This is a genomic window from Clostridium sp. CM027, assembly GCF_024730565.1.
GTDB lineage: Bacteria > Bacillota > Clostridia > Clostridiales > Clostridiaceae > Clostridium_AD > Clostridium_AD estertheticum_B.
The window spans coordinates 1038090-1095760 of the sequence record NZ_CP077725.1 but is presented as its reverse complement, the minus strand read 5'-3'; the positions used below and the strand labels follow the sequence as shown (position 1 = coordinate 1095760).

The window sequence follows — 57671 nt, the reverse complement described above, 5'->3', positions numbered from 1 at the left end:
GATCCTGTTTTCCCTGATAGATTTCCTTTAAATAGTGCTCATTTTGAAGTTCCAACATTAGAAGAAATGATACAACTTGTACAAGGGCTGAATAAAAGTACAGGTCAAGAAAAAGGAATTTACCCTGAATTAAAAGAGCCTAAATTTCATACAGATAATGGACAAGATATTGGATCTGTGGTATTAAAAGTTCTTAGAAAATATGGATATGATACGCCTGAATCAAAAATTTATTTACAATGTTTTGATCCAACTTACTTAAGAAAAGTTAGGACAGAAATGGGCGCAAAAATGAAAATGGTCCAGCTAATTGGTGAAGAAGCAGATTGTCCAGGGGCAAATTATAAAAAAATGATGTCGGATGAAGGACTAGCAAAAGTAGCTGAATATGCAAATGGTATTGGACCTTGGTACCAACAAATAATAGATGAAAATGGGAAGAACGATAAAGAACCAGTTATTAATCCTAATTTAGTAAAAGATGCACATAAACATAATCTTGTTGTTCATCCATATACATTTAGAAAAGATGAAATCCCTAAATATGTAACTAGTGTAGAAGAGTTAATGCAAAAATTCTACTTTGAAGCTGATGTAGATGGTTTATTTACTGATTTTCCTGATTTTGGAATAAAAATTTTAGAAAAAGGACCTAAAAAATAATCTTATATTAAAATGAGAGCACATAAGGATTGATTACCTTAAGTGCTCTTTTTTATTAATAACTAACGTCCTGGAAGTTAGATTGTTGGTAAAAAATAATTTTAGAAAATATGTGATATTAGTCACATATTTTCTTTTTCTGTAATGATATAATGTGGGTATCTTTTATAGAAGGAAGTGGTATGTCTTGTTTAGTGAAGAAATTAACAAAGTTTCAATATCGGCGGTAAAAAAATCTGAACTTTTAAAGAAAAGTAAAATGAGGTACCTCACTGCAGCGGCCCTAGCTGGTGCTTATGTGGGATTTGGGATTTTATTGATATTTACTATTGGAGGATCATTTGCAGCGGCTGAGTCACCGGCAACGAAAACTATTATGGGAGCTTCCTTTGGGATTGCCTTAAGTCTTGTAATAATGGCGGGCTCCGAACTTTTTACAGGAAATAACATGATTATGACCATAGGGTCTCTAGAAAAGAAAGTTCCTTTACTTGATTCAATAAATATTTGGATATACAGTTTTATAGGAAACTTTATAGGGTCAGCAGTGCTAGCAGCAATATTTGTAGGTTCTGGGCTTGCAAAGGGTAGCACAGCAACTTTTATTTTAAAAACATCACAAGGGAAAATGGCAACGCCAAGCATAGAATTATTTTTAAAAGGGTTACTTTGTAATATGTTAGTCTGTTTAGCCGTATGGTGTGCTATTAAATTAAAGGAAGAAACGGCTAAACTTATAATGATTTTTTGGTGCCTATTTGCATTTATAACTATAGGGTTCGAACATAGTGTTGCGAATATGACTTTGCTTACAACGGCACTAATGATTCCTCACACCGCAGCGATTTCTATAGGAGGATTAGCGCACAACTTAATTTGGGTTACCCTAGGAAACTTTGTAGGTGGAGCTGTATTTATTGGAGCAGCATATTGGTACGTAGCAAAAGAGAAATAAAACAATAAAAATATATATTATTAAAGCTAGGATTAATAAAGGTAAGTAATGTATAATTTCTTTTTTTGTTTTATTTTAAAATTTATTGCTATATAATAAGAATATTAGTATTTTTATTATAATGAGATTATAAAATGAAATCATAAGGAGAAGTTAATATGACACAAATATCGCTTAGGCAATTAAAAGACCTTCCTTTATTTAAATGTGTTGAGGATAAAACTTTGGATTTAATAAGAGAGAGTGTTGTAATAAAAAAATTGAAAAAATCACAAATGTTATTTGCTGAAAGAGAAATCACAAATAATATATATATAGTGCTAGAGGGAAAGGTAACTATGTACAGAGTATCGGAAAAGGGTCAAAAGAGGGTTATCTATATCCTAAACAAAGGTGAGATTATAAACGAGGTCAATTTTGACAATTTTACGACATCTATTAATTGTGAAGGGTTTGAAGATAGTGAAATTATAAGTATATCAAAAGTAGACTTATTAAATATTATGAAACAGGATTTTAAGCTTACAGAGATTATATTAAACTCTATGAGTAAAAAAATAAGAAGAGTGTATAGACAAATTAAGAACACAGTTCCTACTAAAATGGACAAAAGGGTAGCCGCAAAGCTTTGGAAGCTATCTAAAGATTATGGTGTAGAAACAGAAGATGGCGTTTTAATAGATATTAAAATAAACATAACTTATTTAGCAGATATGTTAGGTAGCTCTCGCGAAACTATTTCAAGGGCAGTAAAAGAGCTTGAAAACATGGATATGGTTAGAATAAAATATAGAAAATTCATAGTTAATAGAGAAAAGTTAAGCAAATACTTTAAAGGTGTGTGATGAAAATCACATACTTTTTTTATGATTTAAAATACAATATGCATAGTTAGTTATAAATTTAATTTTTATAGGAACTAACTAATGAAGTTAATTAATTAACAATATTTAGCGAATAGGTAAAATTTATTATAATGGAAGGTGTGCATTTATGGGCTTTAAGTTGAAAATAGAGAAGTTTGATGAGTATCTTGAAACATTGCGACATGAATATAAGGTGTATGCACCAGTAGTGCTCAAGGGAAAAGGAACTTTTGCGGACACAGATACTGTTAGGTATAGGGAAATAAAGAGTATAAGGGAAGTAGAGTTTGATTTAAAATCTAGTTTTTCTCCTAAAGAAATAACATTGCCAATTACTCAAACATTATTTTACTTTACTGAAAATGATTGCGTAGAGCCAAAATGCGATGAGAAGAAAATATTAATATTCTTAAGAAGTTGTGATATTCATGCTATAAAGAGATTAGATGAAATTTACCTTAAAAATGGAAATGAAGATTATTATTATAAGGTTTTAAGAGATAAAATTAAATTTGTACTTATGGGTTGTAGTGAAAGTTTTGAAAATTGTTTTTGCGCAAGTATGGGATCGAATATGATAGAAGATTATGATATGTACACTAAAATTCAAGATGATGAGGTCTTTGTGAATTGTAAATCCGAGGAACTGATGAAGTACTTTAACATAGATAAACCTAGTAACGTCGTGGTAGAGCCTGAATTTGTTTTGACTAATGAAGTAAAGGTTAATATACCTGAAAACTTAGATCAAAGAATTTTTAAATCAAAGATGTGGGATGAATATTCTTCAAGATGCATTGCTTGTGGCAGGTGTAATTTTGTCTGCGGTACTTGTTCTTGTTTTACTACGCAGGACATTTTCTATAAAGAAAATAAAAACGTGGGAGAAAGAAGGCGTGTTTGGGCATCTTGTCATGTAGACGGATACAGTGATATGGCAGGCGGACATGGATTTAGACAGGATAAAAAAGACAGAATGAGATTCAAAATTATGCACAAGGTATATGATTTTAAAAAGAGAGCCGGATATCATATGTGTATAGGTTGTGGTAGATGTGATGATATATGCCCTGAATATATATCTTTCTCAAATTGTGTAAACAAATTAAATAAAGCAATGGATGAGGTGGAATAAATGAAAAATATATACATGCCTTTTAAATCTAAGATACTTAATATAAGTAAGCATACAGAAACGGATTATACATTTAGAATGGAGTTCGAAGGTGTTGTAAAGCCGGGTCAATTTTTTGAAGTATCCATACCGAAATTTGGAGAATCACCTATATCCGTTAGTGAGATAGGTGAGGGTTATGTAGATTTTACTATTAGACGTGTCGGCACTGTTACGGATGTAATTCATAGCTTTTTTGTAGGAGGAACCTTGTTTTTAAGAGGGCCTTATGGAAATGGATTTGATGTTAACCTTTATAAAAATAAAGAAGTTATTGTAGCTGCTGGGGGAACTGGACTGGCACCAGTAAAAGGGATAGTAGATTATTTTGCTAAAAATCCAAAGGAATGTACGGGCTTTAATTTAATGGCAGGTTTTAAGTCGCCTAGTGACATCTTATTTAAAGAAAATTTCAAAGTTTGGGAAAAGAGTATCAGTGTAACGTTAACTGTAGACAGTGCTGATGACGGCTACACTGGAACTGTAGGACTCATAACAAAATATATTGCAGATATTCAAGTTCAGAATATGGATGAAGTACAGGTTATTGTAGTAGGACCACCAATGATGCTTAAGTTTACAGTAGCTGGATTTATAAAAAAAGGAGTAAAAGAAAAAAATATATGGGTATCTTATGAGCGAAAAATGTGTTGTGGAGTTGGGAAATGTGGGCACTGCAAAATTGATGATACATATATATGTTTAGATGGGCCTGTTTTTAACTATTTAGATGCAGTTCATCTAGTAGATTAAGGGGGAGAATTTAATGGATATAAATACCAAGTTGATGAAGAAAAATGCATACAGAATAACTAAAAAAAGAGGTAAAACAGCTATAAGAATAAGGGTGCCTGGTGGCCATATAGAAGCCAAACATTTAGAAGTTTTGCAAAGGGTAGCAGAAACTTACGGAGATGGAAATATTCATATAACTATAAGACAGGGTTTTGAAATACCTAATATTGATATAGATAAAATACCAGAAGTTAATAAGATGATTCAATCAGTTATAGAAGGCCTTGATATAAATCAGATTTCAGAAAATACAGGATACTTGTCTGCAGGTACTAGAAATGTGTCAGCCTGTATAGGGGCAAATGTCTGTCCTTTTGCAAATTACAATACTACAGATTTTGCAAAAAGGATTGAAAAGGAAATATTTCCCAATGACTATCATGTGAAAGTAGCTTTAACAGGTTGTCCTAATGATTGTATAAAGGCTAGAATACAAGATTTTGGGATCATAGGAATGACAGAGCCCCAATATGAATCTTATAGATGCATCAGTTGTAAATCTTGCGTAACTAACTGTAAAAAAAGAGTTACTGGTGCACTTAAAATGGAGAACTTTAAAGTAGTACGCAACCAAGACAAGTGTATTGGATGTGGAGAATGCATAGGTAAATGCCCGACTAGTTGCTGGAGCAGAAGTTATGAGAAATATTATAAACTTGTGATAATGGGTAGGACTGGCAAGAAAAATCCTAGGCTGGCTCAAGATTTTATAACTTGGGTGGACGAGGAAAATATAATCAAAATAATAAAAAACACATATTCATATATCGATAAGTATATTGATGGAAATGCTCCAGGAGGAAAAGAACACATTGGGTATATTGTTGATAGAACAGGATATCCAGTGTTTAAGGAATGGGTTTTAAAAGACGTGACTTTAGGGGAGAAAGCAGAGGTTAAGGAATATATTAACTGGTAATAATAAAAAGTATGTAGTAATTGTTCGGTGAGTGACATAACAGGTGAGTAACCATTAACATTAGAAAGCACCTTGTGAAATCAAGATTATTTATAAGAGTTGGCATCAGCTTAGGCTGGTGCTATTTTTTTTAGGTGGAAAGCTTATTTTAAAGAGATTTATATAAATAAGAATTAAAAGGTTTACATACAAGTAACAAGTGAAAACTTGTTGAAATTACCCAATTAAGCAGTATAATAAATTACATAAACAGATAAAAAATACATCCAAGGGGAGGGTACGATGGGAAATTTAGAAAGTATAATATCAATTAAAGATTTACAAATGAGCTATGGGAGTAAAAAGGTGCTTAACGGAATAAATTTAGAAATTCCTAGAGGTCAAATAATCGGATATATAGGGACTAATGGCGCTGGTAAAAGTACAACTATAAAGATAATGCTTGGGATATTAGAAGGATACTCGGGAAAAGTAGAAATATTAGGACAAGATATAAGTAATGGAAGCATAGAGTATAAAAAGAAAATAGGGTATGTACCAGAGCTTGCAGATATATATGAAAACTTGACTGCTTATGAGTATATAAGCTTTTTAGGCGGAATATATGGATTAGAAGAAAAAAAGCTTATCGAGAGAGTAACGAAGCTAATGGGCTTATTTGGAATTGAGGATGCTATAGATTCTAGAATATCCTCATATTCAAAAGGTATGAAGCAAAAGTTAATTATAATCTGTAGTTTAATTCATAATCCCGATATTTTATTTTTTGATGAGCCTCTAGGGGGACTAGATGCTAATAGTGTAATGGTGTTTAAAGAGGTTATGAAGAGTCTTGCAAAGAGCGGAAAAACCATATTTTACTCTTCACATATAATGGATGTTGTAGAGAAGGTAAGTGATAGAATATTACTTTTAAATGAGGGACAGATAGTTGCTGATGGAAGTTTTGAAGAGCTTAAGAATAATAAGAAGGAAGGAACACTTGAAGAAATATTCAATCAGCTAACAGGATTTAATGAGCATGCAGAGGTTGCTAAAGAATTTGTTTCTTTGGTTTGCGAGGTGTAATTATGAAGAATTTCACCGTACTTGCGATATTGGATAAATTTCAATCTTTATATGAAAAATTAGGCGTTAACTATAAGACTATGAGAATGATTCTTCAGATAAAATTAACCACAGATGGTCGTAGAGTAAGTACTGTTATGGGGAATAATAAAAAGAGAGATGAAAGTAAGGACAAGAATAATTATCTATCATTATTGATGTTCAATTCAGTTATGAGCATTTTTATTGGATTAATAATAATGACGGGTGGTATGTCATCTATGCAATCTGCGAATGTTGTAATAGGTATAAATCTATTTATGATGATTTCACTTATGATATCTGATTTTTCAGCAGTATTACTAGATGTAAAAGAGAAAAATATATTACTACCTAAGCCAATCGATAGTAAAACATTTAATGCAGCAAAGACTACTCATATATGTATATATTTAATAGGTTTATCACTATCATTAAATTTGATTCCACTAGTTATTGGCAGCGTAAAATATGGAGCTTTATTTTCTGTGATATTTTTTATAGACAATATACTTGTAGTGTTCTTAGTTATAGCTTTAACATCTTTACTATATACTTTAGTTTTGAATTTTTTTGATGGAGAAAAATTAAAGGATATAATAAACTATTTTCAAATATTATTAGCGTTTGTATTTGCGTTTGGATATCAACTAGTTGCAAGAGTCTTTGATGCTACCAATATGAACAGTGAATATATGCCCAAATTGTGGCATGCATTACTTCCATCTATGTGGCTTGCATCTCCATTTGGTATACTAATAGATGGGAATAAACAACCTTTTCTAATATTTTTATTTGCACTCGCAATAGCAGGACCGATTATGTTAATGACGCTTTATATTAAAAGCGTAGTGCCTTATTTTGAAAAGAACCTTCAAAAATTAAATGATAGAGGGGGAGCCGTAAGCCGCAAAAGTGAAACTAGAAAAGAATTTATAGCAGGACTTGTTTGCAAGGACAAGATTGAAAAGGGTATGTTTAAATTTACTCAAAATATGATAGCTACAGAGAGAAACTTGAAGCTTAAGGTGTATCCAACGCTTGCAATGGCAGTGTTTATGCCAGTGCTATTTATGTTTATGGGTAACGGACAAGATAAATCATTCATGGCTAATATTAAAACAGGATATGGTGGGAAAATTCATTTGTTAATGTATATAACTATATTCTTGCTTTGCTTTTGTACAGCGTTTATAAATAATAGTGATAATTATAAGGGGGCATTTATATACAAGGTATTGCCAATAGAAAATCCAGGAGTAATATTAAAAGGGGCAGTAAAAGGAACTATATTCAAACTAATACTACCACTCTATATATTAGAATCTATAGTGTTCACAATTTTTAAAGGACCGTCAATAATTTTAGACTTAATAGTAATGTTTCTAGTTCTTTTAATATTATTATTGGTGTATTTTAAAGCATCAAATAAGGCAATGCCCTTTAGTGTAAAGTTTGCTACAGCGGATAGTGGTAAGCTTATAAAGCCATCAGTAATTACAATTATGCTGCTTTTAGTATTTGCTGGAATCCATGTAGCTATTAGAAATAATATGATATATATTGGTGTTTATGCGGTCGCGCTTTTGATATTTAATGTAATTCTTTGGAAAACTAGTTTTAATGTCAACTGGAAGGATATAGAAATGTAAGGGAAAAGATTTTTACCCACATACAAAAAACACTTGCATAACATATTCAACAACTTTTCACATTGAATATGTTATGCAGTTTTTTTTCAACAAGACTAATTATAGCATCAATAGAAAGTCTACATACCTTGGATATCCTCTTTCTGAATATCAATTATTTCTGCATCAGTATTAGATTCTATAAAAGTTATAATATGCTCCATTGTAGAATCTAGCTGAGATGAAGTTCCACATATTCCTACGATACCGATAACTATTGTTTGATGAATATCCTGCTCAGCTACTTCTGCTACTGATATATTAAACTTGTTTTTTAGTTTTTGAACTATGCTTTTTACAACCATTCTTTTTTCTTTTAATGAATGCGACCATGATGCTCTTAGGGTAACTGTCATAAATAAAATTTTCATTTATTCTTCACCGCCAATTTTACTATAAATATAGTATGTGTAAAAAAACTATTTATACTTATTGCTGAAACATATTTACTTATAACTGATTTTTATATATGACTCATACTTAATAACCTATTAAAATAGAGTTCATTAGTTTCCTGTTATACTTTATAACAAAATGGTTAAACTATATAGTGTAATATATAGTTTAATTTCAGTATTGATAGTGTTAACTAATCTATGAAAAAACAAGATTAAAAATTTTGGAATTTAAATTGCACCTTGAAAAGTGAAAATATACCTTAAAGGAATGAAATATTAGTTTTGTCTTCATCAAAACCTTGTAATTTTTTTGGTAAATAAAAAAAGTCAGCAAAAATATACCTAATCAGATTGTTCCTTTTTTACGGAACCCTGCCGGGTAAGAAAATTCAAACTATATTAAAAGGTAAATTCACTTATACAACCTGTTTTTCTATTATAAGTTGCTGTGAAAGTTCGATTAACTTTTGCCATTTTGCTGGCATAGTAGAAATCTTTTCAAGTTCAGGGATTGAGTTCAATGGTCCCCAATAAGCGTAGCTATGTGGGCGGAGAAAGTTGTAATATGCTACAAACAACGCCAAGTGCGTGTTGGAACCTTCTTCACTACCAAAGCCATTTGTAACCCTATAGGAAAATTTAAATGTTCTGTTGAGACGCTCTATTATTTGTTTAAGCCAACGATATTCGGTTGAAATAGGATCAGAGTTAGTAAGACCAATTACTTGGATTACATCGAAGTCCATGCCGTTAAGTTTAAACTGTTGCTCAGCAAGCTTATATGCAGTATAGCCATCAGCAACGAATTTAAGTGACTTGCCGGGAAACTCTTTGAACTTATCGAAAGCCATACGCATAGTCAAAATGCAAGGGCCAGTATCACGGCTAAAAGACGCTTGGTATCCTAAAATTGATTTCTTGATAGCGTCCATAACAAGCCAAACATATTGATGGACTCCTTTGACTTTAGTATAAGTTTCATCAGCAGCGAGGTAATCAGTAGGCTTATAGTCATAATTATCGACAAAGGGTTTAACTAAAGCGGCAGCTGTGACGGCGTATCTGCTAACCATGACATGAGATATTTTAACTCCATGTATTTCCCAAAGAGCAAGCGCCGTACGGCGTGTAGATAATCCTAAATTAATGTTATATGTTAGACATAGGCCCATTACATGAGACGAAAAATTTCTGAAATTTAGGCTAGTAGCACCTTTTGGCATAGAAGATAAATCTACATCAAAATAATTCGTTGTAAACTCACGATAAATGTAATGCAGTTTAAATCTGTGCTTATCTTTCTTGTATTCTTTAATATCTTCAAGAGAAAGCCTTGAAAGAGAATTCAGGTAATAATTACATTTTTTATTAACACATTTATGGATATAAAAGTTTTTACGGTCCTTCTTCTTACTTAAAGAGTGTCCACAAAATGGGCAAAGGAAGCTCTCAGTTTTAAAATTAACCTTATTTTTGTTGAAATGCAGATCACAAACTTTGCACCAAAGCTGCCCACGGCCTCCAGCGTTATCGTAGATATAGATGTGCGGAGCGCCACATTGAGGGCAGATGGTCTCTGGGGATACTGGATATTTACCACGAGAATTGACAGGTTTTTTATCCTTACCATGAGAGGTTTTATACTCATCTAATAGTTGATTATAATTAAGCTTTTCAAAAGTTTTGATAGTAGGCAATTTGTCTACAGTAAGTTTTTTATATTTAGGACTTGTCATATCGTATTTTGGAACTTTTAGCGGTATATTTTTAGCAATAAAAATAAGTAATTGTTTAATTTGAGAAAGTAATACTTGATTATAGGTAACTAACATTGATATAATTGTACTCACAATGACACCTTCCTTTTGGTATTTTGTTGAGTTCAGATACAACAATTATATCAAATAGAGGGGGTCATTGTTTTTTTATTTTAAAAACAACTTAAATCCTTGCAAATGCAAGGATTTATATAAAAAAAGTAAAGATAGTGTTTACACTATCTCAAAATAGAAGGAGGTTTAAGAATGAATAGCTTTCAGCAAAAAATTGGAGATGTAATGGAATCAATAGAGGAATCAAATTCTTTTAAATGTGAAACAAGAAGGGATTTTAAAAAAGTAGCAAAAGCTTTAGTTGAAACAGGTGGAACTATACCAGACTTTAAAAAGTATGATTTAGCTTCAAAACATTGGAAGAGTGCTGAAAAATTTATTTAAACACGTTTTTCTAAAAGGGATAGAGCATAATAAATTAGACATTTTAATGTTATTTCTGTAGTATTCAAAAAAATAAAAAATAGAGTCGCGGATAAAAATTTATCTGTTGGCTCTATTTTTTAGTAATACTTTTGCTTATTTAGAAAGAAGTTGACTCTATAGTAACAATACAGTTTATAATAAGAAAGTGTGAAAATAATGAAAAAAGGTGGATATATATGACAAAGAGATTTTTGAAATATGCTATTCCATCAGCACTTGCTATGTTTATTTCATCTTTATATACAGTTGTTGATGGAATGTTCGTAGGACAAGGTGTTGGTGATTCAGCATTAGCAGCAGTTAACATAGTGCTACCATTTACAGTTATGTTATTTGGATTAGCTTCTATGTTTGCAATAGGTGGAGGAGCTCTAGTCTCTAAAAATTTTGGAGCAAGTAATACTGAAAAGGCAATAAATATATTTAGACAAGTATTTAAATTTCTGCTAATAATTAGTGTTGTAATAAGTGTAATTGGTGTTATATTTACAGAACCAATAGTAAAGTTATTAGGAGCAACAGAGAGGCTACAGGGTTTATCAGTAGAATATTTAAGGTTTTATGCACTGTTTTGTATTCCTAATTTAACGGGAATAGTTCTTAGTAGTTTTGTTAGGAACGATGGAAGACCAAAACTTGCAATGGTTTCTACAATAAGTGGTGCAATAACTAATGTAATATTAGATTATATATTTATATTTCAGCTTGGTTTTGGAATAAAAGGAGCAGCTATAGCTACAGGCCTTGGTCAAATAGTTACGGTATGTATGCTATTACCTCACTTCTTAAAAGGAGAAGGTCAATTAACTTTTGGGAATGTAAAGATTAGTAAGGAACTTATTAAAGAGTTTTCACTTATAGGATTCCCATCATTCTTTGCACAAGCAAGTTATTCAATAATTGTGTTATTGCATAATATAGCTTTAGCAAAATATGTAGGGGAGGTAGGAATTTCTGCATATAGTATAATAAATTATTTAACTACAAATATATATATGGTTCTTTATGGAATAACACTTGGAGTACAACCACTTTTAAGTTACAGCTATGGAAGAAAAGATGTTGAGAAATTGATAGGATTCTTTAAAATAACATGCGTAGCATCAACTTTAATAAGTGCTTTTTTTGTTATAACAAGTTTTATCTTTGGACAGAAGGTTATAGGAATATTCACAACAGATCCATACATAGCGCAGTTAGCATATAAGGCCCTTCGAATAGCAAGTTTTAGCTATTTTGTAGTAGGAATAAATTTAAATACCCTTGTGTATTATCAAGCTATAGAAAAACCAAAGTATGCAAATATAAGTTGTGTATGTAGATCAGTTATTTTCTTGCCAATATGCTTAACTTTATTTGGAAGTATGTTTGGGATAAATGGAATATGGGTAAGTGCGATGGTATCCGAAAGTTTAACATTTATAACTATAAAACTAATTGCAAACATAAAAACTTCTACACAAGCGGTTTTAACCGATTTAAATGTGGAACTTAAAGGAAAATAATAGTTTGAAGATGCATTAAAAATAAAAAATAGCATCATTATTTGGAAATATTAAATACAAATGAGGTGAGAATATGGGGACAAACTTTTCAATAGGAGAAATGTCAAAGTTACAAAATATATCAGTTCAGACATTACGATATTATGATAAAATTGGATTACTAAAACCTTCATATGTAGACGAGAAGAGCAGATACAGATATTATTCTGCAAAACACTTTGTAATACTTAATTCAATAAAACAATGTAAGGCTATGGGCTTATCTTTAGATGAAATAAAGGAATTAATAGAAAACTATACTTCATTTGATTCCATACTTAATATAATAAGTAAGCAAAAGGAAATGATAGATACCAAAATAAAAGATTTAAACGCAGTAAAAAATAATATTAGTTTTCTTGAGAAGCGTATAAAAAATTCTTTAAAAGAAGGGATTAATGATGTTTTTATTAAATATAACAAGGAAAGAAAATTCAAAAAATATAATAATACAAAGAGATATACAGAAGAATTTGAAATAAATCTAAGTGAAATATTAGTATCGATGGAGCAGAAGTATAGTAGTTCAATTAAAGAACTTGCTTTTGCTGTATCATATGAAGATATAAAAAAATATAATGAACTAATATATAATAATATGCTAATTAATGGTTTCGAGTGTGTTACAAATGATGATAATTTAATAACTTTGCCAAAGGGGGAATATATAACATTAAATTTTGATGATGATTATAATGATACTAGCAAGTATTATAAAAGTCTTATTGAGTATATAGATAGAAATAATATTGAGGTAAGCGGAGATTTTTATGAAATATACATAATGACTAGAGTTGGGAATGATGGGGAGGAAAGATCTTTAGGACAAATTCAAATATTAAAGAAAAAGTAAAGGGTATAATAAAAAAGCTGCATTCAATGCAGCTTTTTTATTTATATATATCGGAAAATTCAATTTGTATTTTTTCACTGTTTGTTTGATTCATTAAACCTATTTTTGAATTCGGATTATCATTACCGTCAACTATATTAACAGGCAAGCTTATTGTAAATTCTGTACCTTCTTGATACTTACTTTGTACATTAATTTTACCACCATGCATTTCAACTAAAGATTTAACTAGAGCAAGTCCTATACCACTACCTTCATGTGCTCTACTTAGTAAAGGATCCACTTGCTTAAACCTTTCAAAAATTTGTGATAACTTATCTTCTGGGATTCCTATGCCATTATCCTTTACAGAAAGTATAACGTGACTATCTTTATCGTAAACGCAAACTTCGATTTTATCTCCAGGCCTAGTAAATTTAGTTGCATTAGAAATTAAATTAAGTAAAATCCTCTCCATCTTTTCTTCATCAAAAGCCATAATTTTTTCTTCTATATCCGTATCAAAAATAATTATTCTTGACATGCCTTGCACATACGGAATAGTCGATAGGGTTATTTCCTCAACAACTTGTATTATATTTTGATTCTTTAAATTTAACTCCATAAATTTAGAATCAATTTTACTAATATCAATTATATTATTTACGAGTCGTAACAGTCTATAACAATTTTGTTTTATATAATTTGTATATTCGTTTAACTTATCCATGTTATTTGAATTTACATCTTTGCTTATATATACAGAAAATAATTGTGCTGTAGAAAAAATTATATTTAACGGTGTCTTTAATTCATGAGACATATTGGCAATAAATTCAGTTTTTAATTTATCATATTGTACCAATTCTTCTATCAAATGTTTATTTTCAGTTATCATATTATTAAAACTATCGGATAATACCCCTATTTCATCTTTGTTTTTTATGTCCGAATGTACTGTTAAATCGCCTGAGCCCGCAATCTCCATATATGACTTTAATTTATTAATGGGTTTAACCAAATTGTTAGCCATAAACACAGCTATAATCCCACCTAATAAAATCATTAATAACCCACTTAATAATGTGGTATTCAAAATTGATTTACTTGACGATGCTAAGTCATCATAGTTAGCTGTGGTAACAATATACCAATCCCAAGGTTCGAAATAGATAGAGTAAGCTAATTTATGCACACCTTTATATGTGTATTCAATTAATCCATCTCTATTTGAAATTATTTTTTTACTTGATTCATAGTTGCTTAGATTCTTTCCCTTATCAGTAGGATGGACAATCGCTTTTCCATTAGAATCCATTATGTATACATAACCTGTTTTTCCAATTTTAAAGTTATTTAATGTTTTTTCTAAATAATCATTAAGTAATGTATTCCCTACAGCTATTGCTCCTACAACCTTTTTATCTTTATTAAGTAATGGTTTAATTCTTGACAAATAACTTTGATTTTCAGATAAATTTACGCCCCAATACTCATGATTATTAATTATTGTATTGTAAATATCTGAGTCAGCAGGGTAGTATGTTCCTTCAAGTCTTTGGTTGCCTTTAATACGGGTTGTAGATACCCTTATTAATTTATTATTACTTAATAAAAATATAGAAGCTGTGCTACCTATAGATTTATGTATATCATCAACAAGCTTAGTATCTAATGATAGCTTGTGTGTTCCGGCATATAAAACTGGTAAATAATAATCCCCTACTTTTATACTTTGGGTATTATCTACATTTATATTACCAAAACTATATAATAACTTCTCAGCAGAATCTAAATTACTATAAGACTTTTCTATAATGGAATCATTTCTTACGCTTATTGTAGTATTAATTAATTCTGTTACAGTTTGACTTTTTTCTTTAACTTCTTTAAATACTGCATCCTTTGATATTTTACCAATTAAAATACCTAAAAAACTTGATGTAAGTATAATTAATATTAGGTAACTAATAATTATTTTAATTTTAATACTCATACATTAAATCACTTCTCCTTAGATGATAAAAGAACATATTCAAATAATGATACACTTGACTAATGTAAATTTTCAAGTTTTTACTTTTAATTTATTAGATTCTACAATCTATCATGCTGTAAGGTTTACAGTAACTAATACTAGGTGTAAAAAAATGTTGTTACTTCACAATTTATAACAATTATGGACTAATTTTAGCATTTAAAGGCTTGTTTGTAAATAAAAAAATATGCGCAGTTATGGTAATGGCCTAGGGGAATTGCAACAGCAAAAAAATGTATTGATTGCATCGCAGTGATACGGAAGTTAGCTCATTGGTATACTTTTCATAGTTGTTATTATTCACGCATTGTTATACAATGCTATTATTAAAATAATTTAATAAGGAGATTTTCTCATTAATTCAGATTTTGAAAACGGTAAAATAGGAAAACTATTGTTCAACCTAGCATTACCATGCATTATGGCTCAATTAGAAATTAAAAAGATAAGGTAAGCCTTATTCTTAAAATAATAGTGTGGATTTAATTATTTTTTAGAATTACATAAATTCATCCATCTGGAGGTATACACAAATGAAAACTTCAACAAAACATTCCTTGGTTATAGGGTTTGCACTATTTGCAATGTTTTTCGGTGCAGGAAACCTGATTTTTCCACCATACTTAGGGAAAGCGGTAGGAAGCAAGTTTATTATAGCTATTATAGGGTTCCTCCTTACAGGAGTTGGTCTTCCTCTAATTGGAATAATTGCCTGTGCTAAAATTAATGGTTCTTTCGATAAAATGGCAAATAGAGTAGGTTCAAAATTTGCAATAATAACAGGTGTAGCTTTAATTCTTGTTATAGGACCTTTATTTGCAGTTCCAAGAACAGCCGCAACGACTTTCGAACTTGGAATACAGCCTTTATTCCCATTTATGGGGCAAAACATAACTATTATATTGTATTTTGCAATAACACTTGCATTCGTGCTTAAACCTTCTTCAATAATTGATAATATAGGTAAAATACTTACACCAGCACTTTTATTAATGCTCGCTATAATTATATTTAAAGGCATAATATTTCCTATTGGACCAATTGTAAATACACATTACCAAGGTGCATTTTCAAAATCTTTATTAGAAGGTTATCAAACGATGGACGGTATGGGCTCTGTTATATTGGCATCAATAATTCTTTCAGCTGTTAGAGCAAAGGGTTATGAAAATCCAAAGGATATAATGAAGATGACTATAAAGGCATCTATGGTGGCTGTAGTGGGTTTAGCCTTTGTATATTCTGGACTTATGTATCTTGGATCTCAAACATCTACTTTGTTCTCTGAAGATATAGCTAGAACTAATCTAGTTACACAAATTGTAAAACTAGACTTAGGCAGTATTGGTAGCGTTATTCTTAGTTTATCTGTGAGTCTTGCATGCTTAACAACTTCTATAGGATTACTTTCAAGTGGAGCAAAATACTTTACTGAACTCTCAAATGGTAAAGTATCATACACGACTAATGCTATTTCTATGGCGTTAGTAAGTGGAGTAATAGCTACAAAAGGCGTTGATAGTATAGTTATATTGGCAGTTCCAATTTTACAAATTTTATATCCAATTGTAATTATTCTAATAGCTATTACCTTTCTTGGTGATAAAGTGAAAAATGATAAGATTGTTGCTATAACTGTATACACAGCTTTAATAATAACTATTTTAGATACAGTAAATGGTTTATTTGGGAATAACATCGCATTTATTAAATTTATTCCTCTAGCAAGTGCAGGATTCTCATGGCTTGTACCTTCTTTACTAGCTTTTGTAATTTCAAACATTTTAATAAAATCGAAAGAAGATGCTACTTCAATTGTTGAAATGTGAGAATGTTTCAGCGATATAAATAATTAATATTTATAGTATAAAAAGCCACCTTTGTGCAGGTGGCTTTTGTTTCTTTTGAGTTATCACTGCATTTTTTATCATTTAGTTTATGATTTCTATTTATTTTCGTCTCCACAGTAGCAACATCTACATCCTCTAGTTTGTGCAAAACAATATAATTATCTTCTGTTATTCTTTTTTCTTAATTATGGTTTAAAAAGGATTTTAGAAAAAAATAACATTATATTAATATTATTAACCTAATTATAATATTCAGCTTTTTTTCTTGAGTGACCATGGGATAACTTTCAGTTAGCTATTATGGGTTGATGGAGATTTAAATAGAATAAGATATTGTGGTGTTGGGTTATCATTAGCATATCCAAGTTGAACTTTCGAATATCTATGATATACTTGAAGTGGTGGCTTTCGGAGATACAAAAGAAAACATTAAAGCTGTAATTGTTGAATTAACTATAATAGAGTTGCATCTTTACAAGCTTAAATTTATTATAATGGAGGAATTATTATGAAAATGGATGAATTGCCAAAGTATTTTAAAAAAATTGATAATGAACTGTGGTTTGAGGAAGTTGAAGTTGAGAAAAAAAGTTTGAAAATTACTTACAAAATTAATAAATGTTTTTCATATAGCAAATCGCCCTATCAAGAGGTAGCTTTGATTGATACTGTGGCATTTGGTCCATGTCTTGTGCTTGATGGGTCAATGCAGACTACTTCAGCAGATGGTTTTATATATAATGAAATGATTACTCATATTCCAGTAATCACACATAAAAACCCACAAAACGTATTGGTAATTGGTGGAGGAGACTGTGGAGCGGTACGAGAATTATCAAAGTATAAAGGACTTGAGACAATTGACATGGTTGAGCTCGACGAAGTAGTAACAAAAGAAAGCATAAAATTTCTTCCGGAAATAAGCGGAGGCGCAGGTTTTGATAAAAGAATCAATTTTAAATTCGGAGATGGAGTTGAATACGTAAAGAAGACCGATATTAAGTATGATATAGTCATGGTCGATTCACCAGATCCTGAGGGTCCTGCTAAGGATTTGTTTGGAGAAGAATTTTATAAAAATGTAAAAAGAACATTAAAAACTGATGGAGTAATGGTATGTCAAAGTGAATCTCCAATGCTTCATCGTAATATAATTGAGAATACAAGAAGGATATTAAAGAATAACTTTAAAATTGTAAAAACCTATATAGCGTTTGTTCCAACTTATCCAGGTGGATTATGGAGTTTTACAATGGCTTCAGATGTTTATGATCCTAGTAACATGGACGTAAATAAATTGCCTCTTGAAACTCGTTATTTAACAAAGGAGATTGCAAAATCTTGCTTTGATCTTCCAAATTTCATAAGTGATCTAAAATAGAAAAAGCTGAGCTTAAAAGTTTAGAGACTACAATTGATTAGGGTATAGACATGAAGTCTGTATCCTTTTTAATGTGATGGTTAAGGAGGGTTTAAATTATGCCAATCTGGGTGTCGTTTTTAATTGGGTTTATTATAGCAATTGTATTTAGCATTTTTATTAAAAAAAACAAATAACTTTTAAATAATTATGATTATAAAGTTATCACTATAAAAGCATATGCGAGGAGAAAAAACAAATGAAAAAGTCAGTAAAAGCACTTGTAATCTTATCACTCATAGTACTATTAGTTATAGTAGTAAGTATATACAGAATAGTCTCAACACCACCATCACAAGTATCATCAGAAGCTGCAACAGGAACACCAGAGCAAATAGCGGATAAAAGGATTTCAGATGCGAAAATAGTAGCGGATAAAAAAATAGCAGATGCAAAAATAGTAGCAGATAAAATAATAGAAGATGCAAAAGTGGCGGAGGAAAAAAAAACATCGGATTTAAAAGCAATCGAGACTAAAAAAATATTAGAGGCAAAGTCTCAGGGTAATCAACTTAAAGAAGATGAATATAAAAGTTATAGTAATGAAAAATTTTCATATTCAATTATGTATCCTAATGATCTTAAAGTAGTTAATGATACTGCAAATGGTAATATATTTAAATCTGACGATGGAAAGGTTTATTTGCAGGTATATGGAACTAATAATGCACCAAATGATACTATTGATTCAATATACAATAAAGCAATTGAAAATAATAATATGTATTATAAAGCTAAAGGTGGTAGTTGGTTTGTAATATCTTATACTGAAGGTGACGAAATAGTATATCAAAAAAAAGTAGTAGGAAAAGCTTCAACAAATACTTTTATTTTTAAATTTCCAGCAAATGAAAAGGACAAATATACTAAAGTTGTGGATAGGCTTGAAAAAAGTTTCAAGACATCTTCTACTGATAAAAATCATTAATGGTAGAGTTGATAAGCCGCATAAAAAAATAGATAACTATTATAAATAAATATAATAGAAAAAGGAGATAATTAAAGTTATCTTCTTTATTTTATTTCAAACACAATCAAAATTAATAAACCTAAATAAAAATTTTAAAGATGAATTAATGAATAAAAAGTTCGTTTTAAAAAATACTAGTTGTAGATATACAAGGTTGAGATCAAAATTATTACAATATATCTTGGGTATTTACAATATAAAATTATATGGAGGTAGTAAAATGACTAAAAGAACATTAGTACCAGAAGCAGCGGGAAAACTTCAAAAATTTAAAATGGAAGTAGCACAAGATATGGCAGTAGATAATATTGAAAGCAGAAATGTAGATATGGGCGATGTGCCAAGTAATATTGTAAATAAAATAAAAAATTCAGGTAATGTCGGCGGAGAAATGGTAAAGAGAATGGTAGAGGCAGCAGAAAAAAATATGGTGGATAATAAGTAAAGGGTGTCGTGCATCCGTATGAAGTTTCTCCGCCGTGCCTTGAAATAAGGGTTTGAAATGTGAATTCATAAAAGCAATGATAAGGGGTAATTTTAAATTTACAAAACAAGAATTAATAAAAAAAATTTAAGCAGAGAGTGATCTCTGCTTTAATTTTTTTACTCGTAAATTTTTTCTATACTTACTTCATAATTGCCTTCAGGAGATATAACAGAGCACTTTTCTCCAAGTGCCTTTTTATATATTGCCATTCCAAGAGGGGATTCAATACTTATGTTCATTAAATCAGGGTTGGTCTCTACTGTTGATACCAGGTGTATGTTCTCAATATCACCTGTGTCAAGAAATTTAATATCAGCCTGACCTCCAAGACCTAATTGGTCGTCACTACTGTAATCATCTACGACTGTAGAGTTCCTAAGTAACTCTTGAACTGCAATTATTCTATCATTATTGGTTGCTTCCTCATCTTTAGCTGCATCATACTCTGCATTCTCACTTAAATCGCCATGGCCCTTTGCTTCTTTAATTGCGGCGGTTATTTCTCTTCTTTTTTCTCCTGTGCGAAAGGATAATTCTTCCTCTAATTTTATTACTCCACTAGGTGTTAATATTGTATTTTTCATAGTTTTGTCACTCCTAACAATTTTGCGTATATGATTCTGTCTTCTATTTTAAAATAAATTAGACATATCAAATTTTTTTAAATATAGAGAAGACAATAAAGAATTATTATATCACATTTTTGGACAATATATTAAATGTAATTTTGAAGTTAATGTTTATTTAAATGTATTCTAATAAACATTACAAACTATATTTATAAAAACTGCAATATATTTTGTTGTTAATGAGCCCTGAAGTAGATTGAATAATTTAGGCTTGCAGAATAAGAAAAAATGTAGAACATGTGTTATACTAGAAAATAGGTATATCAATGGTTAATGCCGCATATCTAAACATATGTGACTCAAATAGAATAATATAAAATTACTGGAAATTGTAAAAGTTTCTTACTGACATTTTAAATTTATATTTTTAGTATGGAGGAATGTTTTTATGAATCAAACAAATGAATTAGGAACAGAAAGTATAGGAAAACTACTGGTTAAGTTTTCGGTGCCAGCTATAACAGGGATGATTGTAAATGCGTTATATAACATTGTAGATCGAATGTATATAGGGCATATTAAAGGGGTAGGATCCTATGCACTTTCAGGACTTGCTATAACGTTCCCCATATCAGTTATTATAATGGCTTTTGGAATGCTTATTGGGATAGGTGCTAGTGCAGTTATATCAATAAAACTAGGAGAAAAAAACAAGGAAGCGGCAGATAATATTTTGGGAAATGCCTTTATACTTATAACGATAATATCATTAGTGATTAGTATACTTGGAGTTTTGTTTTTAAATAAACTCCTAATCTTATTTGGAGCAAGTGAAAATAGTATCCCCTATGCAAAAGCATATATACAAATCATACTTATGGGAGCTGTTTTTCAAAATATAGGATTTGGTATTAATAATATAATTAGAGCAGAGGGTAATCCTAAAATGGCAATGCTTACAATGGTATTTGGTGCAATTATTAATATTATATTAGATCCAATATTCATATTCGTTTTTGATATGGGAATTCAAGGTGCTGCAATAGCAACCATAATTTCTCAAGCTTTTAATACTATATTAGTATTGAAATATTTTACATCTAAAAGCAGTGGAAGCGTGCTAAAAATAAAGAAAGCCAATTTAAAGCTGCATAAACATATTATAAAAGATATTTTTGCTATTGGCATGGCTCCTTTTTCTATGCAAATTGCATCAAGTTTTGTAATTATTTTATATAATAAAGGTCTTTATTCTTACGGAGGGGATCTTGCAATAGCTGCAATGGGAATATTAAATAGTATATCAATGCTTATTTTTATGCCTATATTTGGTATAAGTCAAGGGATTCAGCCTATAATAGGATATAATTATGGGGCTAAATTGTATCCAAGGGTTTTAAAGGTTTTAAAGCTTGCCATAACTTTTGGCACTTGCATTGCTATAATTGGATTTATAGGAGTACAAGTATTTGCGAAGCAGCTTATTGGCGTATTTGTAGGTAATAATACTGACCTAATAAATCTAGGTGCACGTGGAATTAGAATAGACTTAATCTTTTTACCTATATTAGGGTTTCAAATTTTAGGGGCAAGCTATTTTCAAGCAATAAATGAGGCAAAAACCTCAATGATTTTAAGCATATTAAGACAAGTCATAGTACTAATTCCACTTATTCTTATACTTCCATTATTTTTTAAATTGGATGGATTATGGCTTTCACAACCTTGTGCAGATTTGATCGCAACTGCACTAACCGCATTCTTCTTATGGAAAAGTATTAAAAAACTTAAATGTAAAAACATTGTATAGAAAAACAACAAATGTAACACAATAACAAAATAGATCCAACAAGAAAAGGTGTTTATAAAGAACACCTTTTTATGTTAATTATTTTTAATAATTCAGGAGGTTGAATAAGTATGCAAATACCTTATTCATAGCATATATGTAATATAATAGGAGAAATGCGATTGTCGAAAACTTGTATTTACTGTCGAGGTCTAGTACAATGTAAGAATATCGCTTAAATCTAAAGGGATGTGTTTACAAATAATACATAGATTAAATAATCAAAGAGGTGAATAAATGTTGAAAATTGAAGTTAAAGGTTTGACCAAGATTTTTGGTAAAAACCCTAAACAAGGAATAAAGCTTTTACAAGAAGGAAAAACAAAACCAGATATCTTAAAAGAAACAGGAATGACTGTAGGTGTAAATAGGGTATCGTTTGAAGTACACTCTGGAGAAATTTTTGTCATTATGGGATTGTCAGGAAGTGGGAAGTCCACGCTTGTTAGATTGATTAATCGTCTAATCGAGCCAAATGCAGGTAGTGTGTTAGTGGATGGTGAGGATTTGGCGAAAATGGATAAACATAAATTAAGAGAAACTAGAAGAAAGAAACTAAGCATGGTTTTTCAAGGATTTGGATTATTTCCCCATCGTACTATTTTGGAGAATGCCGGATTCGGATTAGAAATACAAGGTATGGATAAAAAAGAAATTGAGGAAAAAGCCCTCGAATCATTACAATTGGTAGGGCTTAAAGGATACGAGGATCAATATCCTAGTCAATTATCAGGAGGGATGAAGCAAAGAGTAGGTCTTGCAAGGGCTCTAGCTAATAATCCAGATATTTTATTAATGGATGAAGCCTTTTCAGCACTAGATCCTTTAAACCGTAAAGAGATGCAAGATGAGCTTATAGATTTACAAGCAACCATGCATAAAACAATTATATTTATTACGCATGACTTAGATGAAGCACTTAAAATTGGAGACAGAATAGCAATTATGAAAAATGGATTAATAGTGCAGGTTGGTACTCCAGAAGAAATTATGACAAATCCTGCTGATGAATATGTTAGAAAGTTTGTTGAGGATGTAGATAGATCCAAGGTTTTTTCTGCACAACATGTTATGAAACGCCCAGAGACCATAGATGTAGAAAAACATGGTCCACGAGTTGCATTAAAACGTATGAGACAGGCTGGAATTTCAAGTATCTATGTTATTAATAAAAACAAAGAGTTCTTAGGAGTTGTAACTGCAGATGCGGCAGCTGAAGCAGTGAAAAATGGAACTAAAGATATTTATGATGTTATGATTACGGATGTTCCTGTAGTTCTTCCAGATTTGTCATTAAATGATTTGTTTGAGATAATACACGATTCTCCTGTACCAGTAGCTGTTGTTGAAGAAAAAATATTAAAAGGAATTATAGTTCGAGGTGCAGTATTAGCGGCTCTTGCAGGAAATGAGGTGAATAACGATGAAACAAATACCAACGATACCAATAGTTAAATGGGCTGACATGCTTGTAGCATGGTTAAGAGATAACGCTCAGTGGTTTTTTGAACCAATTAAAGATATTCTAAATGCTGTTGTAAATGGGTTAAGTGACGCATTAATAGCTATCCCTCCAGTGGTTTTTATACTGATTATCGTAGCATTAACTATATTTATAACTAAGAAAAAATGGGGTTTATCTATATTTGCATTATTGGGGTTGCTATTAATCCTAAATCTTGGATATTGGGAACAAACCATGCTTACCCTTTCATTGATTTTAACATCTAGTTCAATATCGATTTTGATTGGTATTCCTCTTGGAGTTTGGATGTCAAAAAGCAGAATGGTGCAAGATATAGTAACGCCTATATTAGACATTATGCAGACTATGCCTGCTTTTGTTTATTTAATACCAGCTGTTTCTTTCTTTGGGATAGGAATGGTACCTGGAATTATTGCATCTGTTATATTTGCAATGCCTCCAGTTGTAAGGTTAACTAATTTTGGTATTCGCCAAGTTTCAACAGAACTTATTGAGGCAGCAGATGCCTTTGGGTCAACTCCTGCACAAAAATTATTTAAGGTTCAACTTCCGATTGCGAAAAATACAATTATGGCAGGGGTTAACCAAACAATTATGTTAGCACTATCTATGGTTGTTATAGCTTCTATGATTGGTGCTGACGGGTTAGGTGTTGAAGTCTTTAGAGCGGTTACAAGAAATGAAGCCGGACAAGGATTTGCTTCAGGTTTAGCTATTGTTATATTAGCGATGATATTGGATCGTATTACTCAAGCGCTAAATAAAAAACACACTACATAAGGTTTTAACGACATTTCAGAAGGAAAGTCTCCACTTCTATAATTGGGAGTGTAAATCTCCTTCTGAAGTTGTTAATATTGCAGCTTCGAAGAAGATGATTTAACGACATTTCAAAATAAAATAAAAGGAGTAAGTAAATTAATGATTAAAAATAATTGGAAACAATTTGGAATAGTAACATTTAGTCTAATAGCTCTGACTTTTGTAGGATGTAGTAGTAAAAGTGGCGAAGTAAAAAAGACTGATAATTCAAGTATTGAAAAACAATTAAATTATAAGATTACAGGTATAGATGCGGGCGCGGGCGTAGTGCAAGCTGCTGAAAAAGCTGTTAAAGACTATAAATTAGATTATAAAGTGCAAACTAGCTCAGGTGCTGCTATGACACAAGCACTTTCAGATGCAATTAAAAATAAGGAGCCAATTATAATAACTGGTTGGTCACCTCACTGGATGTTTAGTAAATATGATTTGAAATACTTAAAGGATCCTAAAGGATCTTTCGGTGGTGCTGAAAATATAAATACAATTGCACGCTTAGGATTAAAAAAAGATAAGCCAGATGCTTATAAAATTTTAGACCAATTTTCATGGACAGCTGATGATATGGAAGCTGTTATGCTTAAAGTTAACGAGGGTGAAGTTGTAAAGAAAGTTGCAAGACAATGGATTACTGACAATAAAGATAAAGTAAGTAAGTGGACAGCGGGTGCAAAAAAAGTGGATGGTAAGGAAGTCAAGCTTGCTTATGTTTCTTGGGATACAGAAATTGCATCTACTAATGTAATTGCATTAGTACTTGAAGATATGGGATACAAAGTTAGACTTACGCAAGTAGAATCAGGTCCTATGTGGGCGGCTGTAGCTACTGGAGATGTAGATGCTATTGTTGCAGCATGGTTACCAGGAACACACGCTAAATATATGGCTGACTACAAAGGTAAAGTTGAAGATCTAGGTCCAAACCTAGAGGGAGCTAAAATAGGGTTAGTTGTTCCTAAATATATGAACATTAATTCTATAGAAGATTTAGCTAAATAGATTATTTATTAAAAATAGGCCTTCAAAAGGCCTATTTTTTTACGTTATTAGATTCAGTGTATGTAGCAAGTTAGAGTGAGGTTAAATTGTCATCTCTAGTTCTACTTATTAATCTTTTCTGCAGCAATTCTTGTGAACCCAATTTTTATAGTCTTCTTGAAATCCTAAGTCAGTATAACAAATTAATTCTCCAGGAGAAATGGAATTAGTACATACCTGACAAGTAGAGTTATACTCAGCTGTCTTTGTAATCCCTAACCATAGGGGTTCATTAAGTTTTAAAAGTTCATGTTCTAGTTCATTATCTGTAAATTCCTTGCATACTAACTCACGTAAATAACCTGAAAAATTATTTTCTCCATGAGTTAATTTAGATTTTCGCAGTGCTAATTTATACACATGATCTGGCAGGTTAATTGATACTTTTTTACTCATTATTACTAACTCCTATAGTATTAATATCTACTGATATAATATGAGGGTTATTATAATTAGTGCACACTTTGTATCGAATATTGCCTTGGACGTGGTACTACTTTAAAGGTAATTATTAAAAAGTGCATAAGTAATCAATTAGAAGCAGATGGGATAGGGAATAACCTATATTAGTATTAACTACGAATTTGTTGTTGGGTATTTTTTTTTGGGTATTATAAATTCCTAATAAAATGAGTGTTATTCCTAGAACTATTATAAGTGAACTCAGTGCTAATTTAAACATACTGTTACCTCCCATCATATAAATACATTTGCGATAGCCTGACAGAGCTATTGCTTATTAAATCATCTCCTGCGGAGCTGTATATTAACGACTTCAGAAGGGGATTTATACTCTCACTGAAGTTTTCTATTTGTTAGGGTAAGTAACGCCTACTTATAGTAGGTAACTCCCACTTATAGAAGTGGGAGACGTTCCTTGAGAAATGTCGTTAAATTGTACTTTATTTATATGGTAATTGTAACATTAATTTTAATAACATTACATTTTAAATGTTATAATTGAAGTGTTTTTTATTTCTCAATCGTTATATTAAGTGTAAGGGCAAAAAAGGGGGTGATGGTTGTTCAAAAAGAACAGTTTGCAAACTATATAAAACAATATGAACGTTTAATCATTACTATTTGTCTATCCTTTACAAAAAATTACTTTGATGCAGAGGATTTGGCACAACAAACTTTTTTGTCTGCATATATAAGCTTTGGTAAATTTGATGGGGTAAATTTTAAAGCTTGGCTTACAACAATTGCAGTGAATAAATGTAAAGATTTTCTTAAAAGTCCTGCAAGAAAAATTCACAGCATACCTGATGAAGATTTTGAGGGTATAAAGGATAAGGGGGAAACACCTGAGGAGTCGCTTTTAAAAAAACATAGTAGCGAAAAAATATATAGTTTATGTAAGAAATTAAAAGAGCCTTATAGGGCGGTGTCAGTAAACTATTTTTGTGAAGATGTTAAACTTTCTGATATGGCAAAAAACACAGGTCAAAGTTTGAAAACATTGCAAACACATCTTTATAGATCCAAAAAGATGTTGAAAGTTTTATGGAAGGAGGAGTTTATGTGAGTGGTACATTATTTAAAGAAAACGGACACTTAAGTAAAATATCAATAAAAGGGCTTAAAGAGGGATCTCTAAGTGATAATGAACTAATTTTATTATCAGAACATATTTGCCATTGTGAAGGCTGTGCTGATGCTTTAGCTAATAGTTTCGATGATAATGAACTTACTGATGCTCCTTTAGGATTTGAGCAGGAAATACTAAACAAAATAAATAAGAAAAAAGCAAGCAATACTCAGTTTATCTTTTATTCTATGAGGGTAGTAATGGCAGCAAGTATAGCATTAATGTTTGTTTTTTCAAATCCATTAAATTTTGTTGCCAATTCTAAAAGTGAAACACTGGAGGTAACCCCTATGAGTTTAAGTACTATAAACGCAATTAATGGAAGTCTTAATAATTTCTCGCAAAAAATAATTAACTTGGAGGTTTTTAATAATGAAAAAGGAAAAAAGTAAATTTTTAACCTTTAGTTTTTCAATGTTACCTGGCGCAGGTCACATGTATATGGGATTTATGAAGATGGGGTTATCACTTATGGCAGCATTTTTCTTTTTAATATTTCTTTCTAGCTGGCTTTCGATAGGGCCACTACTATTCGTTTTACCATTGATTTGGTTTTACTCGTTTTTCGATTGTATGAATAAACGTTATTCAACGGATGAGGAGTTTTTACTTTTAGAGGATAATTATTTATTTTCTCTTGATGAATTAGTGAAAATAGATAAAGGAATGTTTAAGAAACACAGCTTGATTGCAGGGATATTACTAGTATTTCTAGGCATTTATTTAATTTGGAACAACATCATAAACACCTTACTTGGACGTATGAATATGTCGGGCGAACTATATAGTCTTATTAATGATGTAACAAGAATGGCCCCTCAGATAATAATAGGTATTGTAATAATTGTTGTGGGTGCGAAACTTATTATAGGCAAGAAAAAAGAGTGTGATATGAATGATTAAGGGACGTAGAGTGGGAACATTTACTACTGGAATAGTTTTAGTTATATTTGGAATAATGTTTTTACTACGATTAATAAATCCAAGTATTAAATATTTACTAATAGCATCGATGTGGCCCCTAGTTTTAGTTCTACTAGGAATTGAAATTATTGTAGCCTACTTAATAAACAAAAAAGAAGCAATGAAATACGATTTTGGCGCAATAATACTGATAATAATGGTATCATTCTTTGCAATGGGTATGGGATGTATGGAGTATACAATTACTCACATTGAACAGTTTAGAACTGTATTTTAACGTCATTTTAGAAGCTGTGTAGCTTTGCAGGAGATGACTTAAGTTAAGAATCCCAGCACTTAAATATATTTAAGTACTGGAAAGTTTTGTTAAGTAAGTGGAAAATAGTAGCATAAAAAAATAGTTTAACCCCTAAAAGTATGCTATTTCCTGCAATTGTAGGGTTTGAATTGTAACTTTATGCATACAATGATATAATAGATGTATAGGTAAGAATAGTGATAAGTAATAGTTAAGATTTACAAATAAAATTTTTGAATTTACGAATGGGGTGAAGTCTGTGTTAGCTTATAATGAAAAAAATTCTACAGTTGAAAAATATCTAAAAACGTCTAACATAGTTATAGGTAAATTTACTTGCGTGAAAACTAATATGAAGTTAAATTATAATATAGTTAAAAACACCTAGAAAGGGCTATGAGCTTTCTAGGTGTTTTATTTTTGGAATTAAACAGCTAAAATATATACAATTAAAAGGAGAGTTTAAATATGAATAAGAGTGAGATTATAATTAAGGGATTACCTGTAAAAACAAATAGGTTAGAGAATGGAGATGTTAATTTACTATTTAAAATAGGAACTTATGATGATATGAATTCAATTTATAGAGTAATTGTCAAAAAAGATTATTGGAGAGATGCAGTAATAGGTATGAAGGATGTAAATTATTTTGTAATTAAAGGTGAATTAAAAGCGTGCGTAAATAGCAAGGGAACCCCTTTTATTTCAGTTGAAGCATCATCAATTAAAATATTCAATCTGTTAAAAGATGCGAATGGTCAAATAGATTTAAATTACGAAATGCCAATTGGAACAGACGAAATAATGGATATTTCAAAGTTAGTAAATGAAAATGAAGATTTGTCAATAAAACGTTCAAAAAACAAAGCAATAAATTATATGAAGAATAATAAAAAGTTTAACAAACCTATTGTTATTAAAAAAGGAAGCTTTGTAATTGTATCGGGCCATGATCAATATGCAGCAGCGCAAGAACTTGGAATAAATAACGTGCCAGTTTCATATGAAGAAAATTAGTAAGTCAAAATTATATTTTTATTTTACTATTTATATTAGTTTTTAATATTATCTACAGTCAGTGATGTGAATATGTTTGAACATAGTATGCAAACAGGCTATAATATATTAAATACAACATATTGTTTATTTTATATAAATGTTTGGAGGGAGAAAATGGTTTGCAACAGCTGTAAGAATGAATTTACTAATATTAATGGATTAAAATTTTGCCCATATTGTGGAGAGAAAATAGAAGAAAAAATAGATTTAGAAGATGAACGGATTACTAATAAAAATAATAACAGGGATAAAGAAAAGACAGTTGGAGCGGACAAAAAAGAGGAAAAACATCAGGAGACGATAGCGATGCCTGCAATAACTGAGGAAAACATAAAAAAGGATAAAAGGGATAAGTTTTTTGCTTATTTTAAAAAAACATTTGTGCATAGGAAAGTAATTATACCTATAATATCATTATTAGTTGTTACCTCAGTCGCAGTCTTTGCATACACAGTTTTTATTGTTAAACCAGTGGATGAAGTGAAAATAAAAGACGACTTGCTAGGAAAAGTAGTAACTCTTCCTAAAGGAACAGTAATAAAAATAAGCAAAAATGATATGAAAAGCTTTAAGATAAATAGTAGGAATACATATAAGGGCAAGGATGACATAAAAGTAGATTTAACTTTAAACAATGGCGCTATTGAGGCAAAGACTTCTTTGGCTCTAGTATATAATGATGAAGGAAAAAATCAATGGAAGATTAGCCCTAAAATTATAGTTGAGAGCGTTAATTCATTGAAACCGTTGGTAGGTATGAATGAAAAGAAGTTTTGGGTTGGATTAAAAAAATTAAGTATTAATATTGCAGATATACCAAAAGTATTAGGTGGACAAGATGTCACAAATCTTGGCATGGTTTCAAGAACACCGGATTTAGAAAACAAAAAAGAAGAAATTTTGGTGACAGCTTCTATAGACAGTGGACTTCTGGTTTCTACAGGAAAGATAAAGTGTAACCTTGTTTTTGAAAATGAAACTTGGAGAATTGATAACATTGAAGAAAACAGCGCAGAGGGATCTAAATTAGTCTTATCACCAACTTTTTCTGATGAAAAGGTTATTGAAACTATAAAAGAACAAGGAGTGGGAGAAACAGTATCCTATTCAAGTTTTTTTGGTGGCAAAGGGTTTGCTATAAATGATAGATTTACTAAGAGTATTAATATATCTGATAAAAAGTTTGATGTACAAAATGGAACATTAATTGTTAATGCTAAGAGGGAGAGTATAGTGGGAGAAATAAAGTTGGTATTATCAACTAATTATACTTTCTCAATATCTTTCGCCAATATATCTTTTTTAAACAGGTCAAAAACTACCGTTGATAGTGGGACAATAAACAATGTGCCTACGGAGATAATAGTACCCTCTATTACCAATGCCGAAATTGAAGGGAGTAATTTATTTTTCTGGTGGTCTAATAACCATAAAATAACAGCTAAAGAAGCGAAGACCTTTAAATCTAATGAAATATTGTCTAAGAAGGGATTAGATAATATAAAATATGTTTATGGAAGTATTACTTATAAAGATGAGAAAAAGAATGAAAACAAAAACGTTTCTTTTGTAGCGCTATATTTTCTTGTTTACGATGCTGACAAGGGATATAACTGGAAATTAGATAAATTAGTTGGCGAAGATTCGCCCAATTACAAGGCTTATAAAAATCAATAAATGGAACAATTTATTGCTTGGCTCATAAGATATTTTATAAATCTTATAATGCAAAGGAGCAGTTATGTATAATAGATATAATAGGATAAATCCGAGCATTGTTAGTTATGCAAGTGGAGATGTAAATGGTGATGGAATAACAGATGCTGTGTACTTAACAGGTATAAAGACACCAGATAGTCCATATACTCAAAATATCGTCCTTGTAATTCAAGATGGAATAACAGGTGATTTTGCTAGTATACCACTTAGTGAAAATACAGGATACAATCCTACACTATTTTTGGGGGATTTTACTGGAGATGGTGTAGATGATATTTTAATAAGTATTGCAACAGGTGGTAGTGGTGGAATAATGTACTATTACATTTACTCGTTTATTAACAATGAAGCAAAATTACTATTTGACTTTAATGTATATAATGAGCAATACAAATACGATGTTACTTATAAAGACAATTACAAGGTTGAAGTTATCAGTAAGAAAAATAACCAAAAATACATTATAGATATATCCAACAAGGACGCCGATTATTTAAATGAAATATACGACGAAAACGGAAAGCTAAAGAATCCAATCAACGGATTCGTTGATCCTATAAGCGGCTTATATCCTGTGGATTTTGATTCAGATAAAGTATATGAGCTATTGGGTTATCAAAAAATAGCTGGAAGATACCATGCAGACTCCTTAGGATATGTTTTAAATACTTTAAAATGGAAAGATAAGATATTTGCTTTGGATAATCAGCAAGTAGCTATTAATGGATTACAAGTATAGGTATACTTGTAACGACAGTTTTGGAGGAGAGCGAGAAACGCTCTCCTTATTTATTGAATAATTCTAAGTAATCTCCATATCCTTCATCGCAGAGCTTATGAATTGGTATAAACTTTAGTGAAGCACTATTTATGCAATATCTTAATCCACCCTGGGAAATCGGACCATCGTTGAATAAATGTCCTAAATGACTGTCACCATATTTGCTCCTTACTTCTGTTCTCATCATACCATGGGTTGCATCCTTATTTTCTTTAACGTTAGCATCCTCAACAGGCTTTGTAAAACTAGGCCACCCACAACCTGAATCAAATTTATCAAGAGATGTAAATAAGGGCTCTCCACTATTAATATCTACATAAATGCCTTCTTCTTTATTATTCCAAAATTCATTTTCAAAAGATTTTTCTGTGCTGCTTTCCTGACTTACTTCAAACTGAATTGGAGTTAAGATCTTCTTTAGTTCTTCTTTACTTTTTTTAGTATAAACTTTATTATCCATAATAATGCCTCCTTAATAATGAGTATAATATTTATTGCACCAATTAATAGTTATTATATACTAAATACATTATAAGCAACAGGGGTAAAGATGTGTTGAAAATAGTATCCTGAGGGTATTAATTCTCTAGTTAATATAATTTATTTTATAATATATTTGTTTAATATGCAAAAAAATAAACTTTTAAAAATCATACTATTTAATTATACGGTTCAAGTGTTATAATAAGTAAGGGGTGGTAAAAAAATGTCGAAAAAAAACTTAAAAGTAGTACTTTTTACAACGATAGGGATTATATTAATAGTAATGGCAGTATTTATGTTTAATTTTTTTACAAAAGTGGATAGTGCAACAAAAACATTTGATACATATAAGAACAAGTGGGTAAAGCAGGATTTCAAAACAATGTATAGCATGCTTTCAGTTAAAACTAAGGAAACAATAACTGAAAAGGAATTTGTAGACAAATACAATGCTATTTATAGTGGAATAGAGGCTAAAAGTATATCTATTAATGTGGAGAATGAAGATAAAATTAAGGAAGGAAATAAAAAAGCTATAAATATACCATTTTCTATAGTTATGGATACTGCAGCAGGGCAATTAAAAATGCCAGGCTACCAGGCTACTATGGTGAAGGAAGAAGTTAACAATAAAAAGCAGTGGACATTAGTTTGGAATGAGAAAATGATATTTCCTAGTATGGAAGCGGGAGATAAGGTTAGGGTAGAGCCAGAAGTGGCTATACGTGGAGAAATTTATGATAGGAGTAAAAAACCACTTGCAATAAATGATTTAATTGTTACGATTGGAATAAAACCCATTACATTTATTAAAAATAAGGATGCTAATATATCGCAGATGGCTAAGATACTAGATATTGATGCTTCGGTTATAGAAAATAAACTAAAGGATAATGAAAATTCTGATCAATTTATACCGATTATTAACATATTGCGTAGTGAAAAAGTAAAAATAGATGGAGTTATGAAGCTTGATGGGGTAATCCCGAACAAGACTAAAGGTAGAGTATATCCAGGTGGGGAAGCTTTGGGGTCGCTTATAGGATACATAAAGCCGATAACTGCTGAGGAACTACAAAAGAATTCTAGTAAAGGGTATAACTCATTTAGTTTAATAGGAAAGGCAGGTCTTGAACAGGTTTATGAGGACAAGCTTAAGGGTGAAAATGGGGCAACAATATATATATCAAAACAAAATAATAACAATAAGGTTGTAATTCTTAAAAAAGAATCAAAAGCAGGTGAAAATATAACATTATCAGTAGATAGTGAACTACAGAAGAAAATATATGAAGGGATGAATAAAGAGCCGGGAGCCAGTGCAGCAATAAATCCAAAAACTGGAGAGGTATTGGCTTTAGTAAGCTCGCCGTCATATGATACAAATGCAATTACTACTTATGTTTCTAATACCCAAAAGGCAGAATGGGAAAAAGCAGGGGATCCATTTAATAATAGATTTAAGGCTGTATATTCTCCAGGGTCTACATTTAAACTGATAACGGCTGCAGTTGGGTTAGAGCAAGGGAAGATAAAACCTAGTGAACTTATTAACATACCGGGAAACGAATGGCAACCGGATAAATCATGGGGACTCAATAAGGTTACTAGGGTTGGTGAACCGAGAGAGTCAGTGAATTTACAGGATGCATTTGTATACTCTGATAACATATATTTCGCAAAGGCAGCTCTTAATATAGGTAAAGAGGAATTTATAAAAGGATGCAACAATTTTGGAATAGGTCAAAAGCTTCCAATAAATTATCCAATAGCAAATTCACAAGTAGCCAATGGTAACAACATTAAGAATGATGTAGCATTAGCAGATACTGGTTATGGTCAAGGGGAGGTCCTTATGAGCCCACTTCACCTTGCACTATCGTATAGCGCAGTTGTTAACGATGGAAATATTATGTCTCCAACTTTAGAAAGTTTGAATGAAAAGGTAAAGGCTAAGGTATGGAAAGCTAATGCAATTTCCGCGGATAATATAAAATTTGTAAAAGATGGTCTCACTGGAGTTATCGATAACCCAAATGGTACAGGTCATGCGGCAAGAGTTGATGGGCAAGCTCTCGCGGGTAAAACTGGAACAGCGGAACTTAAGAAAGATGACAAGGATAAAGCTGCAGAAGAAAATGGATGGTTTATATGTATGGATACAGTTAATCCTAAAATAGTAGTATCAATGTTAATGGAAAACGTTAAAGAGAAAGGTGGAAGTCACCATGTGGTACCTATTGTAAAAGGAGTAATGGAATATTACTTAAATAAAACACTGAAATAGCGTTAGAAAGTAGGTAGAATGATTTACATTGCTTTAATATTTTTTTGATGTTACAATAAAAATAGTCAACTTAATAAAAATTAAATATTGTTTTAGGTGCCCTGTAACAGGGGTTAAAAGGGAAAGTGATTATAAAACCACTGCAGCCCACCGCTACTGTATTAGAGGATGAAATCCAAAGAACCATTGGGAAACTGAGAAGGTTGGAGAGTAAGATGATGCTAAAGCCAGTAAACCTGCCTATTGCTTGAAATTTTAGTCTTCGGAGGGAGGATGAAAAATGCGTGATTTAACAATAATATTGGGTTATCCAATATGTGAAAAATTTAATTGCATTATTCCACATCCTTGAGATGTGGTTTTTTTATTTTCTGATTTTTTTACATTAGAGTATATCATTAAAATAATAAGGAGCATACTATGAAAAAAATTATACTTATAACAGGTGGAGCAAGGAGTGGGAAAAGTACATATGCTGAGAAGCTAGCCAAAGAAGAGAAGGGCAACGTACTTTATATTGCAACTTCAATTCCGTTTGATGATGAAATGAAGGACAGAGTAAAAAAACATAAAGAAAGAAGACCAGCTAATTGGTATACCTTTGAAGGCTATAAGAATTTAAAACAGGTATTCTATAACGAAGAAATGCAGTTTGATACGATTTTATTAGATTGTATTACAATAATGACTACAAATCTTATGTTTGATGAAGCGGGGGATAAGTTCGATGATCTTAATAATCAAGCTATAAGCGCAATGGAAAAAGGGATTTTACAAGAGGTAGCAGTATTTCTTGACGAAGCAGAAAAAAACTTAAAAACAATAATTCTTGTAACTAACGAAATTGGCTCTGGAATTGTACCAGAATACAAGATGGCAAGGGTTTTTAGAGATATTGCGGGTAGAGTTAATCAGTATATTGCATCAAGGGCTCAGGAAGTTCACATGGTGGTTTGTGGTATCCCAATTAAAATTAAATAAGTAATTAAAAAATTAAAATTTATGGAGGCAACTTATGTTTAAAAGAAAAAGTATAATAAGTCTAGTTTTAGCTGTTTTTGTTTGTGTTGTATTTAGCGCGTGTGGCAGCAAAGGTGAGAATAAAGGGTCGCTTAATACTACTAAAAAGGAAACTAACGCTGTAGTATATCCGCTAAAGGTAGTTGACTCATATGATAGAACGGTTATCATTGAAAAAGAACCTAAAAGAATTATTACAATTGCACCAAATATAACAGAGGGAATATATGCACTTGGTAAAGGAAGCAGTGTAGTTGGTAGAAGTGATTACGATGATTACCCAGCTCAGGCCCTTAAGGTTACATCTGTTGGTGACTTATTGCAACCAAGTGTAGAGAAAATTGTTGAATTAAAACCTGATGTAGTTATTGTATCAGCTCTTTTTGATAAGGCTATTATTAAAAAATTAGAGGCTCTTAATATAAAGGTTGTAGCGCTTGGTGGTGAAGAAAATTTTAATGGTGTGTATGACACAATGTCAAAACTTGGTCAGGTTGTAAATGCTAGTGGGGAAGCCCAGACAATAGTATCAGATATGAAAAGGAAAGTTGCAGAAATAACTGATAAGGTTAAGGATGCTAAGAAGCCAACAGTGTACTATGTAGCAGGATTTGGCAAGAGTGGTGATTTTACAGCAGGAAAAGATACATTTATAGGTAGTATGATAGACATTGCTGGCGGAAAAAATGCTGCGGGCGACGTAGTTGGTTGGAACTACAGTGTAGAAAAGCTTGTAGAAAAGAATCCTGATGTGCTAATTTGTTCAAAGCTCTATGATTCAAAAAAAGGTATAAAAGCTACCAATGGTTACAAAGATTTGAATGCAGTTAAGAACGGCAAATTATTGGAGATTGATGAAAACATTATTGTTAGGCAGGGACCGAGACTTGCAGAAGGACTTGAAGCAATTGCTAAATTAGTTCATCCTGAACTTTTTAAATAAAAGGGGTTAAATAACCATGACGTTTATAGAAAATAAGAGTTATTATCGACGAGTTTTTGCAGTAGGGGTATTTTTACTCCTAATTGTAATGATTGTAGCAACAAATTTTGGGGTAGCAGATATTTCTTTAAAACAGACAGCCCTAATTATTATAAGCAAAATTCCAATATTAAATAACAGTGTATCCTTAGATGGAATTAATCCTACATCTGCAATCATATTGGTAAAGTTAAGACTTCCTAGAATCATTTTATCCTGTTTAGTAGGAGCAGCACTTTCAGTGGTTGGTACCTCTTTTCAGGGTATTTTCAAAAATCCAATGGCAGATCCATTTATTCTCGGAGTTTCATCAGGGGCTGCACTTGGGGCCACTATAACCATGGTTTTTCTTAATGAAATCAATTTTTTAGGGATGAGCATGGTGGCATTCAATGCTTTTGTAGGTGCTATAATAACTACTTTTCTGGTTTATAATATTGCGAGAGTCGGTACTAAAGTTCCAGTTACCACACTTTTACTATCGGGTGTTGCCATAAATTATTTATTATCATCCATTATTTCATTAATGATGACCTTTAATAGAGATAATATTGAAAAAATAGTTATGTGGACGATGGGAAGTTTTTCAACGGCTGGATATCACGAGGTAATTTTACTGTTTATAATAGTAGTTCCCTCAATTTTATTTATTTTTACATTTTCAAGAGATCTGAATATCATGGTTCTTGGAGAAGAGAGTGCTAGAAGTCTTGGTGTAGATGTAAATGGATTAAAAAAGTATATACTTTTAATAAGTACTTTGATGGTGGCAGCAGTCGTATCTGTAAGTGGAATAATTGGATTTGTAGGTCTTATAGTGCCGCACTCTATTAGAATGATTTTTGGACCAGATAATAGGGTGGTTATACCATTTTCTGCACTTGGGGGAGCTATATTTTTAATAATTTGCGATACGCTTGCAAGAGCAGTAGTGCCTCCATCAGAAATACCAGTAGGAATTATTACTTCAATTTTTGGAGTTCCATTTTTTATATATTTATTATATAGAACAAAGAAGAAGGCGATGTAATTGATAGAGATAAATAACGTAAGTTTTTCCTTTGAACAGGAAGTATTAAAGGATATTAGTATAAACATAGAAAGAGGAAAATTTCACACTATTCTAGGTCCAAATGGTTCAGGTAAAACTACACTTCTAAGGATATTATCAAAATCACTGCAACCTGAAAAAGGTGAAGTTTTTATTGATGAAAAGGACTTAGCCCAAATGAAATCAAAGGTTTTAGCAAAGAAAATAGCAGTGGTACCGCAAAGCACAGAAATCGAATTCGATATTTCAGTACAAGATATAGTTCTTATGGGAAGAACGCCTCATATTTCTAGATTCTGCTCAGAAAGTGAAAAAGATATGGGAATAGCTATGAAAGCTATGAAAATGACAAACACTTGGGGTCTTAGAAATAAAAGCATAAATGCATTAAGTGGCGGAGAAAGACAACGAGTGGTAGTGGCAAGAGCGATTGCCCAAGAAACAGGAATAATTCTTTTAGATGAGCCTATTTCTCACCTAGACATTCATCATCAAATTGAAATGATGAATCAATTAAAACAATTAAATGAAAATAAAAACATAACAATTATTGCTGTGCTACATGATTTGAACATAGCGGCTGCATATGGCAATCATATGATACTAATGCATGATTGCTTAGTTTACAAAGATGGAACTCCAGAGGAAGTATTAACAGAAGATATAATTAAAGAGGTTTACGGATTAGATGTATATATAACTAAAAATCCTAAAACGGGTAAAACTTTTATTATGCCATTTTAGTAGCAAGGGTAATCCTTTGCTACATTTATTTTTTTGAAACAATATGGGAAAAGAGATATAATGGAGGAAGGGGGATAATAAAAATGATATCCTACAGATATTTTAGTCGGTGTAGCTTTAGGGCTTATATGTTGTAGAATAATAATATACCCTTTTAATAAAGTAAACAATAATACCAAGGCTAGTATATAATAGAAAGAGGTGACAAGGTTAATATTAGTACTTAATGGAATTGCAGTTTACAAAATGATAAGGTAATTCTCTTGGGCACTTATCATTATGCTTACGAAAAAAAATACTAGAGATGAAGGTGGCTTTATTATGGGCATTTTAGTTTTATTAACAATCATTTCTCCTTATACGACCATAATACCATTATTATATATGATATATATGGTGTTATTTAAAAAAATTAAGATAGATAAAAATTATTGGAATATAGGACTTTGTTTACTATTTATTTGGTCTTTAATAGTAGGAGTTATAAATTATAGTTTTACATCAATTGTTGCATCGTTTGCTCTCTTTATATATCTATGTGTTAGTATTTTTTTGCAAAATTATTGTAAAAATGAAAATATGGTGGAAAAGATATATATGCATTTAGTGTTTTTTTCTCTGTTCTCAGCAATTTTTGGAATTATTGAGAAAGTGTTATATGAGTATTTTAATTTTAATATTTGGGGGGCATTTCTTCAAAGTACAGCTCAGCCAGCAGTTAATGGTAGAATATATAGCACCTTTGGTAATCCTAATGTAGCGGGGAACTGGTTTGCTATAATGATTCTTGTAGGTATTTATTTTTGTAGCATTAAATCAAAAACTGCAAAATTATTTTATGAGACAGCGACAATCCTCTTTGTTATTGCATTGTGTTTAACGGGATCTCGGGGTGCTTTTATGGGGCTATTATTTGGCGTTTTTATATTTTATCTACTTAAAGGTAATAAAAAAGATATATGGCTGTTTATCACAATATTTATAATTACGGCTGTAATTACTTTTGTACCACCAGAAATGCTTAAAAATTTAACCGGACATGATTTCGATACCTCATTCAATAGTCGTTTTGGAATATGGGATGGATGTTTAAAAATGATAAAACTTAAGCCTTTTACGGGTTGGGGTATTATGGGGATAACTGACCATGGAGAAAGCTTCATGAAAGGGTATTATTATGCAACCCTATACCACGGTCACAATATCTGGATTACTATTATGACAACACTTGGAGCTGTTGGGCTTCTCATATATACCTATATGAAAATTAATTTATTCCGAAATTTAAAGATACTTCATGCACAGAATTGTAGATTAGTTCCAATGCTGGCAGGTATTCAAGCTGTAATAATTGGGCATGGACTGGTTGACTTTACAATGATTGCACCACAAGCTGGGTTATTATTTATAGCTAGTTCAGCTATAATAAACGCCCTTATAAAACAAGATAATATCAATTGAGAAAAATATAATAGATATAATAATTTCATTACTAATAGACTAAATTTAAGTCGTTATAATTATTTTTGAGTTTATTATTTATTTATTTATTTATTTGAAGAACAAAGGAATTGATAATATTTAGTCGAATTAGATATATTAGTAATAAATATTTTGACTTGCAATAATTTCAAATACGAAAGGAATTTTTAAATGGAGGATTATAAAAATAAAAACATCAAAATAATAGAGATTGATCCATATCTCAAGCCGTTTGAAAGTGATATTAGGATTAGAGTGGACCGTTATACATCTTGTAAAAAAGAATTACTTGGTAATAATCAAAGCTTTGACTCTTTTGCGAGTGGCGACTTATTTTACGGGTTCCATTTAATTAAGGGGGGATGGGTTTATAGAGAATGGGCCCCTATGGCTGATGCTCTTTATTTAATTGGCGATTTTAACTCTTGGAATCCTCAAACACATCCATTGATAAGAAAAGAAAGTGGAAATTGGGAGATTTTTTTGCCAGGGGTACAAGCCCTAAAACATTTATCCTATGTTAAGGTAAGGGTAGTGGCTAAAGGTGTATCAAGAGATAGAATTCCTCTTTATATTAAGCGGACGATGCAGGATCCTATTACTAATGATTTTGTAGGACAAATTTGGCAACCAGACTTTGAATTTAAGTGGCGGGATAGTGAATTTCATGTTGATAGCGAATTGCCATTGTTTATATATGAGGCTCATGTAGGTATGTCCCAGGAAAAAGAAGGAATGGGTACTTTTAGCGAGTTTACAGAAAATATTCTTCCAAGAATAAAGGCTGCTGGTTATAATACTGTGCAGCTTATGGCGGTAATGCAACATCCATATTATGCCTCTTTTGGTTATCAAGTATCTAATTTTTTTGCTGTTTCATCTTGGTTTGGAACCCCTGAAGAGCTTAAAGCATTAGTTAATGCTGCCCACCTTATGGGAATTGCGGTATTACTTGATTTAGTACACTCTCATTCAATTAAGAATATAGCTGAGGGGATTAATGAGTTTGACGGAACTGATTATCAATTCTTCCATACTGGAGTTAAGGGGAATCATCCAGCATGGGGTACAAAACTTTTTAATTATGGGAAGCCAGAAGTTCTTCATTTCCTTTTGTCGAATATTAAGTTTTGGCTAGAGGAATACCATTTTGATGGTTATCGATTTGATGGTGTGTCATCGATGTTATATCACCACCAAGGGCTTGGAGTAGTGTTCTCGGATTACAGTAAATACTTTAGTATGGATACGGATATAGAAGCAATTACTTACCTTCAATTTGCTAATGACTTAGTAAGAGAAGTAAAACCTAATGCAGTAACTATTGCAGAGGATATGAGCGGAATGCCTGGAATGTGTCTGCCAGTTGATTTTGGTGGCATTGGCTTCGATTATCGTTTGTCTATGGGAGTGCCTGATCTTTGGGTGAAATTGTTAAAAGAACTGCCAGATGAAAAATGGAGCATGTGTCAGTTGTGGCACGAGTTAACTAATAGACGGCCTAAGGAAAAGAATATAGGGTATTCTGAATCACATGATCAAGCACTTGTAGGTGACAAGACCTTAATGTTCCGTTTAGGCGGAAAGGAAATGTATTCTCACATGCTAAAAAGTGATGATAATTTAATAATAAATAGAGCAGTAGAACTTCATAAACTTATTAGATTTATTACTATAACTTTAGCTGGTGAAGGCTATTTAAATTTCATGGGGAATGAATTTGGTCACCCGGAATGGATTGACTTCCCAAGAGAAGGTAATAATTGGAGTTATAATTACGCAAGAAGACAATGGAGTCTGATGGAAAATAAAGATCTTAAGTATGAATATTTGTCAAATTTTGATAAAGAAATGCTAATTTTATTAAAAACATATAATGTTTTAAGTGCAACAGACCTCCAAAATCTTTGGACTGATGATAAGCAAAATATGATTGCTTTCAGAAAAGGTGAATTAGTATTTTTATTTAATTTTAATCCATCTGCTTCTTTCTCAGAATATGAACTACCTACTGGCGAGATGGGTGAATATAAGATTATCTTTAATAGTGATGAAACGATATTTGGTGGCCAACACAGAATTGCAACAGATTATATATACAGCGCGAAAACATTACGAAATAAGGGGAATAAACCTGGGATTATAGTGTATTCACCTAGTAGAACTGTGCTAGTTCTAAAGAAAGTTATTCAAATGAGTGACCCCTGCCAGGCAATGGAAGGGTAGAAAATCATGAATTCCTAAAAGTAATGATATGTAATATATGACAAAATAAAAACACCTAGAAGAAGTTCTTCTAGGTGTTTTTATTTTGAAGGGTTTGGAAGTAGCTTATAGAAGAGGTATTGTTAAAACATAATTAAAAATATACTAATTCTCATTTATATTCTATATTGACATTTTGGAATATAATGTTATTATTATACTTATGATATCAATGTATCGGATTACTAGGTATAAATGGTATCATATGCCATAAAAATATAAGGGGGGCAATAACATGTCAATAAACAAGGAACTGTTAAAGGGAAGTACGATAATCCTCATTTTAAAATTAATTGATAAAAAACCAATGTATGGCTATGAAATGATAAAAGAAATGGAAGAAAAATCAAACGGTGTGTTTACATTGAAGGAAGGAACTCTTTATCCAATTCTTCATACCTTGGAGGCAAAAGGATTAGTTGTGGCATATTGGGGTGAGGGTTCTGGAAAACGTCCTAGAAAGTACTACAGGATAATGGAGGAAGGTAGATTATCATTAAAGGCAAAAGAGGAAGAATGGACAACTTTCCGTTCTACAGTTGATAAAATATTAGGGGGGGCTATATTATGGACGTAGGAGATAATTCTAAAATTAGTGAATATATAGATTATGTATGTTCTTATGTAAAGTATAAGGGAGCTCATAAAGAAATAAAACAAGAGCTATCCTCACATATTGAGGATATTGTAGGCGAATATGCTGAAAAAGGAATAGTACAAGAAGAATCAGTAATTAGAGCTGTTGAACGCATGGGAGATGGCGAAGCAGTAGGTAAACAGCTAAACATAGCACATAAGGGAACTCCGGATTGGATTACATTAATTTTAACCATACTACTCGTTAATATAGGTGTTGCATTGATGTATCTCATGCAATATAAAAATTCATTCAGAAGTAGTGATTATCTATTTAAGCACAGCTTATTATATGCTGCTATTGGTACTATAGGTATAGTATTATTATATTTCTTTGACTATAGAAAACTTCAAAAGTATTCGAAACATATCTTTGTAGGCATGTGCTTATTATTTACCTTATCATTTTTTATAAGCCACCCTATAAATGGAAGTCCTTTTATCAGTGTAGGAAGATTTACATTTGATATTAAAGCAATTAGTTTATATGTATTTATAATAGCACTAGCAGGTATATTCAATAACGATGACTGGAATAAAAAAATGAATTTAATTAAAGCTGTATGGTATTTAATTATTCCAATGCTTTTAATGCTAGCTGCTCAAGGATTAGGTTACTGTGGAATTTATTTTATTACATTTATAGTTTTAGCTCTTAAATCTAATATGAAAAAAAGATATGTAATTTACATTGTTGCACTTAATACTATTTGTTTTCTGTATTATATTATATCAGAACCATATAGAATAAGTAGGTTTTTTACTTTTTTACACCCATTCTCGGATGCGAGAGGAGTAGGGTTCTTGAATGTACAGATGTACGAAATAGCTCATACATCTGGAATTTTCGGACATGGGTTTTCTGCAAATGAGGCACTGTTAAAGGTACCTGAGATGCAATCAGACTTTGTTTTTATTTATATAGTACATACTTTTGGGTGGCTTGGAGCCGCGGTTATTATTTCTATTATTGTTTCTTTCATATATAGAATTCTACATGTTTCAAAATATGTTAGAGATAATTATGGACGATTACTTATAAGCGGTTTGATTAGTATATTTATAGTTCAATTCGCAACGAATATATTAATGAATCTAAATTTATTCCCTATGATAGGAATTCCACTTCCTTTCATAAGCTATGGAGGCTCTTTAGGGATTATTAATATGGTATCCGTAGGCATTATTATGAGTGTGTATAGAAGGCGAAGTTTATCCAATTCATGAGTGTGCTAATTCTATGTTGATTATTAAATAATTACTTAAGTATAATATGAAAAATATGTTATAATTTTATTATAGGTTATTTATATCATAAAAGGACGATACATACATAAGTGTAAGCTATGACGAATCAATATGAAAATACATTAAATAAAAAGGCGGAATTATTTTGAAAAAACGTTTATTAATAATAGCTCTGATAATCAGTTTTCTATTTGCAACTTACGCTTTCATTAATCAAAAAATACAAAGAAAAAAAGCGAATGAGGTATTTATACATTGCATTTATGAACTTGTAGGTTGCTTTGGGATTGGTTACAGTAAAGTTGATGAGGAAGATAAAATATCTTACTATATGGAGGCATCTGCATATTTACATACAGCTATATCTATATTACCTTTTACGTCCTATGCTAACGTTGAAAATAAAACTGGAGGTTCAACTGCACTATCTAAACTTTATATGTCCATTTCAATAAATGCTACACCTCAATCTACTAATAGATCGATAGCTTTTACTGAAAAAGAAGAAGAAATACAACGGTATTTGTATTTTATGAGTATTAATCCTAATGATAAGGAGAATTGGGATTTACTTTCAAAAATTGCAGTGGATATAGGATATTAAAAGAGTGTAAAATAAAGTTATAGCTTTAACCGCTGGGGCAGTTAATTTGAACTGTTCTTTAATTATGTGCTGCAAGGATAATTTATATTTGGAGATAAAGGTTATATGAAGAAAAATTTGAAATTTGGCACTTTGATTATTGCTCTGATTACTATGTGGTAGGCTTTTGAATTTGATAGGGATTATTACAACTCAATGGGAGTGGACAAGTTTTTCAGTGGTTTTGTTAATGATTTTTGCGAGTAATGAACAATTTAAAAAAAAAGGGAACAAAATAAAAGAAAGAATGCTGGGATAAAAAATTTGATAATAGAAGTAACATACCATTAAGTCCAGAAAAAACATTAGTCGAAAATTGAAAATAACGAGGATAGATGCTTTCTCGTTACTTACATTTTTCGTAAGATGCAAAGTTAAGTCAACATTTGTGGATCTTATTAAAGGTTGAAAAATATAAAAGATAGGAAGAAGGCTGTGTTAAATAAAACCTTCTTCTTATCTTTTATATTATTAAAATACATACCATAGGATGTGCTAATTACTATATAGTATGAACTTTCTCCGAAAGTGACTTCAAATAAGAAGAGCAGAAACATTGAAAATTCATTTAGTAATTCTTCTTTTGGCAATATAAAATTCTCGTGAGCCTCCTGTAAGGAAGGCTAGGGAACCGGCTGTAAGCCGAATGTGAGCGTTAGAGAAATTTATATTGGCAAAAGATTAGAATTATTTGATGGAATTTCACGTTTCAAGCTCTTATTTCGAATCACGCAGGAGAGATTTCATACTGATTGTACTATTTGCTCTTACCCCCTTAATGAAGTTTCCCCCATTAAATACTTATCAATATTTTTAGTAACTGCGCGACCTTCATATATTGCCCAAACAACTAATGATTGGCCCTTTTTCATATCTCCAGCTGCAAAAACGCCTTGTAAATTAGTCATATAATTATCATCTACAATAACGTTTCCTCGGTTATCAAAGTCTAAAGCTAAGTCCGTAAGCATACCTTCATGTTGTGGATGCAAGAAACCCATAGCTAAAATAACCAAGTCAACTTTGAGCTCAAATTCTGAACCTGGTATTTCACTCATTTGTTGCATACCTTTTTCATTACGTGTCCACTCAACTTTAGATGCATGGAGCGTAGTAACTTCGCCATCTTCACCAGTGAATTTTCTTGTAGTAATATTCCAATCGCGGTTGCAACCTTCTTCATGAGAAGTAGTAGTTTTTAGTGTTCTAGGGTATGAAGGCCATGGCATTGTGTCGTCTCTATCTACAGGGGGCTTTGGCATAATTTCATATTGATATACGCTCTTAGCTCCTTGCCTTATTGCAGTTCCAATACAATCTGAGCCAGTATCTCCGCCTCCGAGTACCAGTACAACTTTGCCTTTAGCATTTATCTCACTAGCTTCTATTGTTTTGCCTGAAACTCTTCTATTTTGTTGTTTTAGATAATCCATAGCAAAATGTACACCTTTTAATTCTCTGCCTTCAACTAATAAATCTCTAGGAATTGTACTACCACCAGTTAAAGCTACTGCATCAAATTCAGATAAAAGAGTGTCTACAGAATAATCAACTCCGACATTTACATTAGTTTTAAAGCTAACTCCTGCCTCAATCATAAAATCCACTCTTCTTTGAACTATGCTTTTATCTAATTTAAAATCTGGTATGCCATATCTTAAAAGCCCGCCTATTTCATCGTCCCTTTCAAAAACAGTTACATCATGGCCTACAGAGTTAAGTTCAGCAGCTGCCGCAAGGCCCGATGGACCCGAACCAACAATAGCGACCTTTTTACCAGTCCGAACTCTAGGCTCTAAAGGGTTTGTCCATCCTTGTGAAAATGCTTTTTCTATAATATTTAATTCTATTTCCCTTATTGCAACAGGGTCTCCATTAACTCCTAATGTACATGAACCTTCACAAGGGGCGGGACAAATCCTGCCAGTGAACTCTGGGAAATTATTTGTAAGGGTTAACCTGTTATATGCTTTTTCCCATTTTTCTTTATATACCATGTCATTCCAATCTGGAATTAAGTTTCCTAGAGGGCAACTCCAGTTACAAAAAGGAACACCACATTCCATGCACCTTGCACCTTGCTGACGCAGTTTTTCAACTGGAAATTCTATGAATAATTCTTTAGAGTCCTTAATTCTATCTTTTACAGGGCGTTTATTTGCAGTTTCTCTTTTGAATTCTTTGAAACCATACAATTTTCCCAAATTTAACACCTCCAAAAATTGAAAACTGAGAACCGTCCCTAAAGAGAGACAGTTCTATAGCTTCTATTTACCTTCTAATATTGCTTTGTAAGCGGTTGGTATTACTTTTTTGAACTTTAACTTGTATTCTTTCCAGTTATTTAGAATTTTACTTGCTTTATGGCTGTTAGTTGCTTCAAAATGTTCTTTTATTATCGAATGGAGCTGTAATAAATCTGGTTCTGAAGTTATTAATTCTACCTCTATCATTTCCATATTACAGTTTGATTTTAATGTTTCATCTTCGTCGATAACGTATGCTATACCACCGCTCATTCCGGCTGCAAAGTTCCTGCCTGTTCTTCCGATAATAACTACAATTCCACCTGTCATATATTCACAACCGTGGTCTCCAATTCCTTCAACTACAGCCTGGGCTCCTGAATTTCTTACTGCAAAGCGTTCGCCTACTAATCCGTTTATAAACAACTTACCAGAAGTCGCTCCATAAAGAATTGTATTACCCGCGATGAAGTTTTCGTCTTGAATAAAACTGCAATTTTCTGGTGTCTTTACAATTATTTTAGCACCTGATAATCCTTTGCCAACATAATCATTTGCATCTCCTACTAAGTTTAATGTTAATCCATTAGCACCAAAGGCTCCAAAACTCTGACCTGCTGCCCCAACAAAATTTAATGTTATTGTATCGTCAGGAAGTCCAGCGGCGCCATATTTCATAGCAATTCTTCCACTTAACATTGCACCAACAGAACGATTAACATTTTCAATTTCTAAATTAGAGGTGCTTTTCATTCCATTTTCTAGGGATATTTTTGCCATTTCAATAAGCTTGAAATCTAAAGAAGTATCTAACCCGTGATCTTGTGATATTACACAGTACCGCTTAATCCTTTTGGGCATATCAGGTTTATATAGAATATTTGATAAATCTAGTTCCTTTGCTTTCCAGTGGTCTATAGCCTTTTTCTGATTAATTTTATCTACTCTACCTATCATTTCATTCATAGTTCTAAAACCAAGTCTCGCCATATGCTCTCTTATTTCCTTGGAAATAAATGTAAAGAAATTCACCACGTATTCAGGTTTTCCCCTGAAATTCTTACGAAGTTCTGGATCTTGCGTAGCTATGCCCATATCACAAGTATTCAAGTGACAATTTCTTAGCATAGTACAACCGAGCACTACAAGAGCTGTAGTTGCAAACCCAAATTCTTCTGCTCCAAGAAGTGCTGCAATAACAACATCACGTCCTGTTTTAAGCTGACCATCAGTTTGAACGGTTACTCTGCTTCTTAAATTATTTAAAAGCAATACCTGCTGGGTTTCAGCAAGTCCAAGCTCCCAAGGTAGCCCCGCATGCTTTATTGAGGAAAGTGGGGAAGCACCTGTTCCTCCATCATGACCACTTATTACTATAGCATCTGAATGTGCCTTAACAACTCCAGCGGCTATGGTTCCAACACCTAACTCTGAAACCAATTTTGTACTTATTCTGGCCCTAGGGTTTACACTCTTTAGATCATGAATAAGCTGAGCTAAATCTTCAATAGAATATATATCGTGATGAGGTGGTGGGGAAATTAAATCAATCCCAGGGGTTGAATGCCTTAGCCTAGCTATATTTGCATCAACTTTTTTGCCTGGTAGTTGACCACCTTCACCAGGTTTTGCTCCTTGAGCTATTTTTATTTGCAATTCGTCTGCATTTACAAGATATTCAGCAGTTACACCAAATCTACCGGAAGCTATTTGTTTAATTGCACTTCTTCTTAAATCACCATTTTCATCAACTTTGAATCTTTCGGCATCCTCTCCACCTTCACCAGTGTTGCTTTTTCCACCAAGCCTATTCATAGCTATAGCCATAGTTTCATGGGCTTCCTTGCTGATGGACCCAAAGGACATTGCACCTGAGCAAAAGCGTTTTACTATTTCACTAATTGGTTCAACACTTTCTATTGGAATTCCGTCCCCATAATTAAGTTCAAATAATCCTCTAATTGTACATAAGTTCTTGTCCTGCTCATTTATCACTTTTGCATATTCTTTATATAAATTATAATCATTTGATTTTGTAGCAACTTGAAGTTTAAAGATTGTATCCGGGTTAAATAAGTGGTGTTCTCCACCTTTTCTCCAAGAATATGCCCCTCCTACATCAAGTTCAGCTATAGGTTTTCTTAATTTGTTGAAGGCATTTTTATGCCTAATTAATACTTCTCTTGCTACGGTATCTACACCAATTCCACCAATTCTAGAAGAAGTTCCACCAAAATATTTTTGGAGTAAATCAGAACTTAAGCCAACTGCGTCAAAAATTTGTGCTCCATGATAACTCTGTATAGTTGAAATTCCCATTTTTGATAATATTTTTAGAAGCCCTTGTGATATTGCATGTATATAGTTTTCATGGGCTTTTTCTATAGAAACATTTTCTATATCGCCATCATTTATAATATTATCAATAGACTTAAATGCAAGATATGGATTAACACCTGTTGCCCCATAGCCAATTAATAAGGCAAAATGCATTGTTTCTCTAGCTTCTCCTGTTTCGACTATAATAGAAACAGAGGTTCTGGTCTTTTTGCGGGTTAAGTGCTGCTGAACGGCAGATAATGCAAGTAAGCTTGGGATTGCAGCATCATAAGAGTCTACTGATTTATCACTAAGAACGATAATATTATAGCCTTCTTCAATTCTTGCAGATGTTCTTTTGCAAAGCTTGTCTAGGGCATCTTTAAACCCTTCAATTCCAGTATCTGCTTTAAAAGTTATGGGGATTGTTGTAGTTTTAAAAGCGTTATCTTTTAAATTTTTAATCTTAGCTACTTCTAAATTAGTTAAGATAGGACTCTTTATTTCTATAAATGGGTTATCAGTAAGATCTTGATTTAAAACATTATCTTGAGATCCCAAATAGTTCATAAGTGACATTACCATTTTTTCTCTAATTGGATCTATTGGTGGATTGGTAACCTGAGCAAAAAGTTGCTTGAAATAAGCAAATAAGAGTTGAGGCCTATTAGATAATACAGCCAGTGGTGTATCATTTCCCATAGAGCCAATGGGTTCCTTACCATCTCTTGCCATAGGAGATAGTATAATCCTTAAATCTTCTAGAGAATATCCAAAGGCTTGTTGCCTTTCCTTTAAAATATCTTTGTCTATTTTAACGTCATTAATTACAGCATCAAAATCTTCTAGATAAAGTTTATTTTTTAAAATCATTTCACCATAAGGCTTGTTTGTGCAAACTGCTTTTTTTACTTCTTCATCTTCAATTATTCTGCCTTCATTTGTATCAATCAAAAACATCTTTCCTGGTTGAAGCTTGCCTTTTTCTTTGATATTCTCTGGTTTAAACTTAAGTACTCCAGCTTCAGATGCAAGAACAGCAAAGCCATCCTTTGTTATTATATACCTTGCGGGCCTAAGTCCATTTCTATCGAGTGTTGCACCTATTCGAATACCATCTGTAAATGCAACAACAGCAGGACCGTCCCAAGGTTCAATTAACGAACCATGATACTCATAAAAAGATTTTTTATAATCTTCCATATCATTATTTGACATCCAAACTTCAGGAATCAACATCATTATGCTATGAGGTAGAGATCTTCCATCCATTTTTAAAAGTTCTAACATATTATCCAGGGAAGCTGAATCGCTACCATTAGGGCTAATAATTGGAAACAATTTCTTTATGTTCTTTCCATACACTTTGGACTTTAAAACTCCTTCGCGAGCATTCATCCAGTTTCTATTTCCTCTAATTGTATTTATTTCGCCATTATGAGCCAAATATCTAAAGGGTTGTGCTAAATCCCAAGTTGGAAAGGTGTTTGTACTATATCTTTGATGAACAAGGCAAATCGCACTCTTAAAATTTATGTCTTGTAAATCGATGTAAAATCCTTTTATTTGGTCGGCAAGTAAAAGTCCCTTGTAAACAATTGTTCTGCTAGAAAGACTGCAGATATAGAAATATTCTGTGCTTCTATTAACCAATTTGATTACTTCTCTTTCTGCTCTTTTTCTTATAATATAAAGTCTTCTTTCAAATTCTTCTTGAAGCTGCTCGTCTGTTAGAGTCGGATCTTTAAAATTTGATCCTAAAAAAATCTGTCTAATTATTGGCTCTGTTCCTTTTGCCGTGTCTCCAATGTTTCTATTATCTATAGGAACAGATCTCCAACCTAATATTTTTTGTCCTTCTTCTTCGGCAATTCTTTCAAGTATTCCTTCACATTGAAATCTTAATGCAGGTTCCTTTGGCAAAAAAATCATTCCTACGGCGTAGCTTCCTGCCATTGGTAATTCTAGGCCTAAATTGTCACAGCTAATCCTAAGAAATTCATCAGGAATTTGTACCAAAATACCTGCACCATCTCCAGTTTTAGGATCTGCACCCACTGCACCTCTATGAGTTAAATTCACAAGAACTTTTAACCCTTTTTTTATAATACCGTTGGTTTTCTCACCTCTGATATTTGCTACAAAGCCAACGCCACAATTATCTTTTTCAAAGGCCGGATCATACAATCCTTGCTTTTCAGGATAACCAATGCTATTACTCATGATATTACCCCCTTTATATTTATAAATGAATTATATAAATTGTACCATGATTTTATGAAAATGCAAGTTTCATTTTTAAAAAAATCATATTTAACAAATTATACTTAATAAATTGTGTTTAAAAAATAACAAAAGCAACAAAAATTGAAAGTTAATTTCCAATCTTTGTTGCTAAGGAATTATATGATACGTCTGAATATATGTTCTATGAGCGTATCAACATTTTTAATGTTGTAATAAAAAGTTGTAGTTTTCTTTTAAAAATTTTAATATAACATTTGCTATTAATGATTGACCTTCAATATTGGGATGTATTCCATCTTTACATAAAAATTGACTATAGTCGCTGTACTTTAAAAACTCTGTGCGTACATCAATAAGAACAGTGCTAGTTTCAGCGGCTATCTCAGTAATGATTTTACTATATGAGTTATGCCAATTAAAGAGTCTATCCTTCGTGCCTAACCACTGTAAGATATTTTTTTCTGAAGTAGAATCTTCTTTTGTAATCCATTTAAAATACTTTAAAGGATCGAGTGGTGGCAACGTCATAAGTATAGGGAATATGTGATTAGTTTTCAATGTGTCTATCATTGTAAGTAGTGTTTCACGAAAGATAGAAATATCAGTATTAGGTCTGTATTCCATATCAGGATTTTTAGCGATGTCATTCCAGTTATAGTCACAGTCATTACCACCAAATTCTATTAACACTATATCAGGTGATTTTTTGATGACATCATTATACATCTTACGTGCGCCTCTCATAATGGTACTACCAAATTTACCAGCATTATATACTGGGCCTTTTATTTTATTTTCAATGATGCTCGTAAAGTTTTCTTTTAAAGTTGCGTATTTAGATCTTTCATCATCATAAATGATTCCCTTTGTAATAGAATCACCAAATGCTATAAAAATATAACTATCTTTTATTTCCATAATATACCTCCATGAAATTAAATTATAATCGTATAAATTGATTGAGCTAATTTATATATAATAATATATCATATGAATATAAATAATTCAATACGTAGTTATTGAAACTACGTATTGAATAAAAAACTTTGCTATCAATTAAATTATAACTAGCGCAGCTTCGAAGGGTTTAACAACTTCAGGAGGAGATTTATATTCCAACTGAAGTTTTCTATTTGTTATAGTATGCATCTTATTTGTTATAGTATGTATCTTAATTGTATCCATTCACTTATAGAAGTGGAAGACATTTCAATAAAACGTAGTAAACCTATTGACATTATAGGGAATGGAATATATACTTATATAAAATATATAAGAGGGACACTTTCCTTTTGAAATATTGTTAAAAGTGGGGATTTAAATTAGGAGAGATAAAATGAAAAATTCAAAGAGTCTTAAATTTTCAATGGTATTATTCGTAGGTGTTTTAATACTTGGGGGATTAGCAGGATGCTCATCTAAAAAAGTAGAAAATGATAATGTAAATCTTAGAGTTGCGTATTTTCCAAACATAACTCATTCACAAGCTCTTGTAGGACGCGCACAGGGAAGTTTTCAAAAAGCCGTCGGCGGAAAAAATAAGATAGATTGGAAATTATTTAATGCAGGCCCAGCAGAAATAGAAGCACTTTTTGCAGAAGCTATTGATATAGCATATATAGGGCCTGGTCCAGCTATTAATGGATATGCAAAATCCAAAGGCGACATTCAGATTATTGCAGGGGCAACCGACGCAGGAGCAATATTTGTATCTAAAAGAGGAACAATTATTAAAAATCTAAAAGAGTTAAGTGGCAAGAAAATTGCAGTTCCACAATTTGGTAATACACAAGATCTAACACTTCGAAATATATTATCTGCGAATGGGCTTAAAGACACGACAAAGGGTGGAACCGTGGAAGTAAGGCAAGCAGCAAATGCGGATATTTTATCTCTGATGCAAAAAGGGGATATAGATGCAGCCTTAGTGCCAGAACCATGGGGTTCAAGATTTATTAAAGAGGCGAAAGCAAATATTATTTTAGATTATAAAGAAATATTTAGAAAAGGAAAATATACTACTGCTGTAGTAGTTGTTAGAACTGAATTTTTAAAGCAGCATCCACAAATTGTTGAAAATTTTATAAGAAATCATGTAGAAGTAACTGATTATATTAATAAAAATCCAGATAATGCTAAGGAAATAGTAAACAAACAAATTACTGAATTAACTAAAAAAGGAATACCAAATGATGTTTTAGATGCTGCTTTTAAGAGATTAACAATTACAAATAATCCGGAAAAAGACTCAGTAATTGATTTTGTTAAATATTCACTCCATACAGGCTTCTTAAAATTAGAGCCAGATACTAAGGAGTTGTTTAATCTTAGTATTTTGAATAAAGTTTTAAAAGAAAAAGGGCAAGATCAAATCAAATAAAAGAGGTGATAAATTTGAGTCTTATTGTTAAGGGCGTAAGCAAAGAATTTGTTTCAAAACATAAAAAAACAAGCACACTTGAAAATTTTAATTTAGAGATAAAAAAGGGCGACTTCGTATGTATACTAGGACCGTCTGGTTGTGGGAAATCAACACTGCTAAATATTTTGGCAGGACTTGAAAAGGCCACTAAGGGCGTGGTTATACTTAATGGTAATGAGATAGCTGGGCCGGGACCAGATAGGACAGTGATGTTTCAGGAAGCAGCATTATTCCCATGGCTTAAGGTAATTGATAACGTAGAGTTTGGAATGAAAATGGCAGGTGTGACTAAGGAAGTTAGATACGAGAAGGCACTACATTATTTGAAAATGGTTCATCTTTCAAAGTTCCAGAATTCCTATGTTTATGAGCTGTCGGGGGGAATGAAGCAGAGAGTAGCACTTGCTCGCGCACTATCTCTTGACTGCGAAATACTTTTAATGGATGAACCTTTTGCGGCTCTTGATAGTCAGACTAAAATGATGTTACAACAAGAATTGCAACGCATATGGGTAAATACAAAAAAAACCATCATTTTTATTACTCACAACGCAGAAGAGGCAGTTTATTTGGCCAATAGAGTTGTAGTGATGGCAGCAAATCCAGGTAGAATAAAGCGGGAGTTTATTATAGAGCTTGCAAGGCCAAGACAGATGGAAAGTTGTGATATTGCTTATTACACATCTAAAATAATGAAAGCATTAAAAGAGGAGGTGGAGAAGGTTGCAAAAGCAGAATACGATGGTGATTGGAATATTGAAGAAAATTCTGTTTTATATTCTTCTAATATTAATATGGGAGGCGATTTATAAAGTAGGAGTTGATATTCTAAGAATTTGGAGGCCTTATACGTTACCATCACCTATAGATGTTTTTGGGACTCTGGCAGTTCTAATAAAGGATAATACTATAGGGATAGCCATTGTTGCAAGTTTAAAGAGATTACTAGTGGGATATTTTATTTCAGTAGTAATAGGAGTTACTCTTGGGCTCACAATTGCTAAATTTAAATATTTAGAAGAGAACCTGGGTCCATTAATTTTAGGCCTTCAGACATTGCCAAGTATTTGCTGGTTGCCGTTTGCGATTTTATGGTTTGGGCTTAGTGAGAGTTCGATTATTTTTGTAATTGCAATTGGTTCCACATTTGCGGTGGCAATATCAGTTAATTACGCAATAAAAAATGTTAATCCCTTATATATAAGAGCTGCAAGAACGATGGGAGCTAAGGGTAGAAAGATCTATACTCAGGTAATCCTGCCGGCAGCGTTGCCGGATATAGTTAGTGGATTAAAGCAGGGATGGTCCTTTGCATGGAGGGCTCTAATGGCTGGGGAAATGCTTTCGTCTACAAAGGGGCTTGGTCAAGTACTAATGGTAGGAAGAGATTTAGCAGACATTAGCCAGGTTGTAGCAGTAATGATAGTAATAATAATTCTTGGGTTATTAGTTGATAAACTTGTTTTTTCAAGATTAGAGAAAAGCATGAGACATATTTGGGGTCTTGATAGGGTCTAGTTTTTAAAAATTGATGGAGGTGAAGTTAAATGAGTACAGAAAATCTTACCTGGCATAATACGTTTGTAACTCGCAGGCATAGAGAAGCCACACTTACACAAAAATCTAAGTTATTATGGTTTACTGGGTTATCAGGTTCTGGTAAGTCTACGGTGGCAAACGCTTTAGAGATAAAATTAAATCATCTAGGAAAATCAACTTATCTATTGGATGGTGATAATATTCGCCTTGGCATAAATTCAGATCTTGGATTTTCTGTAGAGGATAGAAGTGAAAATATTAGGCGAATTAGTGAAATTGGAAAGCTATTTGTAGATGCAGGACTAATAACTATTGCTTGTTTCATATCCCCGCTTATTGTAAACCGTGAAATGGTAAGAGCAACTCTTGGTGAAGATTTCATTGAAATATTTGTAGATTGCCCACTTGGCGAATGTGAGAAAAGAGATCCTAAAAATCTATATAAAAAGGCGAGACTCGCTGAAATTAAAGAATTTACAGGAATAACTTCACCTTACGAAAACCCAGAAAATCCAGAAATTGTGATAAATACAAAAGAGCAAACTATAGATCAATGTGTAGATAAAATATTAGATTATTTAAAGCTATAGTTTAGGAGGTTAAGATGAAGCTAGAAATGAAAACTTTGGTAGCAGATATATTAGTTGTTGGTGGAGGCACGGCCGGATGTTATGCATCACTTACTTTAACTAAGAGAGAAGACATAAGCATTATAGTAGTGGACAAAGCTAATATAAAAAGAAGCGGATGTCTAGCGGCAGGAGTTAATGCAATCAATGGTTATATTAATAAAGGATATACCCCAGAAGACTTCGTAGATTATGTTAAAAATGAAGCTGAGGGAATAATAAGGGAAGACCTGGTATATTCTATTGCTAAAAATTTAAACAAAGTTACAAAAAATATGGAGGGACTAGGGCTTGCAATCTTAAAGGATTCACAGGGCCAATATGTTACTCGTGGCAAAAGAAGTATTAAAATCAATGGGGAAAATATAAAACCTCTTCTTGCAAATGAGGTTAACTCAAAGAAAAACATAAAGGTTTTAAACAAGGTAAATATAATAGATTACATTGTTAAAGATGAAGTAGTTATAGGTGCTTATGGTTTCCATATAGAAAAAAATATTTTTTATGTAATTTATGCAAAGGCAGTTATTTGCACCACTGGTGGAGCTTCAGGCCTTTATAAACCTAATAATCCTGGATTTTCTAAACATAAGATGTGGTATTCACCTTTTAATACCGGAGCAGGGTATGCAATGGGAATAAGAGCAGGGGCTGAGATGACATCTTTTGAAATGAGGTTTATTGCGCTTAGATGCAAGGACACCATAGCACCTACAGGCACTGTGGCTCAAGGTATTGGTGCTAAGCAAATTAATGCCTACGATACGGAGTATGTACAAAACTATGGGAGACCTTTAACTATTACACGATTATTTGCAACTGTAGAGGAAAATAAAAAAGGCTTAGGACCTTGCTATTTGAAAACTAAGGGCATTTCAAAGGAAGTAGAGGAAGAACTCTACAAGGCATATCTTAATATGGCTCCAGCACAGACTTTAAAGTGGATTGAAGATGGTTTGGGGCCTAGTACAGAAAATTTGGAGATAGAAGGTACAGAACCTTATATAGTAGGTGGTCACTCTGCTAGCGGTTATTGGGTGGATGCAAAACGAGCTACTACTATCTCAGGATTATATGCAGCTGGGGATGTGGCAGGGGGAAGCCCTAAAAAATATGTAACTGGTTGTTTTGTCGAAGGTGAAATTGCAGCTGATGCCGCAACGGAGTTTATAAAAAACAAGAAAAATAAATTAATAGAGGAAGAAGAAATTTTATCTAAAGCTAAATTATTAGAAACTTTTCTTGAAGATAATGACAGTTTATTTTCTATAAATGGTGTTGAAGAGGCTATGCAAAAGGTAATGGATGAATATGCAGGTGGTATATCTAAAAACTATGTTTTTAAT

The 57671-nt window shown here is 31.9% G+C and carries 51 protein-coding genes, 1 pseudogene and 1 riboswitch (2 of these 53 cut by a window edge); of the genes and pseudogenes, 43 read left to right on the top strand and 9 right to left on the bottom strand.

What is annotated here, in order from left to right:
* The 8 genes from glpQ to KTC92_RS05265 form a co-directional block, all read left to right on the top strand.
* On the top strand, positions 1-663 hold the 3' portion of the coding sequence (glpQ, locus tag KTC92_RS05300) for a glycerophosphodiester phosphodiesterase (protein WP_165414443.1). The gene continues 432 nt to the left of window position 1, outside the view; only the last 663 of its 1095 coding nucleotides appear in the window; its start codon lies off the left edge, out of view; the stop codon is at positions 661-663.
* Between the two features lie 187 nt (positions 664-850).
* On the top strand, positions 851-1618 hold the full coding sequence (locus KTC92_RS05295; protein ID WP_216304374.1) for a formate/nitrite transporter family protein: 768 nt from the start codon (positions 851-853) through the stop codon (positions 1616-1618).
* 158 nt (positions 1619-1776) lie between these two features.
* On the top strand, positions 1777-2463 hold the full coding sequence (locus tag KTC92_RS05290) for a Crp/Fnr family transcriptional regulator (protein WP_220286902.1): 687 nt from the start codon (positions 1777-1779) through the stop codon (positions 2461-2463).
* A 148-nt stretch (positions 2464-2611) separates the two neighbouring features.
* Entirely contained in the window at positions 2612-3619 is a 1008-nt protein-coding gene (gene asrA / locus KTC92_RS05285; RefSeq protein WP_216304376.1) for an anaerobic sulfite reductase subunit AsrA, read from the top strand.
* On the top strand, positions 3620-4411 hold the full coding sequence (gene asrB / locus KTC92_RS05280) for an anaerobic sulfite reductase subunit AsrB (protein ID WP_220286901.1): 792 nt from the start codon (positions 3620-3622) through the stop codon (positions 4409-4411).
* Positions 4412-4424: 13 nt separating this feature from the next.
* On the top strand, positions 4425-5372 hold the full coding sequence (asrC, locus tag KTC92_RS05275; protein ID WP_220286900.1) for a sulfite reductase subunit C: 948 nt from the start codon (positions 4425-4427) through the stop codon (positions 5370-5372).
* A 282-nt stretch (positions 5373-5654) separates the two neighbouring features.
* On the top strand, positions 5655-6440 hold the full coding sequence (locus KTC92_RS05270; protein ID WP_216304379.1) for an ABC transporter ATP-binding protein: 786 nt from the start codon (positions 5655-5657) through the stop codon (positions 6438-6440).
* 2 nt (positions 6441-6442) lie between these two features.
* Positions 6443-8110, top strand: a complete 1668-nt coding sequence (locus tag KTC92_RS05265; RefSeq protein ID WP_220286899.1) for a hypothetical protein — start codon at positions 6443-6445, stop codon at positions 8108-8110.
* Between the two features lie 119 nt (positions 8111-8229).
* Here the strand turns inward: KTC92_RS05265 and KTC92_RS05260 are convergent, their stop codons facing one another.
* Positions 8230-8520, bottom strand: coding sequence for a DUF503 domain-containing protein (locus tag KTC92_RS05260; protein ID WP_220286898.1), 291 nt, complete (start codon positions 8518-8520; stop codon positions 8230-8232).
* Positions 8521-8963: 443 nt separating this feature from the next.
* Entirely contained in the window at positions 8964-10397 is a 1434-nt protein-coding gene (locus KTC92_RS05255) for a DDE-type integrase/transposase/recombinase (protein ID WP_258280699.1), read from the bottom strand.
* 174 nt (positions 10398-10571) lie between these two features.
* Between KTC92_RS05255 and KTC92_RS05250 the strand changes: the two genes are divergently transcribed.
* The 3 genes from KTC92_RS05250 to KTC92_RS05240 all read left to right on the top strand — a co-directional run bounded on the left by KTC92_RS05250 (position 10572) and on the right by KTC92_RS05240 (position 13202).
* Positions 10572-10763, top strand: coding sequence for a hypothetical protein (locus KTC92_RS05250; protein WP_216304383.1), 192 nt, complete (start codon positions 10572-10574; stop codon positions 10761-10763).
* 218 nt (positions 10764-10981) lie between these two features.
* Positions 10982-12310 (top strand): MATE family efflux transporter, encoded by a 1329-nt coding sequence (locus KTC92_RS05245; RefSeq protein WP_220286897.1) that lies wholly within the window; start codon positions 10982-10984, stop codon positions 12308-12310.
* Positions 12311-12383: 73 nt separating this feature from the next.
* Entirely contained in the window at positions 12384-13202 is an 819-nt protein-coding gene (locus KTC92_RS05240; RefSeq protein WP_220286896.1) for a MerR family transcriptional regulator, read from the top strand.
* A gap of 37 nt (positions 13203-13239) precedes the next feature.
* Here the strand turns inward: KTC92_RS05240 and KTC92_RS05235 are convergent, their stop codons facing one another.
* Positions 13240-15177, bottom strand: coding sequence for a Cache 3/Cache 2 fusion domain-containing protein (locus KTC92_RS05235; protein ID WP_216304386.1), 1938 nt, complete (start codon positions 15175-15177; stop codon positions 13240-13242).
* A gap of 575 nt (positions 15178-15752) precedes the next feature.
* On the opposite strand from KTC92_RS05235, the gene brnQ reads away from it, so the two are divergent.
* The 4 genes from brnQ to KTC92_RS05215 all read left to right on the top strand — a co-directional run bounded on the left by brnQ (position 15753) and on the right by KTC92_RS05215 (position 19904).
* Positions 15753-17048 (top strand): branched-chain amino acid transport system II carrier protein, encoded by a 1296-nt coding sequence (brnQ, locus tag KTC92_RS05230; protein ID WP_220286895.1) that lies wholly within the window; start codon positions 15753-15755, stop codon positions 17046-17048.
* Positions 17049-17577: 529 nt separating this feature from the next.
* Positions 17578-18450 carry a polyamine aminopropyltransferase gene (gene speE / locus KTC92_RS05225; protein ID WP_165414534.1) on the top strand — a complete coding sequence of 291 codons (873 nt, stop codon included), beginning with the start codon at positions 17578-17580 and terminating at the stop codon, positions 18448-18450.
* Between the two features lie 238 nt (positions 18451-18688).
* The gene (locus KTC92_RS05220) at positions 18689-19417 is read left to right on the top strand and encodes a hypothetical protein (protein ID WP_220286894.1); all 729 of its coding nucleotides are present in this window, start codon (positions 18689-18691) and stop codon (positions 19415-19417) included.
* A 262-nt stretch (positions 19418-19679) separates the two neighbouring features.
* Complete coding sequence (locus KTC92_RS05215; protein ID WP_165414532.1) at positions 19680-19904, top strand: alpha/beta-type small acid-soluble spore protein; 225 nt, start codon at positions 19680-19682, stop codon at positions 19902-19904.
* Positions 19905-20062: 158 nt separating this feature from the next.
* Here the strand turns inward: KTC92_RS05215 and KTC92_RS05210 are convergent, their stop codons facing one another.
* On the bottom strand, positions 20063-20530 hold the full coding sequence (locus tag KTC92_RS05210) for a GreA/GreB family elongation factor (RefSeq protein WP_216303688.1): 468 nt from the start codon (positions 20528-20530) through the stop codon (positions 20063-20065).
* Between the two features lie 433 nt (positions 20531-20963).
* Here KTC92_RS05210 and KTC92_RS05205 point away from each other — a divergent pair, with 433 nt between their 5' ends.
* From KTC92_RS05205 to KTC92_RS05190, 4 genes are all read left to right on the top strand, one after another.
* Positions 20964-22325 carry an MATE family efflux transporter gene (locus KTC92_RS05205; RefSeq protein WP_220286893.1) on the top strand — a complete coding sequence of 454 codons (1362 nt, stop codon included), beginning with the start codon at positions 20964-20966 and terminating at the stop codon, positions 22323-22325.
* A 276-nt stretch (positions 22326-22601) separates the two neighbouring features.
* Complete coding sequence (locus KTC92_RS05200; RefSeq protein ID WP_216303686.1) at positions 22602-23819, top strand: glycine betaine/L-proline ABC transporter ATP-binding protein; 1218 nt, start codon at positions 22602-22604, stop codon at positions 23817-23819.
* Positions 23788-24630 carry a proline/glycine betaine ABC transporter permease gene (locus KTC92_RS05195; protein ID WP_216303685.1) on the top strand — a complete coding sequence of 281 codons (843 nt, stop codon included), beginning with the start codon at positions 23788-23790 and terminating at the stop codon, positions 24628-24630. Before KTC92_RS05200 ends, KTC92_RS05195 begins: the two co-directional genes overlap by 32 nt.
* A 141-nt stretch (positions 24631-24771) precedes the next feature.
* Complete coding sequence (locus tag KTC92_RS05190; RefSeq protein ID WP_216303684.1) at positions 24772-25671, top strand: glycine betaine ABC transporter substrate-binding protein; 900 nt, start codon at positions 24772-24774, stop codon at positions 25669-25671.
* Between the two features lie 108 nt (positions 25672-25779).
* Here KTC92_RS05190 and KTC92_RS05185 read toward each other — a convergent pair whose 3' ends face one another.
* Complete coding sequence (locus tag KTC92_RS05185; protein ID WP_216303683.1) at positions 25780-26106, bottom strand: hypothetical protein; 327 nt, start codon at positions 26104-26106, stop codon at positions 25780-25782.
* Positions 26107-26725: 619 nt separating this feature from the next.
* On the opposite strand from KTC92_RS05185, the gene KTC92_RS05180 reads away from it, so the two are divergent.
* From KTC92_RS05180 to KTC92_RS05145, 8 genes are all read left to right on the top strand, one after another.
* The gene (locus KTC92_RS05180) at positions 26726-27238 is read left to right on the top strand and encodes an RNA polymerase sigma factor (protein ID WP_216303682.1); all 513 of its coding nucleotides are present in this window, start codon (positions 26726-26728) and stop codon (positions 27236-27238) included.
* Positions 27235-27693: a hypothetical protein gene (locus tag KTC92_RS05175; protein ID WP_220286892.1), complete on the top strand. Its 459-nt coding sequence runs from the start codon at positions 27235-27237 to the stop codon at positions 27691-27693. Before KTC92_RS05180 ends, KTC92_RS05175 begins: the two co-directional genes overlap by 4 nt.
* Positions 27674-28204: a hypothetical protein gene (locus tag KTC92_RS05170; protein ID WP_216303680.1), complete on the top strand. Its 531-nt coding sequence runs from the start codon at positions 27674-27676 to the stop codon at positions 28202-28204. The genes KTC92_RS05175 and KTC92_RS05170 overlap by 20 nt, the downstream gene beginning before the upstream one ends.
* Positions 28197-28502: a LiaI-LiaF-like domain-containing protein gene (locus KTC92_RS05165; protein WP_216303679.1), complete on the top strand. Its 306-nt coding sequence runs from the start codon at positions 28197-28199 to the stop codon at positions 28500-28502. Before KTC92_RS05170 ends, KTC92_RS05165 begins: the two co-directional genes overlap by 8 nt.
* A 280-nt stretch (positions 28503-28782) precedes the next feature.
* Positions 28783-28911, top strand: a complete 129-nt coding sequence (locus tag KTC92_RS05160; RefSeq protein WP_258280698.1) for a hypothetical protein — start codon at positions 28783-28785, stop codon at positions 28909-28911.
* Positions 28912-28991: 80 nt separating this feature from the next.
* Positions 28992-29540 carry a hypothetical protein gene (locus KTC92_RS05155; protein ID WP_165414791.1) on the top strand — a complete coding sequence of 183 codons (549 nt, stop codon included), beginning with the start codon at positions 28992-28994 and terminating at the stop codon, positions 29538-29540.
* A 156-nt stretch (positions 29541-29696) separates the two neighbouring features.
* Complete coding sequence (locus KTC92_RS05150; RefSeq protein WP_216303678.1) at positions 29697-31259, top strand: hypothetical protein; 1563 nt, start codon at positions 29697-29699, stop codon at positions 31257-31259.
* 64 nt (positions 31260-31323) lie between these two features.
* On the top strand, positions 31324-32040 hold the full coding sequence (locus tag KTC92_RS05145) for an FG-GAP-like repeat-containing protein (protein ID WP_216303677.1): 717 nt from the start codon (positions 31324-31326) through the stop codon (positions 32038-32040).
* 46 nt (positions 32041-32086) lie between these two features.
* Here the strand turns inward: KTC92_RS05145 and msrB are convergent, their stop codons facing one another.
* Positions 32087-32542 carry a peptide-methionine (R)-S-oxide reductase MsrB gene (gene msrB / locus KTC92_RS05140; RefSeq protein WP_220286891.1) on the bottom strand — a complete coding sequence of 152 codons (456 nt, stop codon included), beginning with the start codon at positions 32540-32542 and terminating at the stop codon, positions 32087-32089.
* 246 nt (positions 32543-32788) lie between these two features.
* On the opposite strand from msrB, the gene KTC92_RS05135 reads away from it, so the two are divergent.
* The 11 genes and pseudogenes from KTC92_RS05135 (at position 32789) to KTC92_RS05090 (ending at position 44884) form a co-directional block, all read left to right on the top strand.
* Entirely contained in the window at positions 32789-34852 is a 2064-nt protein-coding gene (locus KTC92_RS05135) for a penicillin-binding transpeptidase domain-containing protein (RefSeq protein ID WP_220286890.1), read from the top strand.
* Positions 34853-34907: 55 nt separating this feature from the next.
* Positions 34908-34970: pseudogene (locus KTC92_RS18630) on the top strand (hypothetical protein); the annotation flags it as partial.
* Positions 34930-35111: riboswitch (cobalamin riboswitch) on the top strand. Its footprint overlaps the pseudogene before it by 41 nt.
* A 161-nt stretch (positions 35112-35272) precedes the next feature.
* The gene (gene cobU, locus KTC92_RS05130; protein WP_220286889.1) at positions 35273-35833 is read left to right on the top strand and encodes a bifunctional adenosylcobinamide kinase/adenosylcobinamide-phosphate guanylyltransferase; all 561 of its coding nucleotides are present in this window, start codon (positions 35273-35275) and stop codon (positions 35831-35833) included.
* Between the two features lie 34 nt (positions 35834-35867).
* Positions 35868-36815 (top strand): ABC transporter substrate-binding protein, encoded by a 948-nt coding sequence (locus tag KTC92_RS05125; protein ID WP_216303674.1) that lies wholly within the window; start codon positions 35868-35870, stop codon positions 36813-36815.
* Between the two features lie 16 nt (positions 36816-36831).
* The gene (locus KTC92_RS05120; protein ID WP_165414031.1) at positions 36832-37884 is read left to right on the top strand and encodes an iron ABC transporter permease; all 1053 of its coding nucleotides are present in this window, start codon (positions 36832-36834) and stop codon (positions 37882-37884) included.
* Positions 37885-38649, top strand: coding sequence for an ABC transporter ATP-binding protein (locus tag KTC92_RS05115; protein ID WP_216303673.1), 765 nt, complete (start codon positions 37885-37887; stop codon positions 38647-38649).
* A gap of 321 nt (positions 38650-38970) precedes the next feature.
* Positions 38971-40110: an O-antigen ligase family protein gene (locus KTC92_RS05110; protein WP_216303672.1), complete on the top strand. Its 1140-nt coding sequence runs from the start codon at positions 38971-38973 to the stop codon at positions 40108-40110.
* Positions 40111-40302: 192 nt separating this feature from the next.
* Positions 40303-42357: an alpha-amylase family glycosyl hydrolase gene (locus KTC92_RS05105; RefSeq protein ID WP_220286888.1), complete on the top strand. Its 2055-nt coding sequence runs from the start codon at positions 40303-40305 to the stop codon at positions 42355-42357.
* A gap of 274 nt (positions 42358-42631) precedes the next feature.
* On the top strand, positions 42632-42973 hold the full coding sequence (locus KTC92_RS05100; RefSeq protein ID WP_216303670.1) for a PadR family transcriptional regulator: 342 nt from the start codon (positions 42632-42634) through the stop codon (positions 42971-42973).
* Positions 42964-44259: an FtsW/RodA/SpoVE family cell cycle protein gene (locus tag KTC92_RS05095; RefSeq protein WP_220286887.1), complete on the top strand. Its 1296-nt coding sequence runs from the start codon at positions 42964-42966 to the stop codon at positions 44257-44259. Before KTC92_RS05100 ends, KTC92_RS05095 begins: the two co-directional genes overlap by 10 nt.
* A 166-nt stretch (positions 44260-44425) precedes the next feature.
* Positions 44426-44884 (top strand): hypothetical protein, encoded by a 459-nt coding sequence (locus tag KTC92_RS05090; protein WP_216303668.1) that lies wholly within the window; start codon positions 44426-44428, stop codon positions 44882-44884.
* An 806-nt stretch (positions 44885-45690) separates the two neighbouring features.
* Here the strand turns inward: KTC92_RS05090 and KTC92_RS05085 are convergent.
* From KTC92_RS05085 to KTC92_RS05075, 3 genes are all read right to left on the bottom strand, one after another.
* Entirely contained in the window at positions 45691-47127 is a 1437-nt protein-coding gene (locus tag KTC92_RS05085; RefSeq protein ID WP_216303667.1) for a glutamate synthase subunit beta, read from the bottom strand.
* Positions 47128-47190: 63 nt separating this feature from the next.
* Complete coding sequence (gene gltB, locus KTC92_RS05080; protein ID WP_220286886.1) at positions 47191-51711, bottom strand: glutamate synthase large subunit; 4521 nt, start codon at positions 51709-51711, stop codon at positions 47191-47193.
* A gap of 225 nt (positions 51712-51936) precedes the next feature.
* Entirely contained in the window at positions 51937-52653 is a 717-nt protein-coding gene (locus tag KTC92_RS05075; RefSeq protein WP_165414043.1) for an SGNH/GDSL hydrolase family protein, read from the bottom strand.
* Between the two features lie 418 nt (positions 52654-53071).
* Between KTC92_RS05075 and KTC92_RS05070 the strand changes: the two genes are divergently transcribed.
* The 5 genes in view from KTC92_RS05070 to KTC92_RS05050 are tightly spaced (at most 29 nt apart) and all read left to right on the top strand, a layout consistent with a single transcriptional unit that may run on beyond the window.
* Complete coding sequence (locus tag KTC92_RS05070; RefSeq protein ID WP_220286885.1) at positions 53072-54115, top strand: aliphatic sulfonate ABC transporter substrate-binding protein; 1044 nt, start codon at positions 53072-53074, stop codon at positions 54113-54115.
* 14 nt (positions 54116-54129) lie between these two features.
* Complete coding sequence (locus tag KTC92_RS05065; RefSeq protein ID WP_216303664.1) at positions 54130-54969, top strand: ABC transporter ATP-binding protein; 840 nt, start codon at positions 54130-54132, stop codon at positions 54967-54969.
* The gene (locus KTC92_RS05060) at positions 54899-55675 is read left to right on the top strand and encodes an ABC transporter permease (protein ID WP_220286904.1); all 777 of its coding nucleotides are present in this window, start codon (positions 54899-54901) and stop codon (positions 55673-55675) included. The genes KTC92_RS05065 and KTC92_RS05060 overlap by 71 nt, the downstream gene beginning before the upstream one ends.
* A gap of 29 nt (positions 55676-55704) precedes the next feature.
* On the top strand, positions 55705-56286 hold the full coding sequence (cysC, locus tag KTC92_RS05055; RefSeq protein WP_220286884.1) for an adenylyl-sulfate kinase: 582 nt from the start codon (positions 55705-55707) through the stop codon (positions 56284-56286).
* Positions 56287-56300: 14 nt separating this feature from the next.
* Positions 56301-57671: the 5' portion of an adenylyl-sulfate reductase subunit alpha gene (locus KTC92_RS05050; RefSeq protein ID WP_216303662.1), read on the top strand. Its footprint extends 309 nt past the window's final position; only the first 1371 of its 1680 coding nucleotides appear in the window; the start codon lies at positions 56301-56303; its stop codon lies off the right edge, out of view.

Excerpts from the sequence above, each read along its gene's own strand:
- KTC92_RS05265 (WP_220286899.1), top strand. The coding sequence starts at position 6,443 with ATGAAGAATTTCACCGTACTTGCGATATTGGATAAATTTCAATCTTTA.
- asrC (WP_220286900.1), top strand. The coding sequence starts at position 4,425 with ATGGATATAAATACCAAGTTGATGAAGAAAAATGCATACAGAATAACT.
- KTC92_RS05125 (WP_216303674.1), top strand. The coding sequence starts at position 35,868 with ATGTTTAAAAGAAAAAGTATAATAAGTCTAGTTTTAGCTGTTTTTGTT.
- KTC92_RS05210 (WP_216303688.1), bottom strand. The coding sequence starts at position 20,530 with ATGAAAAATACAATATTAACACCTAGTGGAGTAATAAAATTAGAGGAA.
- KTC92_RS05060 (WP_220286904.1), top strand. The coding sequence starts at position 54,899 with ATGGTGATTGGAATATTGAAGAAAATTCTGTTTTATATTCTTCTAATA.
- KTC92_RS05185 (WP_216303683.1), bottom strand. The coding sequence starts at position 26,106 with ATGAGTAAAAAAGTATCAATTAACCTGCCAGATCATGTGTATAAATTA.
- KTC92_RS05170 (WP_216303680.1), top strand. The coding sequence starts at position 27,674 with ATGAAAAAGGAAAAAAGTAAATTTTTAACCTTTAGTTTTTCAATGTTA.
- KTC92_RS05145 (WP_216303677.1), top strand. The coding sequence starts at position 31,324 with ATGTATAATAGATATAATAGGATAAATCCGAGCATTGTTAGTTATGCA.
- KTC92_RS05105 (WP_220286888.1), top strand. The coding sequence starts at position 40,303 with ATGGAGGATTATAAAAATAAAAACATCAAAATAATAGAGATTGATCCA.
- cysC (WP_220286884.1), top strand. The coding sequence starts at position 55,705 with ATGAGTACAGAAAATCTTACCTGGCATAATACGTTTGTAACTCGCAGG.
- KTC92_RS05250 (WP_216304383.1), top strand. The coding sequence starts at position 10,572 with ATGAATAGCTTTCAGCAAAAAATTGGAGATGTAATGGAATCAATAGAG.
- msrB (WP_220286891.1), bottom strand. The coding sequence starts at position 32,542 with ATGGATAATAAAGTTTATACTAAAAAAAGTAAAGAAGAACTAAAGAAG.
- KTC92_RS05205 (WP_220286893.1), top strand. The coding sequence starts at position 20,964 with ATGAATCAAACAAATGAATTAGGAACAGAAAGTATAGGAAAACTACTG.
- KTC92_RS05245 (WP_220286897.1), top strand. The coding sequence starts at position 10,982 with ATGACAAAGAGATTTTTGAAATATGCTATTCCATCAGCACTTGCTATG.
- KTC92_RS05150 (WP_216303678.1), top strand. The coding sequence starts at position 29,697 with ATGGTTTGCAACAGCTGTAAGAATGAATTTACTAATATTAATGGATTA.
- KTC92_RS05220 (WP_220286894.1), top strand. The coding sequence starts at position 18,689 with ATGAAAAAGTCAGTAAAAGCACTTGTAATCTTATCACTCATAGTACTA.
- speE (WP_165414534.1), top strand. The coding sequence starts at position 17,578 with ATGAAAATGGATGAATTGCCAAAGTATTTTAAAAAAATTGATAATGAA.
- gltB (WP_220286886.1), bottom strand. The coding sequence starts at position 51,711 with ATGAGTAATAGCATTGGTTATCCTGAAAAGCAAGGATTGTATGATCCG.
- KTC92_RS05120 (WP_165414031.1), top strand. The coding sequence starts at position 36,832 with ATGACGTTTATAGAAAATAAGAGTTATTATCGACGAGTTTTTGCAGTA.
- KTC92_RS05075 (WP_165414043.1), bottom strand. The coding sequence starts at position 52,653 with ATGGAAATAAAAGATAGTTATATTTTTATAGCATTTGGTGATTCTATT.
- KTC92_RS05135 (WP_220286890.1), top strand. The coding sequence starts at position 32,789 with ATGTCGAAAAAAAACTTAAAAGTAGTACTTTTTACAACGATAGGGATT.
- KTC92_RS05190 (WP_216303684.1), top strand. The coding sequence starts at position 24,772 with ATGATTAAAAATAATTGGAAACAATTTGGAATAGTAACATTTAGTCTA.
- asrB (WP_220286901.1), top strand. The coding sequence starts at position 3,620 with ATGAAAAATATATACATGCCTTTTAAATCTAAGATACTTAATATAAGT.
- brnQ (WP_220286895.1), top strand. The coding sequence starts at position 15,753 with ATGAAAACTTCAACAAAACATTCCTTGGTTATAGGGTTTGCACTATTT.
- KTC92_RS05290 (WP_220286902.1), top strand. The coding sequence starts at position 1,777 with ATGACACAAATATCGCTTAGGCAATTAAAAGACCTTCCTTTATTTAAA.
- KTC92_RS05260 (WP_220286898.1), bottom strand. The coding sequence starts at position 8,520 with ATGAAAATTTTATTTATGACAGTTACCCTAAGAGCATCATGGTCGCAT.
- KTC92_RS05095 (WP_220286887.1), top strand. The coding sequence starts at position 42,964 with ATGGACGTAGGAGATAATTCTAAAATTAGTGAATATATAGATTATGTA.
- KTC92_RS05200 (WP_216303686.1), top strand. The coding sequence starts at position 22,602 with ATGTTGAAAATTGAAGTTAAAGGTTTGACCAAGATTTTTGGTAAAAAC.
- cobU (WP_220286889.1), top strand. The coding sequence starts at position 35,273 with ATGAAAAAAATTATACTTATAACAGGTGGAGCAAGGAGTGGGAAAAGT.
- KTC92_RS05215 (WP_165414532.1), top strand. The coding sequence starts at position 19,680 with ATGACTAAAAGAACATTAGTACCAGAAGCAGCGGGAAAACTTCAAAAA.
- KTC92_RS05240 (WP_220286896.1), top strand. The coding sequence starts at position 12,384 with ATGGGGACAAACTTTTCAATAGGAGAAATGTCAAAGTTACAAAATATA.
- KTC92_RS05235 (WP_216304386.1), bottom strand. The coding sequence starts at position 15,177 with ATGAGTATTAAAATTAAAATAATTATTAGTTACCTAATATTAATTATA.
- KTC92_RS05070 (WP_220286885.1), top strand. The coding sequence starts at position 53,072 with ATGAAAAATTCAAAGAGTCTTAAATTTTCAATGGTATTATTCGTAGGT.
- KTC92_RS05165 (WP_216303679.1), top strand. The coding sequence starts at position 28,197 with ATGATTAAGGGACGTAGAGTGGGAACATTTACTACTGGAATAGTTTTA.
- KTC92_RS05155 (WP_165414791.1), top strand. The coding sequence starts at position 28,992 with ATGAATAAGAGTGAGATTATAATTAAGGGATTACCTGTAAAAACAAAT.
- KTC92_RS05270 (WP_216304379.1), top strand. The coding sequence starts at position 5,655 with ATGGGAAATTTAGAAAGTATAATATCAATTAAAGATTTACAAATGAGC.
- KTC92_RS05110 (WP_216303672.1), top strand. The coding sequence starts at position 38,971 with ATGGGCATTTTAGTTTTATTAACAATCATTTCTCCTTATACGACCATA.
- KTC92_RS05195 (WP_216303685.1), top strand. The coding sequence starts at position 23,788 with ATGAAACAAATACCAACGATACCAATAGTTAAATGGGCTGACATGCTT.
- KTC92_RS05100 (WP_216303670.1), top strand. The coding sequence starts at position 42,632 with ATGTCAATAAACAAGGAACTGTTAAAGGGAAGTACGATAATCCTCATT.
- asrA (WP_216304376.1), top strand. The coding sequence starts at position 2,612 with ATGGGCTTTAAGTTGAAAATAGAGAAGTTTGATGAGTATCTTGAAACA.